Source organism: Streptomyces sp. AV19, assembly GCF_015999245.1.
Lineage (GTDB): Bacteria > Actinomycetota > Actinomycetes > Streptomycetales > Streptomycetaceae > Streptomyces.
Map to the genome: position 1 here is coordinate 840,187 of NZ_JAEAMR010000010.1, position 48,113 is coordinate 888,299.

Sequence of the window (48,113 nt, forward strand, 5' to 3'; positions counted from 1 at the left end):
TTGCCCCCTCCGGGGAGCTTGAGGACAGCGCCCGAAGGGCGCTTCGGGGGCGCAGGGGGCGCAGCCCCCGCCCACCGCGCGCAGCGCGGTTCCAAGGGTCCAGGGGCGGAGCCCCCGGTCAACGCGCGCAGCGCGGTTCAAGGGGCCCAGGGGGTGAAGCCCCCGGTCAACGCGGCGAAGCCGCGTTGCGGGCCCGGGGCTTGACCCGGAGGAAACGGTGAAAGGGCGGGTCCGGGGCAAACCCACCCACCCGCGCACTAGCCGCGCGTCCAGTCGCGCCACACTGGTGCCATGAGCGAGCGCAACACCACCACCGTCCTGCTGCGCAACGGCGACGTGCACAGCCCCGCAGACCCCTTCGCCACCGCCATGGTCGTCGAAGGCGCCCATATCGCCTGGGTCGGCTCCGAAGGCGCCGCCGACTCCTTCGCCGACGGCGTCGACGAGGTGATCGACCTCCAGGGCGCCCTCGTCACCCCCGCGTTCACCGACGCGCATGTGCACACCACCGCCACCGGCCTCGCGCTCACCGGTCTCGACCTCACCGGCGCGGCGACGCTCGGCGAGGCGCTCGACCGGGTGCGGGCCCACGCCGCCGCCCGTCCGGGGGACCGGATCCTGCTCGGGCACGGCTGGGACGACGACCGCTGGCCCGAGCGCCGGGCGCCGTCCCGGGCCGAGCTCGACGAGGCCACGGGCGGCAGGCCGTTCTACCTCACCAGGTCCGACGTCCACTCCGCGGTGGTCACCACGGCCCTCCTCGACCTCGTCCCCGGCATCCACGACCTGCGTGGTTTCAGCCCCGGAGAGCCGCTGACCGACGCCGCGCACCACGCCGTCCGCGCCGCGGCGCACGCCGCCGTCACGCCCGCCCAGCGCACCGAGGCGCAGCGTGCCGCGCTCGCCCGGGCCGCCTCGCTGGGCATCGGCTCGATCCACGAGTGCGCCGGCCCGCAGATCTCGGGCGAGGACGACCTGACGGGGCTGCTGCGGCTCGCCGCGCAGGAGCCCGGCCCCCGGGTCGTCGGCTACTGGGCCGAGGCCATCGCGTCCGCGAACGACGCGGGACGGATCCGCGAGCTCGGCGCGTTCGGCGCGGCGGGCGACCTGTTCGTCGACGGCTCGATCGGCTCGCACACGGCCTGCCTGCACGAGCCGTACGCCGACACCCGGGGCGGCACGGGCACCGGGCACCTCGACGCGGCCGCCGTCGCCACCCACGTCACCGCCTGCACCGAGGCGGGCATCCAGGCCGGCTTCCACGCCATCGGCGACGCCGCGCTGACCGCCGTCGTGGACGGCCTCCGCGCGGCGGCCGAGAAGCTGGGCCTCGACAAGGTGCGCGCCGCCCGTCACCGGATCGAGCACGCCGAGATGCTCACCCCCGAGCACATCGCCGCCTTCGCCGAGTTCGCCCTCACCGCCTCCGTCCAGCCGGCCTTCGACGCCGCCTGGGGCGGCGAGGACGGCATGTACGCCGCCCGCCTGGGCCGCGAGCGGGCCCGCGCCCTCAATCCGTACGCGGCCCTGCTGCGCGCGGGCGTGCCGCTGGCGCTGGGCTCCGACAGCCCGGTGACCCCGCTCGACCCCTGGGGCACCGTGCGGGCCGCCGCCTTCCACCGCACGCCGGAGCACCGGATCTCGGTGCGCGCCGCCTTCACCGCGCACACCCGTGGCGGCTGGCGGGCCATCGGCCGCGACGACGCGGGCGTGCTGGTGCCGGGCGCGCCGGCGGACTACGCGGTGTGGGAGGCGGGGGACCTGGTCGTGCAGGTGCCGGACACCCGCGTCGCCAACTGGTCCACGGACCCGCGCTCGGGCACCCCGGGCCTGCCGGACCTCACGCCGGGCGGCCAACTGCCCGTCTGCGTCCGGACGGTGGTGGGCGGCCGAACCGTCCACGCGCGGCCGAACGAGTGACGCACCCGCGCCGCGTACCGCCGAACGACGTGCCCTCGGCCTGTCGCCCTGCGTGACGTCCTCCGTACTGACCTGGTGATTTGAGACAACGACGCAGGTCAAACGGCTGTTGACAGGGTGCGGGCCGCGGCCGGTAGGTTCGGCCGGGTCCACCACAGGACGTCCGACCGGAGAACTCCACGCAGTCGTCGAACGCCGCTGGGCCATGGGACGGGGCGCCACCGCGCACCGCCACTGGGAGCCAGGTCCAGCGCACGGGGGCGGGGGAGTTCCACCGGGTCGGCAGGTGTGACCCGGGTGGGGCCCGGACGTTCAGTAGACAACGGTTCCAGGGACCCGCAGCCAGCGGTTCCCCGGCCGGCCCGAAGGACACCGCGCCCCACCCGCCGTCCCCGCTTCCCCGAGCCTTCCCGCACCCTGGGAGCAGGCTGTCCCGAGACCGAGGTACGGTCACGTGACCCCTGAACGACTTCCAGGAAGGCGCGACCGTGCCCCCGGGTTCCGACACCTCCGCCGCAGCCGTCGGCGACTCCGCACCGCCCCGCGCGGCGCCGCGCCCCGGCCGGGCCGCCCGGCTGGCCGCGCTGGCCCGCCGCGAGGCGGCGCGCACCGGCCTGGCGGCCGCGACCGGAGTCGTGCTGGCCTTCGCCTTCCCGCCGTACGACCTGTGGCCGCTGTCGGTGCTCGCGGTCGCGGCGCTGGCCCTGCTGACGCACGGGCGCACCGCCCGCCAGGGCGCCTGGACGGGCTTCGTCCTCGCCCTGCCGTTCTTCTTCCTGCTGCTGCGCTGGCTGAACGTGGTCGGCTACGACGTGGTGTTCGGCCTGTCCGCCGCCGAGTCGCTGTTCGTGGCCCTGCTGGGGGCCGCCCTCGCGGTCGTCTCGCGGCTGCGCGGGTGGCCGCTGTGGGCGGCCTGCCTGTGGGTGGCCGAGGAGTGGGCGCGCGACCGGATGCCGTTCGGCGGCTTCCCCTGGGGGCGGCTGGCCTTCGCCAACACCCACTCGCCGTTCACCCCGCTCGCGGCCCTGGGCGGTGCCCCGCTGGTGTCCTTCGCCGTGGCCCTGGCGGGCGGGCTGCTGGCCTTCGCGGTGCTCGCGGCCCGGCGTCCGCGGGGGAACGGGACGCCGCGCGGCGTCCGTCCGCTGCTGCCCGCGGTGGAGGCCGTGGCGATCGCCCTCGCGGCGACCCTGGCCGGGTACGCGGTCCCCGTGCCGACGAAGGCCGACGACACGGTGAACATCGCCGTGGTCCAGGGCGACGTGCAGAAGCCGGGCATGGACTTCCTGGGCCGCCCGATGATGATCCTCAACAACCACGTCGACGCGACCCTGGACCTGGCCCGGGACGTGCGGGCGGGCCGGGTGCGGAAGCCGGACCTGGTCATCTGGCCGGAGAACTCCTCCGACCTCGACCCGTTCCAGGACAAGGCCGCCTACGCCCGCATCGACCAGGCGGCCAGGGCGATCGGCGTCCCCGTGCTCGTCGGCGCACTGGTCGACCACCCCACCAAGGCGGGCTACGTCTACAACGAGGGCATCGTCTGGGACCCGAGGACCGGCCCCGGCGCCTCGTACACCAAGCAGCACCCCGTGCCGTTCGGCGAGTACGTGCCCTTCCGCGAGCAGCTCAGCAAGGTCATCTCGCGGCTGCAGCGGGTGCCCCGCGACTTCTATCCCGGCGACCACACCGGCGTCATGAAGGTGGGCCCGGCCCGTCTCGGCGACGTCATCTGCTTCGAGGTCGCCTACGACGAGATCGTCCGCGAGACCGTGAACGCGGGCGCGCGGGCGCTGGTGGTGCAGACGAACAACGCGACGTTCGGCCGCACCGACCAGCCCGAGCAGCAGCTCGCCATGTCCCGGCTGCGGGCCGTCGAGCACGGCCGGGCCGTGGTGACGGCGGCGACCAGCGGCATCAGCGCGGTCGTCGGCCCGGACGGGACGGTCGTGCAGCGCGCCCCGGAGTTCACCCGGCAGGTCATCAGTGCCACGATTCCGCTGAGGGACGGCACCACCGTGGCCGACCGAGCCGGTGCGGCGCCCGAGTGGGCGCTCGCTATCGTGGGCCTCCTCTCCTGCGCGGCCGCCCTGCTGATCGGCCGTCGGAAACGACCGGAGGAGACCATGAACAAGAAGGGCCAGCAGTGACAGACGGCGGTCAGCGGAGATTCGGTCCGCTCGGTACGACCTTGGTGATCATTCCGACCTACAACGAGGCGGAGAACATCAAGCCCATCGTCGGCCGGGTGCGGGCCGCCGTGCCGGAGGCGCACGTGCTCGTCGCCGACGACAACAGCCCGGACGGCACCGGCAAGATCGCCGACGAGCTGGCCCACGACGACGACCACGTCCACGTGCTGCACCGCAAGGGCAAGGAGGGCCTCGGCGCCGCCTACCTGGCCGGCTTCCGCTGGGGCCTGGACCAGGGCTACGGCGTCCTGGTCGAGATGGACGCGGACGGCTCGCACCAGCCGGAGGAACTGCCCCGGCTGCTCACCGCGCTCAAGGGCGCCGACCTGGCGCTGGGCTCCCGCTGGGTGCCCGGCGGGCGGGTCGTGAACTGGCCCAAGTCCCGCGAGTTCCTGTCCAAGGGCGGCTCCACGTACTCCCGGCTGATGCTCGACGTCCCGCTGCGCGACGTCACCGGCGGCTACCGGGCCTTCCGGCGCGAGACGCTGGAGGGGCTGGGCATGGAGGAGGTGGCCTCGCAGGGGTACTGCTTCCAGGTCGACCTCGCCTGGCGGGCGGTGAAGGCGGGCTTCCACGTGGTGGAGGTGCCGATCACGTTCGTGGAGCGGGAGCTGGGGGACAGCAAGATGAGCCGTGACATCGTCGCGGAGGCGTTGTGGCGGGTGACGTCGTGGGGGGTCGGGGCGCGGGTGTCGAAGGCGCTGGGGCGTCGGGGGTAGGGCGGGGTGGCCCCGGGGGCCCGGCTGGAGGCCGCCCCGGCCCGAGGGTGGGCGCGGCTCGGGTAGCTCTGGTCCGGGGCGGCCGCGGCTCGGGCCCGGGGTAGCGATGGCTCGGGGGGCCCGGCCCGGGGCGGCCCCGAGGTGGGGATTTGCCCCCGCCCCGCCCTTCCACCGTTTCCGCAGGGGCTGCGCCCCTTCGCAACCCGCGGGGACGGGCGGGGGGTGCCGCAGGGCCCGCGCTCCGTGCGGACGGGCGGGGGCTCCGCCTCCCTGCGCCTCCACCGGGGCTGCGCCCGTCCCGGGCCGGAACCGTGCGCCGCGCAGTGGCAGGGGCTCCGCCCCGTGCCCATTTCCGGGCTTTGCCCCGGGCCTCTTACCGGGTCGCGCCCTTGGACCCCACCGGAGTCGGCCCCTGAGACCCCTTTCGGGAGTGAGCCCCGGACCCTGAGGCCGCGCTGCGCGCGCCGGTACGGGGGCTTCGCCCCCCGTGCCCTTTCAGAGCCCCCCCCCGGGTTTTGCCGGGGCGGAGCCCCGAAGCGGGGTGCAGGGGGCGTAGCCCCCGCCTCACCGCGCGGAGCGCGGTGCCGGGTCCCGGGGCGGGGCCCCGGAGGAGACGGGGAGAGGGCGGGGCGGGGGCACACTCCGCCGCCCAGGCACACTTGAGGCATGACGTTCGGAACGCCGCAGCAGCCCATGAACAGCCAGAGCCGAAGGCCCCTCCGCGGAGGCCCGCGCAAGCTCATTCCGCTCGCCATCGCCGTCTGGGCCGTCCTGGAGATCTGGCTCCTGATCCTGGTCGGCGACGCGGCGGGCGGGTGGGCCGTCTTCGCGTTGCTGGTGGCCGGCGTGGTGGCCGGTTCGTACGTGATCAAGCGGGCCGGGCGCCGGGCCTGGCAGCGGCTGACGGAGTCGCTCCAGGACCCCGGCAAGGCAGACGGCAAGGCAGACGGCAAGGCAGACGGCAAGGCAGACGGCAAGGCAGACGGCAAGGCAGACGGGGAAGCCGGCGGCGGCAACGCCCTGACGATGCTGGGCGGGCTCCTGCTGATAGTGCCCGGTCTGCTCTCCGACGCGGCCGGCCTGCTGTGCCTGTTCCCCCCGACCCGCTCGGCGATCCGCAAGGCCGTGGGCCGCCGCTTCGAGCGCTCCGCCGGCGGCCGGGCGTTCCAGCAGGCGCGCATGCGCACCCCGGACGGCAAGGTGGTCCAGGGCCAGGTGATCCGGGACGACGAGCGCCCGTCCCCGCGCGCGGACGACCCGCAGCTGCCCCGCTAGGGCACGCGAAAGGGCCCGGCCACCGCCGAAGCGGTGGCCGGGCCCTTCGTCGTACGCGGTCGCCGTACGCCGCGGCCGTCAGGCCGACTTACGGCTGTCGCGCGGATGCACCGCGATGTTCATGGTGCCGGAGCGCAGGACCGCCAGCCGCTCGGCCAGCACCTCCTCCAACTCCTCGCGGGTGCGCCGCTCCATGAGCATGTCCCAGTGCGTACGCGCGGGCTTGCCCTTCTTCTCCTCAGGACCGTCGCCGTCCACCAGGAGTGCCACGGCGCCGCACGCCTTGCACTCCCACTCCGGCGGAATCTCCGCCTCTACAGAGAACGGCATCTCAAAGCGATGGCCGTTCGGGCATGCGTACTCCACCGCCTGGCGCGGGGCCAGATCGATGCCGCGGTCGGTCTCGTAGCTGGTCACCACAAGTCGCGTGCCGCGGAGAGCTCGCTCACTCATGAATTCGTGCCTCCCGGGCTTGTCGCCCACAGGACAGGTGTCGCTGTCGTCGTCATCCGGTCAACGTCCGGTCGGCGGTGAAGATTCCCCGTTGAGGGACATGCGTCGCCCGTCGTGCCGCCCCTTGTTGTACCCACCAGCGCCCGGTTTGTCACATCTGACAACAGATGTCACCCAGCGTTTCTGGCACTTCAGCGCGCAGTAACGGTTAATCCGGTGGGTCAGGGGCGTACACTACCGGCTCGCTGATCCCGGTCGTACGGCGGGGGTCTCCGCGAGGACGGGTGCGACGGCCGTGACGGGTGCGTTCCCGGCCACGGCCCGGCTCCCCGAAGGGTTCTCCGCGGGGCCGAAGAGGCGCAGGAAGAACTGGGCCAGCGGGCCGATCGCCACCGCGAAGAGCACCGTACCCGCCCCGATGGAGCCGCCCAGCGCGAAGCCGGTCGTCAGCACCACCAGCTCGATGCAGGTGCGCACGAGCCGCACCGAGCGCCCGGTCCTGCGGTGCAGCCCGGTCATCAGCCCGTCGCGCGGGCCCGCGCCGAAGCGGGCCGAGATGTACAGGCCGGTCGCCAGCCCGCACAGCGTCACGGCCAGGGCGAGCAGCGGGATCCGGGCCCACAGCGAGGCGGGCGCGGGCACCAGGGCGAGCGTGGCGTCCAGCGTCAGCCCGATCAGCAGGACGTTGGAGACCGTGCCGAGCCCCGGCCGCTGGCGCAGCGGGATCCACAGCAGCAGCACCAGCGCGCCGATCAGGATCGAGGCCGTCCCGATCGACAGCCCGGCATGCCGGGCCGCCCCCTGGTTGAGCACGTCCCACGGCGGCAGCCCCAGCCCCGCCCGCAACTGGAGCCCCGCGCTCACCCCGTACAGCGCGAGTCCGGCGTACAGCCGGACGAGACGGCCGGCGATCCCCTTCGTCTTCGTCCCGGCCCGTGTCGGTGTCGGCACAACCCCTCCCGATGTCGTCGGCCGAACCCCGACGGTGGTGCGGGTGGCCTTTCTCGTGGCAGTCTGTGGACTGGAAGCACCGAAGATCCATGGCCAATTACCGGAAGGTGGACTGCAACGATGAGTCAGTGGATCGCCACCGTGGGGGCACAGCAGCTCGCCCGGCTCCTCGACGCCCAGGGCGGGGACGGGGCGGCGGGCGCGGTGACGGCGCGGGGCGGCCGCCGCGTGCCCGCCTATCGCTCCCTCGCCGACCGCATCCGGCTGCTCGTGCTGGAGGGCCGCGTTCCGGTGGCCGCCCGGCTGCCCGCCGAGCGCGAGCTCGCCGCCGCGCTCTCCGTCAGCCGCACCACCGTGGCCGCCGCCTACGAGGCCCTGCGCGGCGAGGGCTTCCTCGAATCCCGGCGCGGCGCCGGCAGCTGGAGCGCCGTGCCCGCGGGCAGCCCGCTGCCCAGCCGCGCGCTGGACCCGCTCCCGCCCGACGCCACCGGCTCGATGATCGACCTCGGCTGCGCCGCCCTGACCGCCCCCGAACCCTGGCTCACCCACGCCTTCCAGGGCGCGCTGGAGCAACTGCCGCCCTACGCGCACACCCACGGCGACTACCCCGCCGGCCTGCCCGCGCTCCGGCAGGCGCTCGCCGACCGCTACACCGCGCGCGGCGTGCCGACCATGCCCGAACAGATCATGGTCACCACCGGGGCGATGGGCGCCGTCGGCGCCATCTGCCGGCTGCTGGCCGGGCGCGGCGAGCGGGTCGCCGTCGAGTCACCGTCGTACGCCAATGTCCTTCAGCTCATGCGCGAGGCCGGGGCCCGGCTCGTGCCCGTCGGGATGGCCGACCGGCTCGGCGGCTGGGACCTGCCCGCCTGGCGCCAGGTCCTGCGGGAGGCGGCTCCCCGGCTGGCCTACGTGATCGCCGACTTCCAGAACCCCACCGGCTCCCTCGCCCCCGAGGGACAGCGCCGCGAACTCGTCGAGGCGGCCCGGTCCGCCGGCACCGTGCTCGTCGTCGACGAGACCATGAGCGACCTCGTCCTGGAGCCGGGGCTCGGCATGCCCCGCCCCGTCTGCGCCTTCGACCCGGCCGGCAGCACCGTGGTCACCGTGGGCTCGGCCAGCAAGTCCTTCTGGGCCGGACTGCGGATCGGCTGGGTGCGCGCCGCCCCCGAGGTGATCCGCAGCCTGGTGGCCGCCCGCCCCTACGCCGACCTCGGCACCCCCGTGCTCGAACAGCTCGCCGTCGCCTGGCTGCTGGAGGGCGGCGGCTGGGACGCCGCCGTCGCCGTACGCCGCGACGAGGTCCGCGCCAGCCGGGACGCCGTCGTGGACGCCCTGGAACGACGGCTCCCCGACTGGGAGTTCGGCGTCCCGCGCGGCGGGCTCACCCTGTGGGTGCGCACCGGCGGGCTCTCCGGCTCGCGCATCGCCCAGGTCGGCGAACGGCTGGGGGTACGCGTGCCGTCCGGACCGCGGTTCGGGGTCGACGGGGCCTTCGAGGGGTACGTACGCCTGCCCTTCACCGTCGCCGCTCCCGTCGCCGACGAGGCGGTGGCGCGCCTCGCCGAGGCCGCCCGCCTGGTGGCCACCGGCGCCCCCGTCGCCGTCGACGCCCCCCGCACCTTCGTGGCCTGAGCCGCCCGGCGCGGGGGCGGCCTGCGGCGGCCACTCCGGCAGCAGCGCCAGCACGGCGCGGCGCTGCGCGTCGGGGGCGCCCTCGTCGTACGGGTCGGGCGTGGCCGGCACCTGGAGGCGGTGCACGGGGCCGGTGCCCAGCCGGGCGTAGCCCCGGCCCGGCGGCACGTCGTCGACCGGGGTGGTGTGCGGCGGCGCGCCGAGCACGGCGTGCACCCGCTCGGCGGGGACCGGGCCCAGCAGCACCCGGGCCCGGGTGTGCGCGAGCACCGCCTCGGCCAGCAGCCGGGCGTTCTCCAGCTGCTCGCCGACGACGACCGTCACGTTCGCGGCCCGGCCGTGCCGCAGCGGCACCTGGAGCAGCTCCTGCGGGTCCGACAGCCCCTGCCTGGCGGCCAGTTCGCCCAGCGCGGCGGGCCGGTCCACCACCACCCACAGCGCGCGGCGGACGTCCTCGGGGGCCGGACGCCCCTGCTGCCGCGCGGTGTTGGTGGCCACGAGCCGGCGCTGCGTCTCCCGCGCGGCCCACTCCAGCGCCGCCAGGCAGCCGGGCAGCGCGGACTCCGCGGCCAGCACGCCCTCGCGGCCGGCCAGGCAGGCGTACTCGCCGGTGCCGCCGCCGTCCACGACGACCGCGTCGCCGTGCGGGAGCGCCTGCAGCAGGATGGAGCGCAGGAGCGTCGTGACGCCCGCCGCGGGCGTCCCCAGGGCCAGCAGGTGCGGCTGTGCGGACTGCCGGCCGGTGCGCCAGACGACCGGCGGGACGTCGTGGGTGCGCTCCCCGTCGGTCACCGGCAGCGTCCGCTGGACGGTGGCCGCGTCCGTGAACCCCAGGACGGTCTCGCCCGGCGCCGTCACGAAGCGCTGCGCCCCGATCCCGGCCGGCAGTGCGGGCAGCGCGGTGACTGTCAGGGTGCCGCCCTCCTCGTCCCAGGCGAAGCGGTACTCCCGGTCCCGCCCCGCCCTTATCCACAGCAGGTGCTCGACCCTGGCGCGCGCGTCGCTCTCGCCGTCCGTGAAGTACGCCGGGTAGCGCAGCCGCAGGGCGACCAGGCGGCCCTCCTCGTCGAAGGCGTGGTCCTCGAAGACCTGCCGCCAGGTGCCCCCGTGGCAGTAGAGCGGCGTGGGGTCCGTGGGGGACGAGAAGTAGGGCATCAGCGCCTCGTACAGCGACTGCAGCCGTGCTGCCAGCGGATCCTGACGGCCCGTCGGCTCCTGTGCCCGGTCGCGCCCGCGCCACGCGCCGGCCGCCAGCAGGGCGGCGGCCGCGAGCGGCGGGCCGTACGGCACGAGCGCGACGATGAGCACGCACGAGGCGGCCAGCAGCAGGGCGGCGCCGCGCCGGTCCCGCGGCGTGCGTGCCCAGCCCCGCCGCCCGGCGGCCGCCAGCGAGCGCAGGCCGCGGGCGACGGTGATCACCGGGTGGAGCACGTCCCGGGCGCCGTCGGCGACGGACCGGGTGAACTCCCGCCCGGAGGCGAGCGGTTCCCGGCCGGACGCGGCGCGGTCGGACAGGGTGCGGGGGACTCCTCGCCGGCCCATGGCGGCCTCCTGTGGACGACGTTGGTACGGACCCCGAGGTCTTAGAACCTCAGGCCGCCGAGCAGCCCGGCGAGGCTGGCGCCGCCCGCCTTGATGCTGGGAGCGATGGCCGTGCCCGCGAGGTAGAAGCCGAACAGGGCACAGACGAGCGCGTGGGACGCCTTCAGCCCGTCCTTGCGGAAGAACAGGAACACGACGATGCCCAGCAGCACGACGCCGGAGATGGAGAGGATCATGGAGGGTCTCCTGACTGGTGGGGCGGTCACCTGGTGGGGCGGTCACCATGGGTCCCTCCAGGGTCACAGCAAGCAGGAACCGCGACATCCGGGAAGAGGCACACGAGTGAAACGCCGCCCGGTCACCCGGTCGGACCCGGCCGCGCCGCCCGGGGTTCGGCACGCGGCGGTCCTGCGTAGGGTGGGGCCGGAAGCCCGGACCCTCCGAACCCCGAGGACGCAGCCATGCCCGACCCCAGCCCCGAGACCGAGCCCGCCCACGACCCCGAGGTGCTCCAGCTCGCCGCCAAGGTCTTCGACCTGGCGCGGCACGGCGACACCGACACCCTCGCCGCGTACGTGGACGCCGGCGTCCCGGCCAACCTCACCAACGACCGCGGCGACACCCTGCTGATGCTCGCCGCCTACCACGGTCACCCCAGCGCCGTCGAGGCCCTCCTGGCCCGCGGGGCCGATCCGGACCGGGCCAACGACCGCGGCCAGACGCCGCTGGCCGGCGCCGTGTTCAAGTCCGAGGACGAGGTGATCCGCCTGCTCGTGGAGCACGGCGCGGACCCGGCCGCGGGCACGCCGTCGGCGGTCGAGACGGCGGGCATGTTCGGGCGGCAGGACCTGCTGGAGCTGTTCGCCAAGGAGTAACCGGCGGTAGCGGCAGAGGTCTTAGAAACCTCTTACGTCCGCCCGATATCAACTCCCCCATGCGCATCACTACTTCACGTCACGCCGTTCGCGCCGCCGCCGTGGCCCTCGCGGTCACCCTGCCCTGCGTCACGCTCGCCTCGTCCGCCGACGCGGCGCCCGCCGCGGCCGGGGCGGCCGCGACCGGGATCAGGGTCCACGGGGGCCTCGTCGACGTCCCCGTCCGGGGCGGGACCGCCACCGTCGACACCGCCACGCTGCGGGTGACCGCCCGCACCGGGGCGGGCACGGCCGAACTCTCCGCGCCCGCCGCCGCCTCGCCGGGCAAAGCCGGACGCGTCACCGTCGTGGACGGGGGCGCGCGCTGGACCTACGCCGGGACCGGACTGACCGTCACCGCACGGGCCGACAAGGGACGGCTCGTCGTCTCCGTGCGCTCCACCGGCAGCGCCGACCGGACGCTGGCCTGGCCCGTCACCGGCGGCGACCGGGCCGCCTCCGCCCTCCAACTGCCGCGCGGCGAAGGGCTGTCCCTGCCCGTCGCCGACCCCTTCTGGAACTCCTCCCGCGCCGGACTCGTCGGCGACAAGATCGGCATGGACTCCCAGCTGTCCCTCCCGCTGTGGGGCTGGACCCTCGGCAAGGGCCTCGGGGCGAGCTACCTCGTGCCCACCGACATCGGCACCACCCTCGGCGTCACCTCCGAGCACGGCCGGCTGCGGGCCACCGCCACGCACGGCTTCTCGCGGGCCGACGGCACCACCGACTACACGGTCGCCTTCTCCCTCACCGACGGCTCCCCGGTCGCCCCCGCCCTCGACCACCGGGCCTGGCTCCAGGAACACGGGCAGCTCGGCAGCCTGCGCCGCAAGGCCCAGGCGCAGCCCGCCACGAAGAAGCTCCTCGGCGCCTTCCACACCTACGCGTGGGGCCGCGCCCGCACCGCCGAGGGCGTCCGCGAACTGCGCCGCCTCGGCGTCGACCGCATGTGGCTCGGCTACGACGCGGATGGCGGGGCCATGGACGCCGCCGCCGTCGCCGAGGCGAAGAAGGCCGGCTACCTCGTCGGCCCGTACGACTCCTTCGCCAACGGCCAGGACCCCGAGACCTCCGACGCGTCCACGTCCTCCTGGCCCGGCACCCTGTACCCGGACTTCTGCGTCCGGCGGGCCGACGGGAGCGAGGAGCCCGGTTTCCACGACCGCGGCTGCTACCTGAGCTCGGAGGCCTTCGAGAAGGCCGAGCCCGGCAAGCACTACCTCGCCGAGCGCACCCGGAAGATGACCGCCAACGGAGCCGACAGCTACTTCCTCGACGTGGACGCGGCCGGCGAGCTCTTCCGCGACCACAGCGCGGCCCACCCCATGACCAAGTCCCGCGACCGTGCCAACCGCCTGGCCCGGATGAAGCGCCTGACCGACGGCAACCGCCTCGTCCTCGGCTCCGAGTCCGCCGGCTCCTGGGCCAACGGCGTCCTCGCCTTCGACCACGGCTCCGGGACGCCCGTCGCCGACGGCCTCTGGGCGGCCGAGCGCGACAGGGAGAAGTGGGGACGCTACGCCCCGGCCAAGGCACCGGACTTCTTCTTCAAGCCGGCCGAACTGCCCGCGGACGTCGCCAAGGCGATGTACGACCCGGCGTACCGGGTCCCGCTGTACGAGACGGCGCTGCACGACTCGCTCGTCAACACCGAGCGCTGGGAGCTGTCCTACGACAAGCTGCCGCGCCAGAAGACGACGCGGGCGCTGCTGGCGATGCTCTACAACACGCCGCTGAACTTCGTCCTGGACGGTCCGTCGCTCAAGGAGCGGGGCAAGGAACTGGCCGCTCTGCAGAAGTACTTCTCGCCGCTGCACAAGGCGGCGGGCCAGGAGCCGATGACGTCGTTCCGCACACTGACCGGTGACCGGAGCGTGCAGCGGACGGTGTTCGGGAACGGCGTCCTGACCGTGACCGCCAACTTCGGGACGAAGGCGTACGCCGGGCTGCCGGGCGGGTGCGTGGACGCGAAGCTGAAGGGCGACGCGAAGCCGCGCCGCCTGTGCCCGGCGGAGGTCGACGTCAGCCCGTCCGGCGTTTGAGGACAACCGCGCGGAGCGCGGTTTCGGGGGCCGGGGCGGAGCCCCGGTTACGGGAAGGGGCGGGGTGGGGGAGAAACCCGGCCCGTGGACGCCAGCACCGCGTCCAGCGAATCCGCCTCCCCCACCCCCTTGTCCTCCCGGTACCGCACCACCCGCGCGAACCGCAGCGCCACCCCCGCCGGATACCGCGACGACCGCTGCAGGCCGTCGTAAGCGATCTCCACCACCAACTCCGGCCGCACCCGCACCACCCACCCGTCGTCGCTCACCGCCAGCTCCCGCAACCGCCGCGTCTGCCACTCCAGCATCGCGTCCGTCAGACCCTTGAACGTCTTGCCGAGCATGGCGAACGTGCCGTCCGGGCGCCGCGCCCCCAGATGCAGGTTGGAGAGCCGGCCGGTGCGGCGGCCGTGGCCCCATTCGGCGGCCAGTACCACCAGGTCCAGCGTGTGGACGGGCTTCACCTTCAGCCAGGAGGCACCCCTCCGGCCCGCCGTGTAGGGGGCGTCGAGGGCCTTGACGACCACGCCCTCGTGCCCCCGCCGCAGCACCTCCGCCGCGAACTCCCGGGCCGCCGCGCGGGCGGCGGGGTCCGCGGGGTCGGGGACGGCCAGGCGCCTGACGCGCAGCGGTTCCGGCACGATCCGGGCCAGTTCCGCGTGCCGCTCCGCCGTCGTCAGGTCCAGCAGCTCGCGCCCGTCCACGGCCAGGACGTCGAAGAAGACCGGCGACAGGGGCAGCCCGGTGCCGGAGCGGGAGCCGACCCGGCCGGCGACGTCCTGGAACGGGTGCGGCCGCCCGGCGGCGTCCAGGGCGATCACCTCGCCGTCGAGCACGGTCGAGGAGACGGGCAACGCGGCCGCCGCCGCGGTCACTTCGGGCAGGCGCGCGGTGATGTCGTCGAGGGTACGGGTGTGGACGGTCACGTCCGCCCCGTCGCGGTGCACCTGGACGCGGATGCCGTCCAGCTTCTCCTCCACCGCGCACGGCCCCAGCCGGTCCAGCGCCTCGTCCACGTCCTTGGCCGTCCGCGCGAGCATCGGCAGCACCGGGCGCCCCACCCGGAGCCGGAAGTCCGCCAGCGCGGCGGGCCCGCCCGCCAGCAGCTCGCGGGCGACCGCGCCCAGCGAGCCGCCGAGCATCACCGCGCGCCGCACCTCGCCGGGGTCCGCGCCCGTGGCGGCCGCCACGCCCTCGGCGGCCAGCGCGTCCAGGGCGCCCTGGCGCAGTTCGCCGCCGATGAGCCGGAGCAGGAAGTGCTGTTCGCGCTCCGTGGCGCGGGCCAGGAGCGCGTCCACCAGGCGCTTGCGCTCCGCCTGCGCGCCCTGCCCGGTCACCGCCGCGAGGGCGGTGAGCGCGGCGTCCACCTCGGCGACGGTCAGCGAGGGGACGGCCGCCGGGCCGGGCACGTCCCGCAGGGTGCGCCAGCCGACGCCGGTCCGGCGCTGCGGCAGCCGCCCCGCCAGGTACGAGACGACGAGCGGCGCCTCCGCGGGCTCCGCCTGCCGGAACAGCCCGGCCAGCAGCTCGGTCTTCGCCGTCCGCGAGCGCACCGCCGCCACCTCGGAGGAGACCCGGGCGAGGGCGTCGAGCAGCACGCCTCCATGGTGCACCGGGCTCACGCCCCGTGCCGCTCCCAGAAGGCGCAGTGGTGAGCCGCGGAGGCGTCGGACGGCCGGGTCCCGTCCGGCCCCGGGGCCAGCGTCAGGACCTTCGGCGATGGGCCGCGCAGCAGCGGCCACCGCGGCGCGCCGGGCGCGCGCGGCACGGAGGCGTGGGCGAAGCCCGCCCAGTAGCCGGTCATCCGCTCGGAGAGCGCGCGCTGGGGAGCGGTGAAGGGCGCCGGGATGTCGAAGAGGTACGGCAGCTCGAAGGCGTGGGCGGACCCGTAGGGCAGCTCGGGGACGTCGGGCAGACCGAAGACGTTCGGCGCCGCGGGGTCGTGGAACTCGTACCCGTACACCGGCGCCCGCGCCGCCAGCGCGCGGCCGGACCGCAGCGTGGTGCAGGTCCAGGAGCGGTCGGTGAGGACGCTGGCCCAGGCGGCGGCGGGCGTCGCGAACGCGCGGGCCGGGTACAGCGCCTCCACGTCCCCGGCCGCCGGCCCGAAGGAGGTCCGCAGCCGCGCCCGGTACTGCTGCTCGGTGCGGACGGGGTGCGCGGCGAGGGACTGGGCGACGAAGTAGCGCATCTCGTCGTGGTTGGTGCCCAGGACGACCGGCATCCGCCGGAAGCGGCCCCGCTCCAGGGCCCGGCCCGGCTCCTCGGGCAGCTGCCCGTCGCCCCAGGCGACGACGGAGAACGCGTGCATCAGCTCCGGCGTGGCCAGCTTCCGCGCCGGCAGCGCCCGCAGGCAGGCGAGCGCCCCGGCCCGGTCGTCGCAGCCCAGCCTCCGCGCGGCCCGGGCGCCCTCGGCGCGGACGTCGTCCCGCCGGGCCCAGGGGGTCCACGCGGGGAGGGCGGGGTCGACGGCGCCCGGCGGCATGCTCGTACGGCAGGAGCCGCTCTGCAGCACGGCCTGCCGGAAGAGCCCGGCGGCCTGCGGCGAGACCAGCTGGGCGCAGGCGCTCAGCGCCCCGGCCGACTCGCCGGCCAGCGTGACCCGGCCCGGGTCGCCGCCGAAGCGCCGCGCGTTGTCCCGCACCCAGCGCAGGGCCGCCCGCTGGTCGGCCAGCCCCACGTTCGAGGCGCCGGCCAACGCCGGGTGGCCGAAGAAGCCGAAGACGCCGAGCCGGTAGTTGACGGTCACCACCACGACGTCGCCACGGGCGGCCATCCGCCCGGCGGGGTAGTCGCCGCCCCAGCCCGTGATGAACGCGCCGCCGTGCACCCACACCACGACGGGCAGGCCGCGGCCGGCGGCGCGCCCCGCCGGCCGGGTGACGTTGAGGTACAGGCAGTCCTCCGAGCCCATCGACGCGCCCGTGACCAGATCCGCCTGGGCGCACCGCGCCCCGGGCGCCCCGGCGTCGCGCACGCCCTGCCACGGCCGGGCGGGTACGGGGTCGTGCCAGCGCAGCCGGCCGGTGGGCGGCTGGGCGAAGGGGATGCCCCCGAAGGTGTCGTACGTGCCGTGGGAGCGGCCGCGCACGTCGCCCTGCGCGGTGCGCACCACCGGGTCGGCCGGCGGCGCGGCGCCCGCGGGGGAGGCGGTCAGGAGGGAGGCGAACAGGGCGGCGAGCGCGGTCACCAGGGCGGGAAGGCCCGGTGAGGTGGCTCGGGGGTGCGGCATGCTGACGCTCCTTCGGCGGGAGGCGGGCAACCTGGTCCTGCCGACAGGATGCCCGGCGTCCCGCGGCGGGCCGACACCGCCCCCCGCGCTCTACTCCCTTTGCGCGGGCGCCCGTTCGCGCCCGGCGGCGTCGCTGATCCTGAGCAGCAGGGCGATCATGAGCCAGTTGGCCACCAGCGAGGAGCCGCCCTTGGCGAGGAAGGGCAGGGCCTTGCCGGTCAGCGGGATGAGCCCGAGCACGCCGCCGGCCACCACGAAGACCTGGAGCGCCAGCGCCGCCGCGAGGCCGACGGCGAGCAGCTTGCCGAACGGGTCGCGCGAGCGCAGCGCCACGCTCAGGCCGCGCTGGACGAGCAGCGCGTAGAGCAGCAGCACCGCCATCACCCCGGCGAGCCCGAGCTCCTCGCCGACGGTGGTGAGGATGAAGTCGCTGCGGCCCGCGAAGCCGATCAGCTCGGGGTGGCCCTGGCCGAGGCCCGTGCCCGTCACCCCGCCGCTGCCGAAGCCGAAGAGCGCCTGCGCGGCCTGGTCGGAGATCAGGCCCGGGGGCCGCTGCTCCTTGGGCAGGTAGATGTCGAAGGGGTGCAGCCAGGCGACGATGCGGCCCTTGACGTGCGGCTCCGTCGAACCGACGGCGGCGGCCCCGACGGCGGCCATCAGCAGGCCGCAGACGACCCAGCTGGTGCGCTCGGTGGCCGCGTAGAGCATCACCACGAACAGCCCGAAGAAGATCAGCGAGGTGCCGAGGTCACGCTCCAGGACCAGGACCATCAGGCTCAGCACCCACACCGCGAGGATGGGCGCGAGCTGCCGGCCGGGCGGCAGGCGGAAGCCGAGGACCTTGCGGCCGGTGAAGGCGAGGGCGTCGCGGTGGGTGACCAGGTAGCCCGCGAAGAAGATCGCGATCATGGTCTTGACGAACTCGCCGGGCTGGAAGGACAGCGGCCCGAGGAAGATCCAGCGCTTGGCGCCGTAGGTGTCCCCGGGGAAGGCCGCGGGCGCCATCAGCAGCACCAGGGCGACGGCCATCGTGAGGTAGATGTAGCGCCGGAGCCATCGATGATCCCGGAGCACCAGCAGGACGCCCACGCAGACGGCGACGCCGATGACGGTCCACAGCAACTGGCCGGAGGCCGTGCCGGGCGACTCGTACCGCTTGGCGTAGGCGAAGTCCAGCCGGAACAGCAGCACGAGCCCGATGCCCGACAGCAGGGTCGCGATGGGCAGGATCAGCGGGTCGGCGTCGGGCGCCCAGCGGCGCAGCACCAGGTGCGGCACCAGGGCCAGGCAGACCATGCACCCGGCGAAGCCCGCGAGCCGGGGCGGGATCTCACCGGTGGTCGACAGCCCCGCGTAGAGGTAGCCGAAGGTGCTGATGAGCACGGCGAGGCAGAGCAGCAGGGCCTCGCGCAGGCGGCGCCGTCCGCGGGCCGGGGACGGGGCGGGCGCCTCGCCGCCGTCGGCCTCCGCGCGCACGGGTTCCACGGTCACATCCGTCATGTTGATCGGCTCCGGCCGTGGAACACGCAGAAAACCCGGTCCGGCTCAAGATTCCTCGGCAATCCGGTGCGTCCCGTCTCATCCTCGACATTTGATATCTGCACGCCACCAGCGTCACATATCCGACATGGAGGACTGTCGTCCGGCGCTCCGTGGTAGCGGTGCGTCATGGCGCGGCGCCCGAAGGTGATGTCCGTAACCGCCCGAGGGTGCGGTGAGTTGACCCCAGGGCAGCGCGCCCCGCGACACCGGAACAGGAGAGTGGTTCATGAGCAAGCGCCAGAAGGGCCGCAGGCACCGCAGGGTCAACCGCACCCCGAGGCCGGTCGGCCCGTCCCGCCCGCGCACCCGCCCCGGGCCGGAGCGGACCGTCGTCCCCGACCTGAGCCGGCACACGGCCAGGACGTGGGACGGCCTGTGCTCCTACGGGGCGGGGGGCGCGTCCGTCGAGGACCTGTGCGCCGCGGTCGGCTATCAGCCGCGCACCATCCTCAAGCACGTCGCCGGGCTCGCCGGGCAGGGGCTGGTGGAGCAGCGCGGGGACCGCTGGTACGCGCGGAGCGGGGCGGGAGCGCTCGCGGCGGCGCAGGGCGGCTGACGGTCCGTCGGCCCGGCTCCGTCATCCGCACGGGTGAATACCCATGATCCTATGCGGTGTTGAGGTCCGATGATCTACTCTCGCCCGCATGCCGGACATGGATGAGATCATCGGACGGATCCGCCGTGACATGGACTCGCAGCTGCGCAAGCGGGCACGCCGGGCCCTCGGCGAGGGGGTGGACCGGGCCGGCTGGGCCGCCGCCGGGCCGGACGCGCCCGCGGCGGCCGGAGCCGCCGCGGGACCTTCCGCTCCCGGCCCGGCCGACGAGGGGCCCGCGCCCGCCCGCCCGCGCTGACGCGCCCGGCGGGCGGCGCGGACCGCCGCGTCACCGCCGGGTCCGGGCCCGGTTCACACCCATTCCGGCCAGGGCGAGCGCGGTCACGCAGCAGACGGCGCCGACGATGACGTTGCTGACGTTGGCGGCCGTCCCGAAGGAGTGCCCGGCCACGACCCAGGGCGAAATGATCGTCCAGACCCCCACGCCCAGGGCGGCCCAGCTCATGGAGTGCGTGCGTTCGTACGCGGAACCGAAGCCGCCGACCAGCAGGGCGAAGGCGATTCCGGTGATCAGGTTGTTGGCGGTCAGGGTGGACACGCCGTTGAAGCCCACGATCCAAGGGGAGGCGGCCAGGTAGACGCCGCACAACAGGGCGAGCGCCTCGACGGCCTGGGCGGCGGGGAGCGCCGTCGTCTCCTCCGAATGGGCGCGGAGCGCCATGATGTCCGGGTGCTGCTCGATCCGGGGTGACGTTGGGGCGGTCACGTCAGCCACCTTCCTTCCACACGGGGAACTGGAGAGTCGGACCTTCTTGCAGTTTAACCTCATTAGGTCTTAATTCACCCGAATGAGGGCGAATGGTCCGATCTGATGGCGTGCGATGCGCCGGGGGCGTACCGGACGGGTGTGCGGGGAAGGGTGTTCTTTCAGGGGCCGGTGCCCTTTCCGGCTCCGAGCCCCGGAACGGCACCGCACGGCTCGTCAGGGGGAGGTACCACCTCATGGAACAGCCCGCAGCACAGGAAGAGCTCCTGTCGGAGCGCTTACCGGGCCTCGGCGACGGGCCGGCCCGTCCCGCGTCCGCCCTCGGGGACCCGGCGCGCGGCGAGCCCGAAACCCCCGTGTCCGACGGCCTCGACGCCGTCGACATCTTCCGGGCCTTCCGCGCCTTCGGCGACGAGGACGACGAACCGCACATCGTCCGCGGCATCGACTGACCGCACGGCCCGCACGGCCTGTGTGACCCGTGCGGCTCGGGAACCCGCCGGGCGGCAGTCCCAACGCTCACGCGTCGTTCCCCGGGCGGAAAGATCCCCGTGGCCCGCGCCACGCCCCCGCTGTGGACAACAGCGATATGCGCGTCGCCATCGTCACCGAATCGTTTCCGCCCGATGTCGGCGGCGCCGCCCACTGGGTCCGGCAGACCGTCCGGCATCTGGAGCGGCGCGGCCATGAACCGCTCGTCCTGGTGCCCGCGGGCCGCCGCCGGGGCAGGTGCGACGACAGTGCGGCGACCGAGGGGTGGCCGGGGGTGGTCCGGACCGGCGGGTGGCGCCTCGCGAAGGCGCTCGCGGCGCACCGGCCCGATGTCGTGCACGTGACCGCGCCGCGCGCGCTCGGGGCGCGTGGGGTGGCGGCGGGTGCCCGGCTCGGCGTTCCTGTGGTGGCCGTCCGGCGGGCCGTCCCCGCGCGCCCGGCCGGCCCGGCGGCCAGTCTGACCCTTGCGCCGTCCGTCGCGGCGGCCCACGCTCTGACCGGGCGCGGCGTGCCGCGGGTGCGGCCGTGGCCGCCCGGGGTGGACCCCGAGCGGTTCCACCCCCGCCACCGCGACCTCGAACTGCGCCGTGCGCTGGCGCCCGGCGGGGAGCTGATCGTCGGTTACGTCGGCCGTCTCGTCCCGGAGAAGCGGCTGGACCTGCTGGAGCCGGTCTGTGCGCTGCCCGGTGTGCGGCTCGTGGTCACGGGCGACGGGCCGTACGCGGGGGTGCTGCGCGGGGTGCTGCCGGGGGCGCGCTTCCTCGGGTGCCGCACGGGCTCCGAACTCGCCCGGATCCACGCGTCGTTGGATGTCTTTGTGCATCCCGGGCCGCCCGGGGGCTCTTCCCTGGGCGTGCGGGAGGCGCTGGCCAGTGGTGTGCCGGTGATCGCTCCGGCGACGGGGGATCCCGGCGATCCCGTTCGGCACGGCCGGACCGGCCTGCATGTCGGGTACGGGGATGCGCAGGCGTTGCGGGACGCGGTGTTGACGCTGGAGGCGGGGAGAGGGCGGCGGGCGGAGTTCGGGATGGCGGGGAGGGAGGGGGTGGTGGGGCGGACGTGGGAGGTGGTGGGGGATCAGTTGTTGGGTTACTACGGGGAGGTGGGGGTTTCTGTGGGGTAGGGGTGCCTCGGAACCTCCCCCAGAGGGGGCACCCCTCAAGCGCCGGACGGGCTGAATGATCAGCCCGTCCGGCGCTTGAGGACGAACGCGGCGCAGCCGCGTTGCCCCCCCCCGGGGCGCGCGAGAAACGGTTCTGGGGGAGGGTCCGGGGCAAACCACCCCCCCCCCCCCCCCAAAACCCCCCCCCCCCGGGGGGGTGCTTGCGTCGGTTTTGTTGTGTTTAGTGTTGGGTGTTGATTGGGGTCCTTGGGGGTTTCCTGGGGGGGGGGGGGGCCCCGGACCCTCCCCCAGAGGGGGCACCCCTCAAGCGCCGGACGGGCTGAATGATCAGCCCGTCCGGCGCTTGAGGACGAACGCGGCGCAGCCGCGTTGCCCCCCCGCGGAGCGCGCGAGAAACGGTTCTGGGGGAGGGTCCGGGGCAAACTCACCCCCGCGCCACCACAAACCGCACCACCACCCCCGCCCCCGCCTGCCCCGCCCCCGCCAGTGCCGACTCCGGGACCACCCCGATCACCGGGTACCCGCCCGTCGTCGGGTGGTCCGCGAGGAAGACCACCGGGTGCCCGTCCGGCGGCACCTGGACCGCGCCCAGCACCATTCCCTCGCTGGGGAGTTCGCCGTCGGTCGTGCGCTTCAGCGCGGGGCCCTCCGTGCGCAGGCCGATGCGGTTGCTCGCCGGGGAGACCCGGAAGCGGCCGCCCGCCAGGGCGGCCGGCGTGCCCGGGGCGAACCAGTCGTCCCGCGGGCCGGGAACCAGCGGCAGGACGAGTTCGCCGACGGGCGGCCCGGCCGAGGGGACCGCGTCCGCCGCGGCCGGCGGCCCGCAGGGGGCGCCCAGCGGCAGGACCGCCCCGTCGGCGAGCGGCTCGGGCCCGAGGCCGGAGAGCAGGTCGCGCGAGCGGCTGCCGAGTACGGGCGGCACGTCCACGCCGCCCGCGAACGCGACGTAGCCGCGCAGCCCCGCGCTCGCGGTCCCCACGTCGAGGACGGCGCCGGCGGGCAGCCGCACCGGGGCGCCCCAGGCGACGGGACGGCCGTCCGCCCGCACCGGGCAGGGTGCGCCGGTCACGGCCACCGTCACCGGCGAAGAGACACGCACGGCACATCCGTTGACCGTGGTCTCCAGGGTCGCGTGGCCGGCCGGGTTGCCGACGAGCCGGTTGGCCAGCCGGTGGGCGGGTCCGTCGAGGGCGCCGGAGCGCGGGACGCCGAGGTGGGCGAGGCCGGTCCGGCCCAGGTCCTGCACGGTCGTCAGCGCCCCGGCCCGGACGACCGTCAGGGCGCTCACGGGAGCACCTCGAACCGCACCCGGCGCCCCGGCACCAGCAGCGCCGCCGGGTCCCGTCCGGCGTCCCACATCACGGCGTCCGTCCGTCCGATGAGCAGCCAGCCGCCGGGGGAGGAGCGCGGGTAGACGCCCGTGTACGCGCCGGCCAGCGCTACCGAGCCGGCCGGCACGGACGTGCGCGGAGTCGCCCGGCGCGGTACGTGCAACTCCTCCGGCAGGCCGGTCAGATAGCCGAATCCGGGCGCGAACCCGCAGAAGGCGACCCGGAATTCGAGGGCGGAGTGGACGCGCGCCACCTCTTCCTCGGCGACCTGCCACAGCTCCGCGACCTCGGCCAGGTCGGCGCCGTCGTAGCGCACCCCGACGACCAGCGGTTCGCCCTCGGCGGGCGGCAGCGGTGGCACGGTCCACGTCGCGATCTCGGCGGCGAGGGCCGGGGGATCGGCGAGGCCGTCCAGCAGGACGGTGCGCGCGGCGGGGACGATCTCCGACACGGGCGGCAGCGCGCCCGCCTCCCGGCGGCGCAGCAGCTCGGCGTGGAGCGCCTGGGCCGCCGCGGTGTCCGCGACCTCGATCAGCAGGGCGTGCGGCCCCACGCGCAGGGGGCGTGGCGCGGTGCTCACGCGAACGCCTCCGGCCGGACGCCCGCGGCCCCGAGGGCCTCCCGCACGCGCCGGGCGAGGGCCGCCGCGCCGGGCGTGTCGCCGTGCACGCACAGCGAGCGGGCGCGGACGGTGACGTCCTCGCCGGTCAGGGCGGTGACGGCCGCGTCGCGCGCGAGCCGGACGGAGCGGGCCACCACGGCGTCCGGTTCGGTGATCACCGCGCCCTCGGTGCCGCGCGGGACGAGCGTGCCGGCGGCGGTGTAGGCGCGGTCGGCGAACGCCTCGGCGACCACGGGCAGTCCGGCCCGCGCGGCGGTCTCGTGCAGCCGCGAGCCGGGCAGGCCCAGGACGGGCAGCGGGGCCCCGGCCGCGAGGACGCCGGCCACGACGGCCGCGGCCTGCCCGGCGTCGGTGACGGTCCGGTTGTAGAGGGCGCCGTGCGGTTTCACATACGCCACGTCGGCCCCGGCCGCCCGGGCGAAGACGCGCAACGCGCCGATCTGATAGGTGATTTCGTCCGCGAGCTCGTCCTCCGGCACGTCCATGGCACGCCGCCCGAAGCCGGCCAGGTCGCGGTAGGAGACCTGGGCGCCGATGCGTACCCCGCGTTCGGCGGCGAGTTCGCACACGCGGCGCATGGTCGAGGGGTCGCCGGCGTGGAAGCCGCAGGCGACGTTGGCGCTGGTGACGACGGACAGCAGGGCCTCGTCGTCGGTCAGCCGCCAGCGTCCGAAGCCCTCGCCCAGGTCGGCGTTGAGATCCAGGACGGTCACGGTCGTTTCTCCAGCATGGTGTCGACGATGAGCTGCCGGGCGTCGTCCAGATAGGCGGTCAGTTCGGCCTCGGCGCGGGCGTACTCGCCCTTGACCAGGAGCTGTTCGATGGCGCGGTTGCGGACCAGGAACGGTTCGTGGAAGCGGCGGGGCGAGGGCATCGTGTGGAAGGCCAGGCGCAGTTCGGCCAGCAGCCGGTCCATGGCGGTGTCGATCCGCGGGCTGGCGCCGAGCCCGGCCAGTGCCCGGTGGAAGGCCAGGTCGGCGGTGGCGACCTTCGGCCAGTCGCCGTCGTCGGCGGCCCACTCGGCCTCCGTCACCGCCGTGGTGACCGCCTCGCGCAGTGCGGGGGGCGCGTGTTCGGCGGCGCGCACGCCGGCGGTCTCCAGGGCGTCGCGCACCCGGTAGATGTCCGTGACGTCGTCGGGGCCGGGGACGCGGACGAACACCCCCCGGTTGAGCCGGTGTTCGACGAGGCTGTCGTGGATCAGCAGGCGGAACGCCTCGCGCAGGGTGTTGCGCGAGACCCCGAGATCCTGGCCGAGCGCCTCCTCCGAGAGCCGGGTCCCGGGCGGCAGGGCGCCGCGCTCGATGCGTTCGCGGAGGGCGGCGGCGACGCGCTGCGCGGTGGAACGGGTCATGGCATCTCCTGGGGAGAGGGTGACCGGGCACAAGTCCTTGAAGGCTGCGAACCCTTGAGGATTGTTGAACAACATCCTAGCCTCCTCGCCAGTCGCCTCACCCGGTCGAGTGAGGTCCGAGATGCGAAAGGCGGGGCGCATGCTCGTACTTCTGGGCGTCCTCGTGGTCGTGGCCGGATTCGCCACGCGGCGCAACCCACTGCTCGTCGTCGGCGTGGCGGGCATCGTCACCGGCCTGCTCGGCGGCCTGTCGCCGCGCGAGGTGCTGGCGGCCTTCGGCACCGGCTTCGCCGCCGGCCGGGGAGTGACGATCTTCGCCGTCACCCTGCCCGTCATCGGCCTGCTGGAACACCACGGCCTCCAGGAGCAGGCCCGCCGGCTCGTCGCCCGCTTCGCCTCCCTGACCGCCGGCCGCTTCCTCGCCCTCTACCTGCTGCTGCGCCAGCTGACCTCCGCCGTCGGGCTGGGCGGGGTGCTCGGGCACGCCCAGACGGTGCGGCCGCTCGCCGCGCCGATGGCCGAGGCCGCGGCCGAGCGGGCGCACGGCCCGCTGCCGGACCGGGTCCGCGAACGCGTCCGCTCGTTCGCCGCCAGCGCCGACAACGTCGGCTTCTTCTTCGGAGAGGACGTCTTCCTGGCCGTCGGTTCCATCCTGCTCATCACCGGATTCGTCAACACCACTTACCACACCCGCCTCGAACCGCTGGAGCTCGCGCTGTGGGCGATACCGACGGCCGTGTGCGCGCTCGCGGTGCACGGCTGGCGGCTGCTGAGACTGGACCGCGGCCTGCTCGCCGCCCCGCCGGCGGACCGGAAGGCGGCCGTGAAGTGATCAAGGCGGAGTGGTTCCACTGGCTGGTCGGCGGGCTCTTCCTGGTCATGGCCGTCCAGATGCTCGGCGACCGCACCAACCCCAGACGCCACGGCAGCGCGCTCTTCTGGGGCCTGCTCGGGGCGGGGTTCGTCTACGGGACGTGGGTGGCCGACCACCGCGCCCCGGCCGAACCGCTGGGCGCCGCCGTCCTCGTCATGGTCTGCCTCGCGGGCTTCGGCCGCACCGGTCGCGGCGCGCCGCCCGAGGGCGCGGCGGAGCGGCGCGCGGCGGGCGCCGAGCGGTTCGGCGGGCGGCTGTTCGTCCCCGCCCTGACCATCCCGGCCGTGGCCCTGGCCTGCGCCGTCGGCCTCAAGAGGGTCCACTGGGACGGCGGTCCGCTGCTGCAGAAGGGCAGCGAGACCGTGCTCGGGCTCGGCATCGGCTCGGTCGTCGCGCTGGTCGTGGGCATGGTGATGCTGCGTGAGAAGCGGCTCGCCACGCCGCTGCACGCGGGCCGCTCGATGCTGGAGTCGATGGGCTGGGCGATGCTCCTGCCCCAGCTGCTCGCCACCCTCGGCGCGATCTTCGCCGCGGCCGGGGTCGGCGACCAGGTCCGCAGGATCACCACCTCCGTGCTGCCGGACGGCTCGGTCCTCCTCGCGGTCGTCGTCTACTGCGCGGGCATGTTCCTGTTCACCGTGGTCATGGGGAACGGCTTCGCCGCCTTCCCGGTGATGACGGCCGCCGTCGGCTGGCCCGTCCTGGTCGAACAGGCCCACGGCAATGCCCCGGCGGTGCTCGCGGTCGGCATGCTCGCGGGGTTCTGCGGGACGCTGGTGACGCCGATGGCCGCCAATTACAACCTCGTTCCGGCCGCCCTGCTGGAACTGAGCGACCAGTACGGTCCCATCAAGGCCCAACTGCCCACGGCTTTCATCCTTCTTGGCTGCAATATGGCCATTATGTTCCTTTTTGCCGTTTGAGTTGCCGGGTCGCGGAGGCGGAGCACCGCGCCGTTTCGGCCGATGTCAGTGTCACCGCTTACTCTGTGCGACGTGACATCTCCAGCCCCGGCGGCCGTTCCGCCCCAGCTCAACGGGCCGCTCCTCCCCCGGGCTCCCGGCTGCGCCCGAGCAGGGGGGACCCCCGTCGCCCCGGGCCCGGCCGCCGACGAGGGCCTGGCCCGTCGCCTGCGCGCGCTCGCCTGCACCGCCCCCCTGCACGACCTCGACGCGCGCAAGGCCAACCTCGCGGGCGAGTACGGGGTGTACGCGATGGCCGAGGTGGCCCTGGCCGCCATCGACCTCGTCACGCTCAACATGGACTTCGACACCGGCGCCGACCACGAGCAGATAGTGACCCGGCTCCTGCCGCGGGTCGCCGCCCAGGCCCCGGAGCGGCCGCAGTCCGAGCACGAGCGCGTCGCCCGCTGGGTGCTGGAGAACCTCATCAACGTCGGCAGCGCGGACCGCGGCTTCCGCGTCGTCTACGGCACATTCGGCACCGACGGCGGCTACGTGCGCCGCGACTACGACTTCAAGCTGATCGAGGAGGTCCCCGGCCCCGGCGGCACGGTCTTCCTGCGGGCCACCGACGAGGCCGTCAACGTCCTGGTCGGCGCGCTCGACACGGACGTCACCAGCGCCCAGATCGCCGCCGAGGTCAAGCTGGAGGTCCTCGTCAGCCGCGGCCGCCTCGCCGACGCCCAGCTCGCCGCCGAGCAGGCCCGCTACCGGACCGTGCAGTACGCGGAGACCCTCCGCAAGACCCTCGACGCCACCCGCCGCAACGTCCGCGCGGTGGACTGGCTGCACGCCGTGCCCGACCTGATCGCCGAGGCGCTCGACCACGTCGCCGACCGCTACCGCCACGAGAACGCGATCCTCACCAACATCCGCAAGGTGCGCGACGAGGCGTCCTCCGGCAGCGACCCCGAGCACAAGCGGCGCGCGGCCGAGCTCGTCGACATCGTCAAGGACTGCATCCGCCGGCACACCCAGCTCCAGTCCCGGCTGCTGGAGGCCGGGCCGCTGTTCCGCGCCGAGCAGGACCGGCAGGCGTTCGCCACGCCGTCCGCCCGGTCGGGCCTCGACCTGTACGGGCAGTTGCTCGCACCCGTGCTGCCGCTGCCGCTGGACCGGGCCGGGCGCGTCACCGACGCGTTCTTCACCCGCGGCGCGGGGCTGCGCACCCCGTCGTCCGTCCGCGTCGGCGACCTCGTCGAGCTGCTGCTGACCCCGCCGGCGGAGCGGGAGCACCTCGGCGCGGAGATGCCCGAGCCGGACCTCATCGCGACGCCGGACGACAGCCGCTTCAGCGAGGAGCAACTCGCGAGCGCGATGGAACTGCTGGCGCTGCCGGCGGACGCGCCGCGCCGGCTGTCGGGCCTCCTCGCGGACGCGCGCCTGCGCGATCCCGAACTGCCGTACCTCGTCGCGCTGCTGGCCGTCCACGCGGCCAGTCCGGCGGTGGGCACGGCCTATCGCCAGGGCGAGTCCTCGCTGCTCTTCGCCGTCGACGACGGCACGCCGCTCGACGACCACGAGTTCGGCGGCGCCGACCTCATCGTCGGGACGGCGCTGCTGGACGCGGCGGGGATGGCGGCGGATCGTTCGGAGGGGGCGTGATGGGGCGCCTTCGGTTCCGCGCGGAGGGGTTTTGCCCCCGGCCCTCCCCCAGAGGGGGCACCCCCATTTCACCGTTTCTCGCGCGCTTCGCGCGGGACAACGCGGCTGCGCCGCGTTCGTCCTCAAGCTCCCCGGAGGGGGCAACCCCCAGACGGGCTGATTCGGCGCGCCCGGTCCAGCCCGTCCGGCGCTTGAGGACAGCGCGCGCAGCGTGCTGCTGCGGAAACGGTGAAATGGGGGTGCCCCCTCTGGGGGAGGGTCCGGGGCGTATTCCCTCCCGCACCAGCAGCGCAGTGACCACGCACCAGGAGTACCAACCGTGACCGACGACCACGACGTCGACGAGACGGCACAGCCGGCCGACCCGGCCGCCCCCGTCGCGAGCGGCAGCGCTCCGCTCACCCCCGCCGACGCCGCCGACGCCGCCAGGCTCATCGCCTTCGGCCTCCAGCCCAAGCTCCAGCCCGCCCGCGACGCCGAGTACACCGAGCTGCTGCGCCGCCACCGCGAGGACCCCCCGTTCGCCCGGCTCACCGACGCCGTCGCCGCCGGGCTCGGGCTCGTCGTGCTGGAGGTGTCCACCCGGGCCGGCATGGCCGTCACCGCCGCCGAGGACTCGGTCTTCGCCGTGCGCATGGGCGACTACGCCCGCCGCGCCACCGCCGACTCCGGCGACCGCTTCCTGCACGGGCTGGCCCACCTCGCCGTCGCGGCCATGGCCTTCCCCCGCCCCGAGGACCTCGCCGACGACGGCTACATCGGCCGCGTGACCGTCAACGGCGTGGACGCCTTCGTCCGCCAGGCCTGCCGCCGGCTGGAGGAGCGGGCCGCCGAGGGCGGGGAGAACACCGACCCGGCCAGCGACGCCCCCGGCCTGGAGGCCGCCTGGCGGGTCTACGCGCGGCGAAGCGCCACCGGGGCCACCAAGGACGCCCGCCGCCTGGCCGGTTCGACCACCGGGATCATCGCCAAGGCCGTCGCCTTCCTCGTCGACTCCGGCTTCCTCCAGCGCACCGGCGACGACGCGGGCGGCGCCTACCGCACGACCCCGCGCTACCAGCTCCAGGTCCGCGACATGGCCGGCACCGCCGCCATGACCGAGCTGCTGGAGCTGGGCGTCGTGCCGGTGGGCGACGGCCTGCCCACCCTGCTGCCCCCGGACGACGCCGACGACCTCGACCTGGTCGCCGACGCCGGTCTGCCGTTCCATTCCAACTGACCACCGCACCCCGCGAGCAACGAGAGTCCGCCGCCATGTACGAGCTGTCCCGGGTCCGCCTCTACTCCATCGGGCCCGCCGGTGCGCGCTACGCCGACACCGTGCTGGATCTGCGGGGGGTGGGCGCGCCGGTGCCCACGCCCGCGCCCGCGCAGGCGGAGTTCTTCGAGGAGGAGCCGGCCGGCCCGCCGCGCCGCCCCGCCCCGGCGGGCGTGCTGTTCCTGGAGAACGGCGGCGGCAAGTCCGTCCTGCTCAAGCTGATCTTCTCGGTGATGCTGCCGGGCCACCGCAACACCCTCGGCGGCGCCAGTTCCGGCGTGCTGCGCAAGTTCCTCCTCGCCGACGACTGCGGCCACGTCGCCTTGGAATGGCAGCACGTCCTCACCGGCGAGACGGTCGTGGTCGGCAAGGTCAGCGAGTGGCGCGGCCGTCAGGTCTCCAACGACCCGCGCAAGTTCGCCGAGGCGTGGTACTCGTTCCGCCCCGGCCCGGGCATGAGCCTGGACGCGCTGCCGGTCGCCGAGTCCAGCGCCATGCGTCCCGCGGCCGACGGCACCTCCGGCGCACGGGGACGCCGCCGCACCATGAAGGGCTTCCGCGACGCCCTCACCGAGGCCGGCAAGGCCTACCCGCACCTGGACGTGGTGTGGGAGGAGATCCACGAGCGCTGGAACGAGCACCTCGGCGAGCTCGGACTCGACCCCGAACTCTTCCGCTACCAGCGGGAGATGAACGCCGACGAGGGCGAGGCCGCCGGCCTCTTCGCGGTGAAGAACGACTCCGACTTCACCGACCTGCTGCTGCGCGCCGTCACCGACACCCGGGACACCGACGGCCTGGCCGACCTCGTGCACGGCTTCGCCCACAAGCTCGGCCGCCGCGCCGAGCTGACCGCCGAGCGGGACTTCACCGCCGGCTCCCTCGACCTGCTCTCCCGCATCGCCGACTCCGGCGGCCGCCGGGACACGGCCCGCGGCGTGCACGCCGGGGCCGAGCGCCGCACCCGCGCCCTGGCCCGCCGCCTCTCGGCCCGCGCCTCCTCGGTGGCGCGGGCCGAGAGGGCCGTGGGGGGCCGCCGGGGGGCCCGGCCCGGCCGGCCCCCGCGACGGGCCCCCCCGCCCCGCGGCGGCGGGGGGCCGCGGGGACCCGCCCCGGGGCGGGCCCGCGGGGGCCGAGCGCCGCACCCGCGCCCTGGCCCGCCGCCTCTCGGCCCGCGCCACCGAGGAGCGCGGGCGCGCCGCCGAGCTCGCCGAGCAGGTGGCCGCCGCCGCGCACCGCGTCACCGACGCCGAGACCGAGCGCGGCCGCGGCGCCGCCGTCGCGGCCGAACTCGCCTACCGGCACGCCTCGTTGGCGCTGGCCGCGGCCGAGAAGTCCGCCGCCGCCCAGCGCCGCGAGCTCAACGACGCCCGCACGCTGCACTCCGCGTGGCAGGCCGCCGAGACCGTGCTGCGCCACCGGGCCGCCGCCGACCGCTCGGCCCGCGTCGCCGCCGCCATCCACGAGGCCGAGCGCGACGCCGCGCCCGCGCTGGAGGCCCGCTCCCGCGCGGCCGCCGCCCTGGTGCGCGCGCTCAACGGCGCGGCGGAGAACGCCGAGCGGCTCGCCAACGAGCAGGAGGAGCGCTCGGCCGTCCTCCAGGAGACCGGCGAGGCCGCCCACCGCGACGCCACCACCGCCGCCACCGAGGCCCAGCGCGCCCGCAGCGAGGGCGAGCACCTGCGCCAGCGCCTCGCCGAGGTCGAGCAGGAGACCGCCGAGGCCGTCCGGGCCGGCTGGCTCGACGACTCCGCGCCCGACGCCGACCCGGCCCGCGCCGCCCTCGCCGCCAGCGACGCGGAGAAGGCCGCGTCGGCCGCGTACGAGACGGTCCGCGAGGCCGCCCTCCAGACCGCCGCGCAGGCGAAGGAGACCGCGGGCGCCGAGTCGCGCGCCGAGCTGGCGGCGGCCCGGGCGGCCGACGCCGCCGCCTCGGCCGAGGCGGCGTACGACGCCGAGCGGCGCGCCGCGGAGACACTCGGCGCGGAGCGGCGCATCGCCGAACTCCTCGGCCTCCCCGGGCAGCCGGCCCCCGGGCAGGTCCCGGGGCAGCGCTCCGGCGACACCCCGCCCCCCGCCCTCACCGCCGAGGAGCTCGACCGCAACGCCGACGCGCTGCGCGAACTGCTCGACGAGAACGTCGCCGCCGCCGAGCGGAACCTGTTCGGCCTGCGCACCGCCGCCGCCGACGACTCGCGGATCCTGGGCGCCCTGGGCGACGGCGGCCTGCTGCCGCCCGGCCCCGACGTCCTGGCCGCCGTCGAATTCCTGGGCGAGCACGGCATCCCCGCGCTCCCCGGCTGGCGCTACCTCGCCCAGTCCGTGGACCCGGCCGACCACGCCGCCGTGCTCGCGCGCCGCCCCGAGCTCGTGGACGGCGTCGTCATCACCGACCCCGACTCCCACACCCGCGCCCGCGAGGTGCTGGGCGCGGCCTCCCTGCTGCCGCGCTCCGCCGTGGCCGTCGGCACCGCCGCCGCCCTGCTCGCGCCCGCTCAGGAGGACGGGGACAGCGGCGTCTTTCTCGTCCCCCCGAACCCCGCCATGCACGACGAGCGCGCCGCCGACGAGGAGCGGTACGCGCTGCGCGAGCGGGCCGCCGCCCGCGACGAGGAGATCCGCGCTGTCGCCGCCCGGCTGGCCGGCGACCGCACCCTCGCGGCCCGCCTGACGTCCTGGCGCGCCGGCTGCCCGCAGGGCCGGCTCGCCGAGCTGGCCGCCGAGGCCGAGCGCTGCCGCGCGGTCGCCGACGCCGCCCAGGAAGTGCTGACCTCGGCCCGCACCGCCCGGGCCGAGGCCGAGGAGACCGCGGCGCGGACCGCCGCGGTGCGCGACGAGCGCCAGGAGGCCGCCCAGCGCGCCCGCCGCGTCGCCGACGCCCTGGCCGGCCTCGCCCACCGGCTGCGCGAGCGCGCCCACTGGCAGACCCGGCTGCGCGAACTCGCCGAGGAGGCCGCCGAGTCGGAGGAGCGGGCCGCCGCCTGCGTCGACCGTGCCCGCGCCGCCGACGAGGACCGCCGCGCCGCCCAGCGCGCGGCCGACGACGCGCGCCGTACGGCCCGCGTGCTGCGCGCCGAGCGCGCGGAGATCGCCGGCGCCCCCGACGAGGCCGGCGAGGACGGGCCGGGCGCCGGCGACTCCCTGCCCCAGCTGCGCGAGGCCCACCGCGCCGCCTCGCAGGTCTACGAGAAGGTCGGCGTCGGCGCCGACCTGCGCGCCGAACAGGCCCGCGCCGAGAGCGACGAGAGCGCCGCCCGCGCCGAGCTCGACCGCCTCACCAACAAGGTCCGCACCCGCGCCGCCCAGCTGCTGGAGAGCCCCGACGGCGCCGACGGCCCGTCCCGCCAGGCCGCGGCCGCCCGCGCCGAGGCCCTCGTCCAGCTGCTGGAGGGCCGCGCCTCCACGGCCAGCGAGCAGCTCGGCCGGCTGCGCGGCGAGGCCGAGCGGCTGGCCCCCGCCGACGGCGACGCGCACGCCGAGCTCCCCGAGGAGCGCGAGCCCGCCGACGCCGAGCAGGCCAAGGAACTGCTGCGCACCGCCACCGCCGAACTGGCCGCCCGCACCGACGCCCTGGACGGCGCCCGCACCGCCCACGCCGACCTGCTGCGCGCCCACCGCGCGGCGGAGGACGGGGCCACCGGCTTCGACGACACCGCCGCCCTCCTGCGCGACCTGCTGCGCGACAACGCCCCCGAGGAGGCGGAGGAGCAGCCCGAGCCGTACACCGGCACGCTGGAGGAGGCCCGCCAGGCGGCGGCCGAGGCCCGGCGCTCGCTGCGCGGCTGCGCGGGCGACCTGTCGGCGGCCGAGGCGGCCGTCCGCGAGGCGAGCGACGTCCTCGTCCGGCACGCCAACGCCACCCGTTACGAGATGGTCCGCACCCCCGCCCGCCAGCAGATCCGCGAACTGCCCGCGTCCGCCCTGCCGGAGCACGCCGCCGCCTGGGCGGACGCCTTCGCGCCCCGGCTGCGCGTGCTGACCGACGAGCTGGAGCAGCTGGAGCGCAACCGCGACAGCATCGTCGACCGGCTGCGCGGCCTGGTGGAGTCCTCGCTCACCACGCTGCGCTCCGCCCAGCGGCTGTCGAGGCTGCCGGAGGGGCTGGGGGAGTGGTCCGGCCAGGAGTTCCTGCGCATCCGCTTCGAGGACCCCGACCAGAGCACCCTCACCGAGCGGCTCGGCGAGGTCATCGACGAGGCCACCCGCTCCGCCGTCAAGAAGAACTCCGACCTGCGCCGCGACGGAATGTCGCTGCTGCTGCGCGGCGTCCGGGCGGCCCTGCTGCCGCGCGGCGTGGCCGTCGAGATCCTCAAGCCGGACGCGGTGCTGCGCGCGGAGCGCGTCCCGGTCGGACAGATGGGCGACGTCTTCTCCGGCGGCCAGCTGCTGACCGCGGCGATCGCCCTCTACTGCACGATGGCCGCGCTGCGCAGCAACGACCGTGGCCGGGACCGGCAGAAGCACGCGGGCACGCTGTTCCTGGACAACCCCATCGGCCGCGCCAACGCCACGTACCTGCTGGAGCTCCAGCGGGCCGTGGCCGACGCCCTGGGCGTCCAGCTGCTGTACACCACGGGCCTGTTCGACACGACGGCGCTGGCCGAGTTCCCGCTGGTCATCCGCTTGCGCAACGACGCCGACCTGCGGGCGGGCCTGAAGTACATCAGCGTCGAGGAACACCTGCGCCCGGGCCTGCCCCAGCAGGACCCGGAGTCGGAGCCGGTCCACGGCGAGATCACGGCGACGCGGATGTACCGACGCCCGGAGGAGGCGAGCAGCCGGTCCGGCGTTTGAGGACGAGTGGCGGAGCCGCGATCCAGCCGGTCTGGGGGTTGCCCCCTCCGGGGAGTTTGAGGACGACCGCGCGAAGCGCGGTTGCGGGGCCCGGGGCGGAGCCCCGGAAGCGGCTCCGGCAGCGGGTTACGAAGGGGCTGAACCCCGGAGCGGGGTGCAGGGGGCGAAGCCCCCGCCTTCCCGCGCGGCGAAGCCCCGCCCGGGCCGAGGGGCGGAGCCCCGGAAGAAACGGTGAAATGGGGGTGCCCCCTCTGGGGGAGGGGCGGGGGCAACCTCCCCATCCCGACCACCGTGCCCCGCCCCGGTCACGGATACCGAGGCCGCCCCACCCGCCTCCCGGCCCGTGCCGTACTGCTCGGCACGGACACCACCCCGTACCGCTGCCGCCACACCTGCCGCGTGACCCACACGTCGAGCACGCACCACGTCGTCGCCACGGTGCTGGCCACCGCGGCCAGCACCGCGGGGAACGCCCACCAGGAACCGGCGAGGGTGAAGAGCAGCACGACCATCCCCTGCAGCACCGTCAGCGCGACGAAGAGCACCGCGCGCACCGCCGCCGCGCGCACCGGATCGGGCATCCGGGGCCGGTGGACCGGCTCCTCGACCCACAACGGTCTGCGCGCCCCGGGCCGTTCCACACCTCGTGTCCCGTCCATGGCGGCTCACCTCCCCCAGTGGCTGCCCGCGCCCGGGCCCTTCCCGCAGGTGTGCCCAAAATAACCCGGGCCACGGGCCGTCGCGCGCCGGCGCCGGCCCCGCGCCCGCGTCTTCGCCCGCCGGAGCGAACGGCGGTGGCCGGGCCCGCCCCGAACCGGCGTGGAATTCCGGTCACTTGAGGATCGCCCGGGCGCCGCTCAAGTGATCACTCCTGCGACGCCTGGGTGGACGGCACGTCAACATGGCACGTGCAGGGCGCGTACAAGACACGACAAGGCACGAGCCGGGCACGGGCAGGGCGCGAACCGAAGCGGAACAATCCGCTCCATGGTGCGGTCGCACAAAGAACGGACGGAAGAAGTCCGGGAATCACGGGAGAAGTCGGACGACCTGTCCAACACCCCAGCTCCGCAGGGGCGTACAGCCCTTCGAGCCCTCATCCCGCAGTAGTAGGCTCACGCACCGCATCACTGTCGGAGCACCACCCCCGTGCCGCGGGGTGCAGTGGGGGAGGCCATGCCCTTTCGCGGGAACGTGCCCTTTCGCGGGAAGTCGATCCGCCGGAAGATCGTGGGCCTGTTGCTGGTGCCGCTGCTGTCCCTGACGGTGCTGTGGGCCTTCGCCACGGCGATCACCGGCAAGGAGGCGGCCGAACTCCTCACCGCCGCCGAGGTCTCCCGCAAGCTCGGCGACCCGGCCGAGAATGTGATCACGGCCCTGCAGACCGAACGCCGCCAGGCCCTCGTCGTCCTCGCCACCCCCCGCCCCCACTCCAAGGAGACCCCCACCCGCGCCCGCGCCACCGCGCTCACCGCTCTGCGCGGCGCCGAACGCGCCACCGACAAGGCGCGTACCGCCCTCCGCTCCGGCGCCGACGCCGACGTCCGCGACGACATGAGCTCCGCGGCCGCGGACTGGTTCGCCGCCATGGAACGCCGCCTCGACCGCCTCCCGGCCCTGCGCGACCGGATCCGGGCCGGCTCCGTCCCGGAAGACGCGGCCACCCGGACGTACGACGAGGTCATCGAGGCCCACATCGACTTCCTCACCCTCCTCGGGTCCGTCCGGGACGCCGGCCTCGAACAGCAGCGGCGCGCCCTGGTGGGCCTCGGCTCCTCCCGTGAGGCGCTCTCCCGCGAGGACGCCCTGTTCGCCGCGGCTTCCGCCGGGAAGGGCATGGGCCCGCGCCAACTCCGCGCCTTCTCCGACCACATCGCCGAACGCACCGTCCTCTACCGCACCAACCTCGCCGTCCTGCCCGTCGAGGACCAGAAAATGTTCGACGACTACTGGCGCGGCACCGAGGCCCGCGCCCTGGAGGCCGCCGAGGACGCCGTCGTCCTCGCCGGGCCCGGCCGCGCGACCCGCGCCGTCGACGCCGCCCGCTGGCAGGCCGCCGCGAGCACCGTCCTCGCCGACCTCGCCCGGCTGGACGCCGAGGCCAACCGCCGCCACCAGGACCGGCTCGACCCCGTCGCCACCTGGGTGCTCACCAAGGCCGCCCTCGCCGGCCTCCTCGGCCTCGCCGCGCTCGTCGCCTCCGTCGTCGTCTCCTGGCGCACCGGCCGCGGACTCGTCCGCGACCTGCGGCAGCTCAGCCGGGACGCCCACGAGGTCTCCGGCGTGCGCCTGCCGGCCGTGCTGCGCCGCCTCGCCGCCGGCGAGGCGGTGGACGTCGAGGCCGAGGTGCCCCGCCTGGACCACCCGGACGACGAACTGGGCCAGGTCGGACGGGCCCTGAACACCCTCCAGCACGCCGCCGTCGAGGCCGCCGTGAAACAGGCCGGCCTGCGCCGCGGCGTCTCCGACGTCTTCGTCAACATCGCCCGCCGCTCCCAGGTCCTGCTGCACCGCCAGCTCGCCCTGCTGGACACCATGGAACGGCGCACCGACGACCCCGACGAACTCGCCGCCCTCTTCCGCCTCGACCACCTCACCACCCGCATGCGGCGCCACGCCGAGGGCCTGGTCATCCTCTCCGGCGCCGCCCCCTCCCGGCAGTGGCGCAGGCCCGTCCGGCTGATGGACGTCGTCCGCGCCGCCGTCGCCGAGGTCGAGGGCTACGAGCGCGTCGAGCTGCGGCGGCTGCCCGCCCTGTCCGTCCAGGGCCCCGCCGTCGCCGACCTCACCCACCTGCTGGCCGAACTCCTGGAGAACGCCACCACGTTCTCCCCGCCGCACACCGCCGTCCAGGTCGTGGGCGAGCGGGTGCCCAACGGCTTCGCGCTGGAGATCCACGACCGCGGGCTGGGCATGCCCCAGGAGACCCTGCTGGAGGCCAACCTCGCCCTCGCGGAGGCGCCGGAGTTCGAACTCTCCGACACCGACCGGCTCGGCCTGTTCGTCGTCAGCCGGCTCGCCCGGCGCCAGGGCGTCCGGGTCTCCCTCCAGCCGTCCCCCTACGGCGGCACCACCGCCGTCGTCCTCGTCCCCGCCGCGCTCCTCGGGGACGCGCCGGCGAAGCCCGCGGCGCCGGCCGGTCCCGCCGGACCGGAGCCGCGCCCCGGCCCGCCGGTCCACCGCGACGAGGACACCCCGGCCCTGCCCCGGCGCGTACGCCACGCCGGACTCGCCCCGCGGCTGGCGGAACGTTCCGCCATGGACCCGGACCCCACCACCCACGAAGCGGCGCGCGACGCCGAGGACGTCCGCGCACGCATGGCCTCCCTCCAGCGGGGCTGGCGGCGCGGCCGGACCGACGCGGCCCCCGCCACCGAGCACGACAGCACCGGAACCACCGACGAAAGGGACGGTCGATGACCGCCATACGCAACGCATCGGCAGACGCGGCAGAGGCGACGGACGCCGGCGGCAACCTCAACTGGCTCCTCGACGACCTCGTCGAGCGCGTGGGGGACATCCGCAAGGCACTCGTCCTCTCCGGCGACGGCCTGGCCCTCGGCGCCTCCAAGGACCTCGGCCGCGAGGACGGGGAGCACCTGGCCGCCGTCGCCTCCGGCTTCCACAGCCTCGCCAAGGGAGTGGGACGCCGCTTCGACGCCGGGGAGGTCCGCCAGACCGTCGTCGAACTCGACGGCGCCTTCCTGTTCGTGACCGCCGCCGGGCACGGCAGCGCCCTCGCCGTGCTCGCCGCCGCGGACTCCGACATCGGCCTGATCGCCTACGAGATGACGCTGCTCGTCAAGCGCGTCGGAGCCCACCTGGCCAGCGCACCGCGCACCGGCGAGGCCGCCGGCGGATGACGGACCGGACGGACGGGCACTGGTACGACGACGACGCCGGGCCGGTGGTCCGGCCGTACGCGATGACGCGGGGGCGGACGCGGGGCGGGGCCGGGCAACGGCTCGACCGGACGGCGTTCGTCGTCGCCGAGCGACCCGTCGGCGGGGCCGACGCCCATCTGGGCCCCGAGCACGTGAGCATCGCCGAGCTCACCGCTCCCCGCCCGCACTCCGTCGCGGAGCTCGCGGACCTGCTGGAGCTGCCGTCCGGGGTGGTACGCGTCCTGGTCGGCGACCTGCTGGAGGCCGGAGTGGTCCGCCTGAACCGCCCGATCCCCCCGGCGGAACCGCCGGAGGAGGGGGTGCTGAGGCTGGTGATAGCGGGCTTGCGCGCGCTGTGAGCGCCGCGCGGGAGATATGCCCCGGTCCCTCCCCCAGAGGGGGTACCCCCACTTTCACCGTTTCCCGGGGAGACCCCGGACCCCGATCGCCCTTCGGGCACTGTCCTCAAACGCCGGACGGGCAGATTTCGTGCCTGGGCGCGCACGTCAGCCCGTCCGGCGTTTGAGGACGAACGCGGCGCAGCCGCGTTGCCCCGCGCAGAGCGCGTGAGAAACGGTGAAAGTGGGGGTACCCCCTCTGGGGGAGGGACCGGGGCACACCCCCTACCCACAAACAACCCGCGCCAACGCCCAATCCGCAAGCGCGATCTCCCCGTCATAGGGCGACACCCCCTCCACCTCCAGCCGCAGCGCCCGCTGCCCCTCCAACGGCACATGCACCGGCACCGCCGCGTCCCCGCTGCGCAACACCGGCGACTCCCACAGCCGTTCCCCGTCCGCCGAGACGGAGAACCGCACCGCCCCGTCCCCGAGCGACAGATCGTCCACCCCGGCCATCGCGTCGTACGCCGTACACGGACCGTTGAGGTCGATGGCGACCGAGGAGGTCGTACCGACGCTCACCCCGTGCAGATAGGTGTGGCCGCCGACGCGCAGCCCGTCCCGCTGCCACATCAGGCTGCCCTCGTCGATGCGCACCTCCGGCTCCCGGTCGGCGCCGTTCCCGCCGTCCCCGAGCGCGTCGAGGTCCAGCTCGTTGAGGTGGTGGACGGTCGCGGGCGCGGACGGGGGCGGGACCGGTTTGGGCGGCTTCGGGGGCGGCGGCGACGGGACCGGCCGGGGCGGGGGAGCGGGCCGGGGGGTGTGCGACGGGGACGGCGCGGGGCTCGGCGTCGCCGAGGGCGTCGGGGCGGGGGAGGGGGCGACGGCCCGCGCGGCCACCCGCCGCGGCTCGGGCGGAGGCGGCGGCGAGGACGGCGACACGGTCGGACCGGGAGTCCGGGTCGGCGTGGGGCTCGGATCGGGGCTCGGCCGGTGCGACGGCGCGGCCGACACGACCGGACGCCCGGCCTCCGGCTTCCGCGGCGGCCCGGCCGCCCCACCGGACAGCGCGTACGCGAGGACGGCACCCGCCGTCAGCACCGCACCCGCCCCGAGCGCCACCTTCGCCGGTGCCCCCAGCCCCTCACCGGCCGCCGCTCCGCCACCGGATCCCGCACCGCCCGCGGCCACGCCCGCCCCGGCCCCGGCGGCGCCCGCCGCCAGACCCGCGACGGCCTTCGCCGCACCGCCCGCGGTGAACCAGCCGACGACCGCCACCGGCAGGACCGCGCGCAGCCGTGCGTTGACGTCCGCGAGCTCCAGCGCGGCCGTACGACAGCGGTCGCACTCGTCGAGGTGCTTGCGCAGCCCGCGCTCGGCCCGCATCCGCAGCCCGCCCCGCGCATAGGCACCGAGCCGGTCCGCGTACTGGGCGCAGCTGCCCGCCGAGGTCAGCGAGGCGCTGACGTGGGCCTGGAGGTACGCCTGCCGCAGCCCTTCGCGGGCCCGGTGCGCCAGCACCGCCGTGGCGTTGGCGCTCAGCCCGAGCAGCGGTGCGACCTGGCTCGGCGGCTCCTCCTCGACGGTGGTGTGCCAGAGCACCATCTGCCACCGCTCGGGCAGGCTGCGGAACGCCTGCACGGCCAGGGACGTCTCGGCCTGCCGCATGGCGTGGACCTCCGCGCCGGGAGTGTCGTCGTCCTCGCCCGCCGAGCCGGCCGACACGGCGAAGACCGCGAAGTCCTCGACGAGTTGCTCCCGCCGCGCCGTCTTCGCCCAGGCCGCGGCGACGCGGCGCACGGTGGTGAGCAGATAGGCGCGCACCGCCGTGTCGGGCCCGGCACCCCGCCGCACGGCCTGCAGCGTGCCGGCGAAGACCTCGTTGGTGAGGTCCTCGGCGGTGTGCACGTCGCGGCAGCAGCTCCTGGCGTACCCGCGCACCGCGTCGGCGTGCCGCCGGTAGAGCAGGGCGTACGAATCCGCCCCGGGGTCTTCGCCGTCGCGCAGCCGCGCGATCAACTCGGCGTCGGACGGCGGGGCTTCCCGTTCGTCCGGCTCGGTCTCCCCGGGCTCACCGGCGCCGACCTCGACATCGGCACCGTCGTCGTCCGAGCTCCGCGCCTCCGTGCCGCGCGTGTCCGCCTCCGACCGCCCGGAGGCGTCCTCGCGCGAGCGCGAGACGGCGGCGTCGAAGGAGTCGCCCCACTCGCCGCCGCGCTGCTGGGGCACGCTCGGCCCGCCGCCGTGGCGGCCCCGGGCACGGCCGCGTGGACCACCCTGGCCGGGCACGCCGGGCGGCGCGCGGTGCGACGCCGCAGCGCTCGACTCCTCGCTCCCGTGCGGCTCTTCCCGCCCGTCAACTCCCATAGCGGAGGCTCCCGTGCACGCCGGACACCGAACACCGGTCAGCGTTGCACAGGCACCTGCGAAGGTGCGGACGCACGAACGGCAACCACTCGTCCGGGGAGCCTTCGCACACCGGAGCGCCAGGAGCCACTCGTCAACGGCCGTCGTCCGCCGCTTCGACGGTCATCTCAACCATCACCCGAACGGGAACACCCTTCCGAACGTCCGCCCTCCTTTCGGGTGCACCCGGACTCCGGTGCACCCGGTTCTCCCCAACGGAGTCCTCCAGTGCGCGGATTCGGTGCGATCGGTCTTCCGGGCCGACGGAACGCGGTCTCGCACAGCGCCGCGGCGCCCGAGCCGTCCCGCTCCTCGGCCGGTGCCGGCCGGTGCTCGACGAGCCGCACCCCGTGCGGCCGCCCACCGGCTCCGTCCGAGGACGGCGACCGACGCCCGCCGGAAAGCAGTCCTCCGTATCGCGGGCGGGACACGCACCAACCGGGCGCGCCCGCCCGTTCACCGGAGCGGCCGGAGCCCGGCCGGCGTCAGGCCCTTACGCGGCAGGCCGCGAGCGCAGCCCCTCCAGCAGGATGTCCAGCAGCCGCGAGGACGCCGCCGCCTGCTGCGCCGCGTCCGGCAGCGACGGCGCCGCCGTGGCGATCACCAGCAGCACGTCGGCGACCGTCACGTCCGGGCGCAGCTGGCCGGCCGACCGTGCCCGGTCCACCAGCCGCCCGACGACCTCCAGCAGCGCCGCGGCGCCCGAGCCGTCCCGCTCCTCGGCCGGTGCCGGCCGGTGCTCGACGAGCCGCAGCTCGTGCAGCTGGCCGCCCGTCCCGCCGGGCTGCCGCTGCTGCGGCACCCGCGCCTGCGGCGGCACGGCCGGCTCCGCGGCCTCCACCTCGACCCCGACGCGCAGCACCTGCGGCGGCAGCAGCCGCCCCGCGCCCGAGGCCACCGAGGTGCGCAGGAACCGCGACAGCGCGGACCAGGGCTCGTCCTCCTGGCCCAGAGCCGTGCGCGCCTGCTCGGTCAGCCGCGCGGTCTCCTCCTCGGCTATCCGCCTGACCAGTACGTCCTTGCTCGGGAACCGCCGGTAGACCGTGCCGACGCCCACGCGGGCCCGACGCGCCACGTCCTCCATCGGTGCCCCGTACCCCAGCTCGCCGAAGACCTCGCGAGCCGCCCTCAGCACGTGCTCCAGGTTGCGCTGGGCGTCGACGCGCAGCGGCGTGCTACGACCGCCGTTGCCGTCCGACGGCGCGACAGCAGTAGACCAATGAGTGCCCTGAATTGGCATGTTTTCCCCCGGTTATGACGTCTCCCCCCGGAGACTCCCCGCCCTGACTGCCGGGGCACGGCGCTTTCGGCGCCCCGACGGAGTACGAACATAGTTGAGCCCAGGTCAAGAAAGAAGGGGGTAGTTCCGCACAGCCCACCCCCAATTGGAGTACGCGCCCGGGGCGGGTTGATTCCGCACCACTTCACCACCCCCGCGCATCCTTGCTGACCTGCGGACCTTCTCGCGACAGGGACAACAGGACGGGCGGCAGGCCAGCTCGGTCGCCAGTCATATGTTCGGCCCGGCCCTGTGGACAAACCCCGGTACCCGGTGCGTCATGGGAGAGAGCTGTGAACGCGAGGATGCGAAGGGACAGCCTTGGCCAAAGAATCGGCGGTGAGGCGAGCGGCGCGCATTCTGGTCGTCGGCGGCGGATACGTGGGCATGTACGCGGCACTGCACCTGCAGGGCCGGCTCAGAAAGGGCGAGGCCGAGATCCTGGTCGTCAGCCCCGACCCGTACATGACCTACCAGCCCTTCCTCCCCGAGGCCGCGGCCGGCTCCATCTCGCCGCGCCACGTCGTCGTCCCGCTCCGCCGCACCCTCAAGCGGTGCGAGGTCGTCGTCGGCGAGGCGACCTCCATCGACCACGCCGCACGCACCGTGCACGTGCGCACCCTCGCCACCGAGGAGGAGGGCGCCGGCGACATCGCCCTGCACTACGACGAACTGGTCGTCGCCCCCGGCTCCGTCTCCCGCACCCTGCCCGTCCCCGGCCTCGCCGAGCACGGCATCGGCTTCAAGACCGTCGAAGAGGCCATCGGCCTGCGCAACCACGTCCTCGAACAGCTCGACATCGCCTCCTCCACCCGCGACCCCGAGGTCCGCGACGCCGCCCTCACCTTCGTCTTCGTCGGCGGCGGCTACGCGGGCGTGGAGGCCCTGGGCGAGCTGGAGGACATGGCCCGCTACGCGGCCCGCTACTACCACAACATCTCCCCCGACGACCTGCGCTTCCTCCTCGTCGAGGCCACCGACCGGATCCTCCCCGAGGTCGGCCCCGAGATGGGCCGCTACGCCCTGCGGGAACTGCGCCGCCGCAACATCGACGTACGCCTGGAGACCCGCCTCGACTCCTGCGAGGACCGCGTCGCGGTGCTCAGCGACGGCTCGCGCCACCCCGCCCGCACCCTCGTGTGGACCGCCGGCGTCCGCCCGCACCCCCTCCTCGCCGCCACCGACCTCCCGCTCGACGAACGCGGCCGCATCCGCTGCCACCCCGACCTGCGGGTGGCGGGCACCGAACACGCCTGGGCAGCCGGCGACGCCGCGGCCGTCCCCGACCTGACGGCGGGGAGCGAGGGCGTCTACTGCGCCCCCAACGCCCAGCACGCCGTCCGTCAGTCGAAGGTCCTCGCCGGCAACGTCCTGTGCTCCCTGCGCGGCCACTCCCTGCGGGACTACCGGCACGCCTACGTCGGCTCGGTCGCCTCGCTCGGCCTCCACAAGGGCGTCGCACACGTCTACGGACAGAAGTTCAAGGGCTACCCCGCCTGGCTCCTGCACCGCGCCTACCACCTCAGCCGCGTCCCCACCTTCAACCGCAAGGCGCGCGTCCTCGCCGAATGGACCCTCGCCGGGCTGTTCAAACGTGAGATCGTCTCGCTCGGCTCGCTGGAGAACCCACGGGCGGAATTCGAACTCGCCGCGGGCACCGGCCGCCACCCGGAGGCCAGTTGACGCACGCGCCACGCCGATGCCGCAGCGGGGAACTCCCGGTGACGGCTCCGACGTCTCACGGATGTCAGTCCGGTCGGCCACACTGGACGTGTGACCATGGGTGGGTTCGCACTTCCGAAGAGTAACGATCGCGAGGATCTGGACGTTTGCTGCATTCCCTCGGGGGCCGGCCCCCGCACCGCCAACAGCGCCCCCGCGCCGGGCGCGCGGCTTCGCCACCCCACGTCGCCGAGCTGATCCGGACCGACTCCGCGAGGTAATCCTCAGTGAACTTCACCCGCTGGAGCGCCCGGCTCCCCGGCACACAGCGCCGAGCCGCGGCCCGCGCCGACCGCAAGACCGCCATCGCACCGGGCACCGTCACCGGCTCCGTCCCCGCGGCCCGCGCCGGATCGGGACCGCACACCGCGCCCGTCCCCACCCTCGACGGGCTCTCCGTCCACGACGTCCTCGGCCAGGTCCCGGCCCTCGTCGCCGTCGTCTACGGGCCCGACCACCGCATCGCCTACGTCAACGACGCCTACGCCGCCCTCTTCGGCCCCCGCGCCCCCGGCGGCCCCGCTCGCGAGGCCCTCCCCGAGCTGGAGGAGCTCGGCCTGCTGGCCCTCATGGACCAGGTCCTGCGCAGCGGCCGGCCCCGCACCGTCAAGTCCCGCCGCGTCACCACGGCCGACACGCACGGCACCACCGACCCGGACGTCCGCACCCGGCACGGCTACTACACCTTCACCTGCTCCCCCATCCAGGTCGGCGCCGGGGACGCAGGGCCGGACGAACGGGGCTGTACCCAGCCCGGCGTCCTCGTCTTCGCCGCGGACGTCACCGACCAGGTGGAGGCCGCCGAGCGGCTGCGCACCAGCGAGCGCCGCCAGCGCGAGGCCGCCGTCACCCTCCAGCGCAGCCTCCTCCCCCAGGAGCTGGAGCAGCCCGACGACCTGCGCGTCGCCGCCACCTACCAGCCGGGCGGCAAGGACACCGCCGTCGGTGGCGACTGGTACGACGTGATCACCCTCGGCGCCGGCCGCACGGCCCTGGTCATCGGCGACGTCATGGGCCGCGGGGTGCGCGCCGCCGCAGTGATGGGCCAGCTCCGCACGGCGGTCCGGGCCTACGCGCGCCTCGACCTGCCGCCCCACGAGGTACTCCAGCTCCTCGACGGACTGGCCGCGGAGATCGACGCCACCCAGATCGCCACCTGCGTCTACGCCGTCCACGACCCCAACGAGGGGCGCCTGGTCTACGCGTCCGCCGGCCACCTGCCGATCCTCGTCCGCGACCCGGAGGGCACCGTCCACCGCGCCGCCGAACCCACCGGACCCCCGCTCGGCACCGGCGGCTGGCTGCACACCTCGGGAAGCGTGCCGCTCGGCCCCGGCTCCAGCGCCGTCCTCTACACGGACGGCCTCGTCGAGCGGCGCCGCGAGGACATCGACGAGGGCGTCACCGCCCTCGAGCGCGCCTTCGCCGGCGCCACCGGATCGCCCCAGGTCATGTGCGACCGCCTCATCCGCACCCTCGGCATCACGGAGGAACACGACGACGACGTCGCCGTCCTCGTCCTCCAGCACCCCGCCCGCACGGGCCACGACGCCGAGCTCTTCCACAACGCCGCACTCGAACTGCTGGGCGGCGTCGAGGCAGCGCCCCGCGCCCGTGCCTTCGCCTCCGGCGTCCTGGCCAGCTGGCGCTTCCCCGCCGACCTCCGCGACCTGGGCGTCCTGGCCGCCAGCGAACTGGTGGCCAACTCGCTCCAGCACGGCACACCCCCGATGCGCCTGCGCCTGCGACGCACCGACCGACGCCTGATCATCGAGGTCACCGACGGGGACGACCACCTCCCGAGGCGCCGCCGCGCGGAGCCGGGCGACGAGGCGGGCCGCGGCATCTCCATCGTCGCGACCATCGCCTCTTCCTGGGGCTCGCGGCGCACGCCCGGCGGCGGCAAGGCGGTCTGGTGCGAATTCGCCCTCCCGGCGAAGCCCGCCCACGTATGAGGCGGACCGCCCCGCAACGGCTCCGCGCGGGGTGCCGTCAGACGCCGACCGGCATCCGGTGGTCGGTGCCGCCCGCCGCCACCGTCGCCTCCGCGCCCACGGACGCGGCAGCCGTCCGCCGGTCCTCGGCGGCGCGCAGGGGATTGTCCTGGGCGGGCGTGAGCCTGCGGCCCAGCCGCAGCGCCAGCACCGAGATTCCCAGCGAGCACAGCACCAGCAGCACGATGTAGGGCGCGTACAGCCCGGCACCCGCCATCATCCCGCCCGCGGCCGGACCGGCCGCCAGCGCCAGCTGCTTCACCAGGGCGAAGGCCGAGTTGTACTGACCGACCAGCCGCGCCGGCGCCAGGTCGGCCACCAGCGGGGCCATCGTCGGCGACAGCATCGACTCGCCGATGCCGAAGAGCGAGAACGTCGAGATCAACAGCGTGGCCGCGACGGCGTGCGACCCCGCTATGAGCCCCGAGACCCCGGCGGCGATCCACGCCACCGTCCATATCAGCCCCACCAGCGCGACGACCCGGCTCCGCCGACGCCGCTCGACCAGCCGCAGCACGACGAACTGCGTCAGCACGATCGCCGCCGTGTTCGCCGCCAGGGCGATGCCCAGCGTCGACGGCGAGATCTTGGTGACCTCCACCGCGTAGGCCGCGAGACCGGACTCGAACTGGCCGTAGCAGGCGAAGAACATCACGAAGCCAAGGACCAGCAGCTGCACCATCGCCCGGTCCGAGAGCAGCGTCCGCCAGCCGCTCTTCGCGGAGCCGTCGGCCGGTATCGCGTCCTCGACCTTGGGCGCCTTCGGCAGCCGCACGGTCGCGACCGTGGCACCCAGCACCAGGAACATCGCGGACTCGATCGCGAAGAGCCGCACGAAGCTCGACGGATCGGACGTGTCCACGATCTGGCCGCCCAGCAGACCACCGACACCGAGGCCGAGGTTGTTGAGGAAGAACTGCGTGGCGAACGAGCGCGACCGCGTGGTGGTCGTCGAGCACCAGACGATCATCGTGGCCAGTGCCGGCTGGATGACCGCTATACCGGCACCCAGCGCGGCCGCAGCGGCGATCACCAGCGGCTGGGTGTCGGCCAGGCCGAGGCCCAGCGACCCGATGGCGGCGGAGACCGTACCCGCGATGGCGACAGGCAGCGGACCCCGGCGGTCGATCGTGCGGCCGACGAACGGCAGCACGAGCAGCGCGGCGACGGCGAACGTCGCAAGCACGACACCTGCCGTGGTCGCGCCGAGATTCCGGACCTGTGACACGTAGATGAACAGGTACGGGACCGTGAAGCCGTTGCCGAACGCGCTCAGCGCGTTGCCCAGCTGGATCCGGCGCAGTGCTGCGCCCATCGCGGTGGTCACACTCACCCCCTAGGGCCGAGAAGCGGCCTGGACCGTCGCCCCGCAGGGCAACAGTCCAGGCCTGAAGACTTCAGACGTAAAGTTCGAAGCTAAAGAGTACACATCAAAGGGCTTTAGCGGCAAGGGGTCATGTCATACTGCCGGGCATGGCTGACACCCCCGGCCCCGCAGAGCCGAGCCTCGAAGAGCAGATCGCCGCCTACCAGCGCGAGTTCCAGGACCTGGACCCGCAGGTCGAGAAGGTGGTCTCGGCCCTCAGCAGGCTCAATCGGCGCATGAACGTCGCGTACGGCCGGCAGACCGCCGACCTGGGCATCAGCAATGCCGAGTGGGAGGTGCTCAAAGCCCTCGTCCTCGCCGGCCACCCCTACCGCCTGGGCCCCGGCGACCTCGCCAAGCGGCTCGGGCTCACCCCGGCCGCCATGACGCACCGCATCGACCGCATGGTCGCGGAGGGCCTCGTCACCCGGGAGCGCGACGGCAGCAACCGCGTCCGGGTGATCGTCGGCCTCACCGACGACGGCCGGGAGAAGTGGCTGGACGCGATGCGTCTCGCCTCGGTCTTCGAGGAGGAGCTCCTCCAGGACCTCTCCGGCGACGACCGCAGCAGGCTCGGCGAGCTCCTGACCCGGCTGCTCCGCCGCGTGGAGACGGCCCAGCCGGACGCGGGCGGGCGACTCCGGGACCTCGACTGACGCACGGGCGACGTGGGTTGACACGGAGGCAGCGGATCCGTAATGTACTCCGAGCTGCCACGGAGCCGGATCGGTTTTTCGAGGCAGCGCTTCACGCCAGCTCGGCGGGATTCACTACTGCACGGCCCTTGAACGGGATGGATTTCGGCATGCCGGAATTCGGTTCCGGACTCCGATTGGGAGTCGCGGGGGAAATCCGCTAAAGTAGTGATCACGCCGGAAGGCGCGAAACCCCCTCCAACGGGGATCGGATTCAGGGTCCGGGCCGGAAACGGAACGGAAAACGGATCTGATAAAGTCGGAATCGCCGGAAA

At 75.0% G+C, this 48,113-nt stretch carries 36 protein-coding genes and 3 pseudogenes; 23 read left to right on the plus strand and 16 right to left on the minus strand.

Features of this window, described 5'->3' with window-relative positions; genetic code table 11:
- Window positions 1–291: 291 nt before the first annotated feature.
- The 4 genes from I5Q34_RS22310 to fxsA all read left to right on the plus strand — a co-directional run bounded on the left by I5Q34_RS22310 (window position 292) and on the right by fxsA (window position 6,103).
- A complete protein-coding gene (locus tag I5Q34_RS22310) occupies window positions 292–1,920 on the plus strand; it encodes an amidohydrolase (protein WP_199894070.1) in 1,629 nt (542 codons plus the stop codon).
- 488 nt (window positions 1,921–2,408) lie between these two features.
- Window positions 2,409–4,067 carry an apolipoprotein N-acyltransferase gene (gene lnt, locus I5Q34_RS22315; RefSeq protein ID WP_199894071.1) on the plus strand — a complete coding sequence of 553 codons (1,659 nt, stop codon included), beginning with the start codon at window positions 2,409–2,411 and terminating at the stop codon, window positions 4,065–4,067.
- Window positions 4,064–4,828, plus strand: a complete 765-nt coding sequence (locus I5Q34_RS22320) for a polyprenol monophosphomannose synthase (protein WP_199894072.1) — start codon at window positions 4,064–4,066, stop codon at window positions 4,826–4,828. The genes lnt and I5Q34_RS22320 overlap by 4 nt, the downstream gene beginning before the upstream one ends.
- A gap of 666 nt (window positions 4,829–5,494) precedes the next feature.
- Entirely contained in the window at window positions 5,495–6,103 is a 609-nt protein-coding gene (fxsA, locus tag I5Q34_RS22325) for an FxsA family membrane protein (RefSeq protein WP_307811713.1), read from the plus strand.
- Between the two features lie 78 nt (window positions 6,104–6,181).
- Here fxsA and I5Q34_RS22330 read toward each other — a convergent pair whose 3' ends face one another.
- The gene (locus I5Q34_RS22330; RefSeq protein ID WP_199894073.1) at window positions 6,182–6,556 is read right to left on the minus strand and encodes an RNA polymerase-binding protein RbpA; all 375 of its coding nucleotides are present in this window, start codon (window positions 6,554–6,556) and stop codon (window positions 6,182–6,184) included.
- 234 nt (window positions 6,557–6,790) lie between these two features.
- The gene (locus I5Q34_RS22335; RefSeq protein ID WP_277965398.1) at window positions 6,791–7,507 is read right to left on the minus strand and encodes a YitT family protein; all 717 of its coding nucleotides are present in this window, start codon (window positions 7,505–7,507) and stop codon (window positions 6,791–6,793) included.
- A gap of 120 nt (window positions 7,508–7,627) precedes the next feature.
- On the opposite strand from I5Q34_RS22335, the gene I5Q34_RS22340 reads away from it, so the two are divergent.
- Window positions 7,628–9,142: a PLP-dependent aminotransferase family protein gene (locus I5Q34_RS22340; RefSeq protein ID WP_199894074.1), complete on the plus strand. Its 1,515-nt coding sequence runs from the start codon at window positions 7,628–7,630 to the stop codon at window positions 9,140–9,142.
- A gap of 3 nt (window positions 9,143–9,145) precedes the next feature.
- On the opposite strand, the pseudogene I5Q34_RS34945 reads toward I5Q34_RS22340, so the two are convergent.
- Both I5Q34_RS34945 and I5Q34_RS22350 read right to left on the minus strand, forming a co-directional pair.
- Window positions 9,146–10,684 (minus strand): annotated as a pseudogene (locus I5Q34_RS34945) (hypothetical protein); the annotation flags it as partial.
- Window positions 10,685–10,725: 41 nt separating this feature from the next.
- A complete protein-coding gene (locus tag I5Q34_RS22350) occupies window positions 10,726–10,920 on the minus strand; it encodes a hypothetical protein (RefSeq protein WP_004948848.1) in 195 nt (64 codons plus the stop codon).
- A 225-nt stretch (window positions 10,921–11,145) separates the two neighbouring features.
- Here I5Q34_RS22350 and I5Q34_RS22355 point away from each other — a divergent pair, with 225 nt between their 5' ends.
- Window positions 11,146–11,559, plus strand: a complete 414-nt coding sequence (locus I5Q34_RS22355) for an ankyrin repeat domain-containing protein (RefSeq protein WP_199894076.1) — start codon at window positions 11,146–11,148, stop codon at window positions 11,557–11,559.
- A 59-nt stretch (window positions 11,560–11,618) separates the two neighbouring features.
- A complete protein-coding gene (locus tag I5Q34_RS22360; protein ID WP_199894077.1) occupies window positions 11,619–13,640 on the plus strand; it encodes a glycoside hydrolase in 2,022 nt (673 codons plus the stop codon).
- A 47-nt stretch (window positions 13,641–13,687) separates the two neighbouring features.
- Here I5Q34_RS22360 and I5Q34_RS22365 read toward each other — a convergent pair whose 3' ends face one another.
- The 3 genes from I5Q34_RS22365 to I5Q34_RS22375 all read right to left on the minus strand — a co-directional run bounded on the left by I5Q34_RS22365 (window position 13,688) and on the right by I5Q34_RS22375 (window position 18,348).
- A complete protein-coding gene (locus tag I5Q34_RS22365; RefSeq protein WP_199894078.1) occupies window positions 13,688–15,238 on the minus strand; it encodes an ATP-dependent DNA ligase in 1,551 nt (516 codons plus the stop codon).
- 20 nt (window positions 15,239–15,258) lie between these two features.
- Window positions 15,259–16,872, minus strand: a complete 1,614-nt coding sequence (locus tag I5Q34_RS22370; protein ID WP_199894079.1) for a carboxylesterase/lipase family protein — start codon at window positions 16,870–16,872, stop codon at window positions 15,259–15,261.
- Between the two features lie 90 nt (window positions 16,873–16,962).
- Entirely contained in the window at window positions 16,963–18,348 is a 1,386-nt protein-coding gene (locus I5Q34_RS22375; RefSeq protein ID WP_307811723.1) for an FtsW/RodA/SpoVE family cell cycle protein, read from the minus strand.
- Window positions 18,349–18,640: 292 nt separating this feature from the next.
- On the opposite strand from I5Q34_RS22375, the gene I5Q34_RS22380 reads away from it, so the two are divergent.
- Together I5Q34_RS22380 and I5Q34_RS22385 are read left to right on the plus strand one after the other, a co-directional pair.
- Window positions 18,641–18,970, plus strand: a complete 330-nt coding sequence (locus I5Q34_RS22380) for a hypothetical protein (protein WP_199894081.1) — start codon at window positions 18,641–18,643, stop codon at window positions 18,968–18,970.
- Between the two features lie 88 nt (window positions 18,971–19,058).
- The gene (locus tag I5Q34_RS22385; protein WP_199894082.1) at window positions 19,059–19,268 is read left to right on the plus strand and encodes a hypothetical protein; all 210 of its coding nucleotides are present in this window, start codon (window positions 19,059–19,061) and stop codon (window positions 19,266–19,268) included.
- Window positions 19,269–19,298: 30 nt separating this feature from the next.
- Here the strand turns inward: I5Q34_RS22385 and I5Q34_RS22390 are convergent, their stop codons facing one another.
- Entirely contained in the window at window positions 19,299–19,736 is a 438-nt protein-coding gene (locus I5Q34_RS22390) for an SPW repeat protein (RefSeq protein ID WP_199894083.1), read from the minus strand.
- Between the two features lie 236 nt (window positions 19,737–19,972).
- Between I5Q34_RS22390 and I5Q34_RS22395 the strand changes: the two genes are divergently transcribed.
- Both I5Q34_RS22395 and I5Q34_RS22400 read left to right on the plus strand, forming a co-directional pair.
- On the plus strand, window positions 19,973–20,188 hold the full coding sequence (locus I5Q34_RS22395) for a hypothetical protein (RefSeq protein WP_199894084.1): 216 nt from the start codon (window positions 19,973–19,975) through the stop codon (window positions 20,186–20,188).
- Between the two features lie 122 nt (window positions 20,189–20,310).
- A complete protein-coding gene (locus I5Q34_RS22400) occupies window positions 20,311–21,351 on the plus strand; it encodes a glycosyltransferase (protein ID WP_307811714.1) in 1,041 nt (346 codons plus the stop codon).
- Between the two features lie 424 nt (window positions 21,352–21,775).
- On the opposite strand, the gene I5Q34_RS22405 is transcribed toward I5Q34_RS22400, so the two are convergent.
- From I5Q34_RS22405 to I5Q34_RS22420, 4 genes are read right to left on the minus strand one after another with little or no spacing between them, the layout of a single operon-like run.
- Window positions 21,776–22,639: a biotin-dependent carboxyltransferase family protein gene (locus tag I5Q34_RS22405; protein ID WP_199894085.1), complete on the minus strand. Its 864-nt coding sequence runs from the start codon at window positions 22,637–22,639 to the stop codon at window positions 21,776–21,778.
- On the minus strand, window positions 22,636–23,262 hold the full coding sequence (locus tag I5Q34_RS22410) for an allophanate hydrolase subunit 1 (RefSeq protein ID WP_277965399.1): 627 nt from the start codon (window positions 23,260–23,262) through the stop codon (window positions 22,636–22,638). The genes I5Q34_RS22405 and I5Q34_RS22410 overlap by 4 nt, the downstream gene beginning before the upstream one ends.
- Window positions 23,259–24,017 (minus strand): LamB/YcsF family protein, encoded by a 759-nt coding sequence (locus I5Q34_RS22415; RefSeq protein ID WP_199894086.1) that lies wholly within the window; start codon window positions 24,015–24,017, stop codon window positions 23,259–23,261. Before I5Q34_RS22415 ends, I5Q34_RS22410 begins: the two co-directional genes overlap by 4 nt.
- On the minus strand, window positions 24,014–24,658 hold the full coding sequence (locus I5Q34_RS22420) for a GntR family transcriptional regulator (RefSeq protein WP_199894087.1): 645 nt from the start codon (window positions 24,656–24,658) through the stop codon (window positions 24,014–24,016). The genes I5Q34_RS22415 and I5Q34_RS22420 overlap by 4 nt, the downstream gene beginning before the upstream one ends.
- A gap of 139 nt (window positions 24,659–24,797) precedes the next feature.
- Here I5Q34_RS22420 and I5Q34_RS22425 point away from each other — a divergent pair, with 139 nt between their 5' ends.
- The 6 genes and pseudogenes from I5Q34_RS22425 to I5Q34_RS22445 form a co-directional block, all read left to right on the plus strand.
- Entirely contained in the window at window positions 24,798–25,490 is a 693-nt protein-coding gene (locus I5Q34_RS22425; protein ID WP_199894088.1) for a 5-oxoproline transporter, DUF969 family subunit, read from the plus strand.
- Window positions 25,487–26,455, plus strand: coding sequence for a DUF979 domain-containing protein (locus tag I5Q34_RS22430; RefSeq protein ID WP_199894089.1), 969 nt, complete (start codon window positions 25,487–25,489; stop codon window positions 26,453–26,455). Before I5Q34_RS22425 ends, I5Q34_RS22430 begins: the two co-directional genes overlap by 4 nt.
- Window positions 26,456–26,527: 72 nt before the next feature.
- Window positions 26,528–28,099, plus strand: a complete 1,572-nt coding sequence (locus I5Q34_RS22435) for a hypothetical protein (RefSeq protein ID WP_199894090.1) — start codon at window positions 26,528–26,530, stop codon at window positions 28,097–28,099.
- Between the two features lie 319 nt (window positions 28,100–28,418).
- Window positions 28,419–29,318 (plus strand): hypothetical protein, encoded by a 900-nt coding sequence (locus I5Q34_RS22440; protein ID WP_199894091.1) that lies wholly within the window; start codon window positions 28,419–28,421, stop codon window positions 29,316–29,318.
- A 35-nt stretch (window positions 29,319–29,353) separates the two neighbouring features.
- Window positions 29,354–30,358, plus strand: a pseudogene (locus I5Q34_RS36105) (hypothetical protein); the annotation flags it as partial.
- A 172-nt stretch (window positions 30,359–30,530) separates the two neighbouring features.
- Window positions 30,531–34,151, plus strand: a pseudogene (locus I5Q34_RS22445) (hypothetical protein); the annotation flags it as partial.
- Window positions 34,152–34,456: 305 nt separating this feature from the next.
- On the opposite strand, the gene I5Q34_RS22450 reads toward I5Q34_RS22445, so the two are convergent.
- Window positions 34,457–34,810, minus strand: a complete 354-nt coding sequence (locus I5Q34_RS22450) for a hypothetical protein (RefSeq protein ID WP_199894092.1) — start codon at window positions 34,808–34,810, stop codon at window positions 34,457–34,459.
- 535 nt (window positions 34,811–35,345) lie between these two features.
- Between I5Q34_RS22450 and I5Q34_RS22455 the strand changes: the two genes are divergently transcribed.
- The 3 genes from I5Q34_RS22455 to I5Q34_RS22465 are packed head-to-tail and all read left to right on the plus strand — an operon-like array spanning window position 35,346 to window position 38,394.
- Entirely contained in the window at window positions 35,346–37,571 is a 2,226-nt protein-coding gene (locus tag I5Q34_RS22455; protein ID WP_199894093.1) for a nitrate- and nitrite sensing domain-containing protein, read from the plus strand.
- The gene (locus I5Q34_RS22460; protein WP_199894094.1) at window positions 37,568–38,014 is read left to right on the plus strand and encodes a roadblock/LC7 domain-containing protein; all 447 of its coding nucleotides are present in this window, start codon (window positions 37,568–37,570) and stop codon (window positions 38,012–38,014) included. The genes I5Q34_RS22455 and I5Q34_RS22460 overlap by 4 nt, the downstream gene beginning before the upstream one ends.
- Window positions 38,011–38,394 (plus strand): DUF742 domain-containing protein, encoded by a 384-nt coding sequence (locus I5Q34_RS22465; RefSeq protein ID WP_199894095.1) that lies wholly within the window; start codon window positions 38,011–38,013, stop codon window positions 38,392–38,394. Before I5Q34_RS22460 ends, I5Q34_RS22465 begins: the two co-directional genes overlap by 4 nt.
- A gap of 264 nt (window positions 38,395–38,658) precedes the next feature.
- On the opposite strand, the gene I5Q34_RS22470 is transcribed toward I5Q34_RS22465, so the two are convergent.
- The gene (locus I5Q34_RS22470) at window positions 38,659–40,743 is read right to left on the minus strand and encodes a sigma-70 family RNA polymerase sigma factor (RefSeq protein WP_199894096.1); all 2,085 of its coding nucleotides are present in this window, start codon (window positions 40,741–40,743) and stop codon (window positions 38,659–38,661) included.
- A 532-nt stretch (window positions 40,744–41,275) separates the two neighbouring features.
- Window positions 41,276–42,022, minus strand: a complete 747-nt coding sequence (locus I5Q34_RS22475) for a TetR/AcrR family transcriptional regulator (RefSeq protein WP_199894097.1) — start codon at window positions 42,020–42,022, stop codon at window positions 41,276–41,278.
- Window positions 42,023–42,448: 426 nt separating this feature from the next.
- Between I5Q34_RS22475 and I5Q34_RS22480 the strand changes: the two genes are divergently transcribed.
- On the plus strand, window positions 42,449–43,744 hold the full coding sequence (locus I5Q34_RS22480; protein WP_234429393.1) for an NAD(P)/FAD-dependent oxidoreductase: 1,296 nt from the start codon (window positions 42,449–42,451) through the stop codon (window positions 43,742–43,744).
- Between the two features lie 266 nt (window positions 43,745–44,010).
- Window positions 44,011–45,738, plus strand: coding sequence for a SpoIIE family protein phosphatase (locus I5Q34_RS22485; protein WP_199894098.1), 1,728 nt, complete (start codon window positions 44,011–44,013; stop codon window positions 45,736–45,738).
- A gap of 37 nt (window positions 45,739–45,775) precedes the next feature.
- Here the strand turns inward: I5Q34_RS22485 and I5Q34_RS22490 are convergent, their stop codons facing one another.
- A complete protein-coding gene (locus I5Q34_RS22490; RefSeq protein WP_199894099.1) occupies window positions 45,776–47,104 on the minus strand; it encodes an MFS transporter in 1,329 nt (442 codons plus the stop codon).
- A gap of 146 nt (window positions 47,105–47,250) precedes the next feature.
- On the opposite strand from I5Q34_RS22490, the gene I5Q34_RS22495 reads away from it, so the two are divergent.
- On the plus strand, window positions 47,251–47,799 hold the full coding sequence (locus tag I5Q34_RS22495; protein WP_199894100.1) for a MarR family winged helix-turn-helix transcriptional regulator: 549 nt from the start codon (window positions 47,251–47,253) through the stop codon (window positions 47,797–47,799).
- Window positions 47,800–48,113: the final 314 nt, after the last annotated feature.

Excerpts from the sequence above, each read along its gene's own strand:
- I5Q34_RS22310 (WP_199894070.1), top strand. The coding sequence starts at position 292 with ATGAGCGAGCGCAACACCACCACCGTCCTGCTGCGCAACGGCGACGTG.
- I5Q34_RS22385 (WP_199894082.1), top strand. The coding sequence starts at position 19,059 with ATGCCGGACATGGATGAGATCATCGGACGGATCCGCCGTGACATGGAC.
- I5Q34_RS22380 (WP_199894081.1), top strand. The coding sequence starts at position 18,641 with ATGAGCAAGCGCCAGAAGGGCCGCAGGCACCGCAGGGTCAACCGCACC.
- I5Q34_RS22360 (WP_199894077.1), top strand. The coding sequence starts at position 11,619 with ATGCGCATCACTACTTCACGTCACGCCGTTCGCGCCGCCGCCGTGGCC.
- I5Q34_RS22330 (WP_199894073.1), bottom strand. The coding sequence starts at position 6,556 with ATGAGTGAGCGAGCTCTCCGCGGCACGCGACTTGTGGTGACCAGCTAC.
- I5Q34_RS22340 (WP_199894074.1), top strand. The coding sequence starts at position 7,628 with ATGAGTCAGTGGATCGCCACCGTGGGGGCACAGCAGCTCGCCCGGCTC.
- I5Q34_RS22495 (WP_199894100.1), top strand. The coding sequence starts at position 47,251 with ATGGCTGACACCCCCGGCCCCGCAGAGCCGAGCCTCGAAGAGCAGATC.
- I5Q34_RS22350 (WP_004948848.1), bottom strand. The coding sequence starts at position 10,920 with ATGATCCTCTCCATCTCCGGCGTCGTGCTGCTGGGCATCGTCGTGTTC.
- I5Q34_RS22460 (WP_199894094.1), top strand. The coding sequence starts at position 37,568 with ATGACCGCCATACGCAACGCATCGGCAGACGCGGCAGAGGCGACGGAC.
- I5Q34_RS22475 (WP_199894097.1), bottom strand. The coding sequence starts at position 42,022 with ATGCCAATTCAGGGCACTCATTGGTCTACTGCTGTCGCGCCGTCGGAC.
- I5Q34_RS22465 (WP_199894095.1), top strand. The coding sequence starts at position 38,011 with ATGACGGACCGGACGGACGGGCACTGGTACGACGACGACGCCGGGCCG.
- I5Q34_RS22480 (WP_234429393.1), top strand. The coding sequence starts at position 42,449 with ATGTACGCGGCACTGCACCTGCAGGGCCGGCTCAGAAAGGGCGAGGCC.
- I5Q34_RS22470 (WP_199894096.1), bottom strand. The coding sequence starts at position 40,743 with ATGGGAGTTGACGGGCGGGAAGAGCCGCACGGGAGCGAGGAGTCGAGC.
- I5Q34_RS22450 (WP_199894092.1), bottom strand. The coding sequence starts at position 34,810 with ATGGACGGGACACGAGGTGTGGAACGGCCCGGGGCGCGCAGACCGTTG.
- I5Q34_RS22370 (WP_199894079.1), bottom strand. The coding sequence starts at position 16,872 with ATGCCGCACCCCCGAGCCACCTCACCGGGCCTTCCCGCCCTGGTGACC.
- I5Q34_RS22420 (WP_199894087.1), bottom strand. The coding sequence starts at position 24,658 with ATGACCCGTTCCACCGCGCAGCGCGTCGCCGCCGCCCTCCGCGAACGC.
- fxsA (WP_307811713.1), top strand. The coding sequence starts at position 5,495 with ATGACGTTCGGAACGCCGCAGCAGCCCATGAACAGCCAGAGCCGAAGG.
- I5Q34_RS22395 (WP_199894084.1), top strand. The coding sequence starts at position 19,973 with ATGGAACAGCCCGCAGCACAGGAAGAGCTCCTGTCGGAGCGCTTACCG.
- I5Q34_RS22355 (WP_199894076.1), top strand. The coding sequence starts at position 11,146 with ATGCCCGACCCCAGCCCCGAGACCGAGCCCGCCCACGACCCCGAGGTG.
- I5Q34_RS22425 (WP_199894088.1), top strand. The coding sequence starts at position 24,798 with ATGCTCGTACTTCTGGGCGTCCTCGTGGTCGTGGCCGGATTCGCCACG.